The organism is Cystobacter fuscus, assembly GCF_044360685.1.
In the GTDB taxonomy this organism is placed as follows: Bacteria; Myxococcota; Myxococcia; order Myxococcales; family Myxococcaceae; genus Cystobacter; species Cystobacter fuscus_C.
Genome location: NZ_CP043491.1, coordinates 11,588,588 through 11,644,447, shown reverse-complemented (window position 1 = coordinate 11,644,447; position 55,860 = coordinate 11,588,588). Strand labels below are relative to the sequence as shown.

Below are 55,860 nucleotides of genomic sequence, written 5' to 3'. Positions count from 1 at the left end.
GCCGCTCAGGTGGCGCGCTCGCCCAGGCCTTTCACGCAGTGGAGCACGCGCGTGAGGGGGGCTTCCTCGGCCCGGCGCTCGAGCAGCCGGGTGATGTGGGGTTTGCCCTGCCGGCGCGACAGCGACAGCGCGCTGGCACGGCCCAGGTCCTCGCGCAGCGGCTCCGCGCCCGCGCGCAACAGCAGCCGCACGGTGTCCTCGTCGCCCCGGAGCACGGCCAGCATCAGCGGGGTGGTGCCCAGCGTCGTCGCGGCGTCCACCGCGGCGCCCGCGTCGAGCAGTTGTTGCACGAGCAGCGCGTGCCGGCGGTCCGCGGCGTAGTGCAGGGGTTGCCAGCCGGAGTCCTGGAGGTTCTCCAGGGTGAGGAAGTGGGAGCTGGGCGCCGCCACGTCCGCCCCCCGCCGCAGCAACTCGTCCGTCAGGGCCGAGTGGCCTCCGAGCACGGCGCACGTCAGGGGCGTCTTGCCCTCCGCTCCGCGGTACTCGAGCGGCGCTCCCGCCTCCTCCAGCAGCCAGGCCGTCACCTCGTGCTGCCCGGCGCCCACCGCGTGCCGCAGCGCCTCGCCGCGCTCGTCCACGTCCGCCCGGGACACCAGCTCGCGCACCGCCTCCAGGTGGCCCCGCTCCGCCGCGAGCATCAGCGCCGTGGCACCCCGGATGTCCTTCACCGCCGCCTGCGCGCCGTGCGCCAGCAGCCAGCGCACCAGCTCCACCGTGCCATGCCACGCCGCCCACATCAGCGGCGTCATCCCCCGCGCGTCTCCCCGGTGCAGGGCTTGGGGATCCCGCTCGAACAGCGCTCGGACCACGCCCGCGTCTCCCAACCGCACGGCATCAATCAGGTTGGCCATGAGCTACCTCGCCAGAGCAACGATGGGCACTGCCGCCGGGGGGCTGGTGGGACGACTCGCGCGATGTGGATGACCGGCGCGAAGTGAATGATTTTCGACGGAGCGTGGGGAGCGCAAGTTTATCGGCCGCCGGAAACGCTCACGTGGAGTTCAGGTGTTTCGTGTAAAGCGATTCCAGAGTCAGGAAATAGCCGCGTTCTTCCCAGAGCACGGCGGCGAGCCGCTCGGCGAGTGAAGTCTCCGCGCCGGAGGCGTCGAGGTGGGGGCGCAGAGGCGCGCCCTGGAAGTGGGCGAGGGCCTCGGACAGGGCCTCGCGCACGAGCTGGCTGCCGGCCCACAGCCGGCGCAGGGCCTGGTTGAGGGGGCGCGCGTCCAGCTCGGCGCAGGCGGCGTGGATGGCGGCCTGCACGCGGCGCGCGGCGTCCGGGGTGGTGAGGGCGTGCGCGGGCAGGTCTCCCCGCTCGAGCGCGTAGTGCAGGAGATAGCCGTGGTGCAGGCAGAGCGAGGCCATGTCCACGCAGTCCTTGAGCCACAGGGCGGAGATGAGGCGCCGGTAGCTCTTGCGCCAGGCGAGCCGCAGCGACAGGAGCGCCGCCTTGCCCGCGAGTTGTTGCAGCCGGCTGCCCTCGCGCGGATGGAGGCCGGCGAGCACGCGCACGGTGGGCGGGGGCGCGGAGAGGCCGCGCTCGGTGAGCAGCGAGCGCACCATGTCCTCGCGCACGCGGCGCAGCGCGTAGTCATCCACGAAGGGCACGGGGACGAGCGGGGTGAGGCCCGCGGCCACGGCGTGTTGGGCCACGCGCCGCACCGGGGCGGGGATGTCGAGGGGAGGAAGTGGGGGCAGTGGCATGGGGCCTCGCGAGCAAGGCCCCGGGAGTTAGCACGGCGCCCTCCGGGAGGGGAGCGGGCCCTAGGCGCCGGAGGCCTTGTTCCTCGGGGGCACGGGGGCCTCGCGCTCCAGCGCGCGGCAGACGGCGTGGTACTGCCGGTGCAGCTCGAGACTGAGGGGATCCAACAGCAGGGCGCGCTCGTAGTCCTCCCGCGCGAGCGCGAGCATGCCGGCCTGGTGATGGGTGCGCGCCCGGGTCAGGTGGGCCTTCAACGAGGCCTGACTGTGCGGATGCCGGGCGAGGAAGTCATGGCGCAGCTCCTCCAACTGGCTCACGGTGAGCCCCTCGGACAGACAGCGCACCACGCCGGCGAAGTTGCCGCGCTCGGCGTCGTAGAGGGCGCGGCGCCGCGGATGGCCGAGCGTGTCGCCCGCCTTGCGCACGCGCTCGAGCACCGCGTGGACGCGGGCGCGCAGCGCCGGGGAGATGGGCCGCTCGCACAGCCGCTCCAGGGCCTGTCCGGCGCGGCGCGCGCGCAGCCGCAGCTCCTCGCAGCTCTTGTCCGTCGCCAGCGCGAGCACGGCGTAGAGATCCTCGATGCCGCGCACGTAGTACGGGGCGAGTACCTGCTCCACCTCGGACTCCGCGGCCGGATCGATGGGAGGGCGCAGCGTGTCCAGCGGCTGGCCGAGCAGCAGGTGCGCCACCGCGGCCTTGAAGGAGATGGAGGGCTCCATGAGCTGCACGCCGAAGCCCGGCTCCATGCCCCAGGTGTGCGCCTCGTCGGGCCGCACGTGCCGCACCACCTCGCACTCGCAGCTCAGCTCGCCCTCGGGGTGCTCGAGGGACACCGTCAGCCGCGACAGCAGGGGCGGCAGGCGCTGGGTGCACAGGAACATGCCCGCGCGCGTGAGCTCCGTGCAGCGCAGGGTCTCGCTCGTGGAGCCGGGACCCGGCGCCGTCACCCGCACGGGCAGCTCCAGCGCGGGGTTGAGCACGAAGGTGGACAGGGTGGAGGGCGTGGTGCGGGCCGCGGGCCGCGCATGGCCCTGCTCGAGCGCCACCTGGAGCGCGCCGCGCAGCGTGGAGGCGTTCTGGTAGCGGTCCTCGGGATCCTTGGCGAGCGCGCGGAGGATGACGCTGGAGAGCGCCGAGGACACCCCGGGGCGCAGCACGTGCAGGGGAATGGGCTGCTTGGTCTGGTGCGCGAGCAGCAGCGCGGTGAGCGACTTCTCCACGAAGGGCCGCCGCCCGGCGAGCAACTGGTAGGCGATGACGCCCAGCGCATAGAGGTCCGCGCGGCCATCCAACCGCTCGCCGCGCGACTGCTCCGGCGCCATGTAGTCCGCCGAACCGACGATGGCGCCCTCGGCGGTGTCGGTGGTGCGATCCTCGGTGTCCATCAGCTTGGCGATGCCGAAGTCGAGCACCTTGACGAAGGCGGGGCCCTGGCCGCGCTGCACGAGGAAGAGGTTGCCCGGTTTGAGATCCCGGTGGACGATGCCCTGGGCGTGCGTGGCCTCCAGCGCGTCGCACACCTGGGTGAGCAGGGCCACGGCGACCTCGGGGGGCACCGGACCCCGGGCGAGCAGCGCCGACAGGGACTCGCCCTCCAGGTACTCCATGACGAGGTAGGGCCGGGGCGGCGCCGGGTTGATGTCGATGATGCTGACGATGTTCTCGTGGCCGATGAGGTTCACCGCGCGCGCCTCCATGCGGAAGCGGCGCATCACCTGGCTCGAGGCGCTCAACCGGGGGTGGAGCACCTTGATGGCCACGCGGCTGCCAATGTCCACGTGCTCGCCCAGGTACACGGTGCCCATGCCGCCCTGATCCAGCTTGCGGGTGAGCCGGAAGCTGCCCAGACACGTGCCCAGGAGCGGATCCGTCCCGGAGCCCTGCGGCCCCTTGGTGGGCGCGGCGAGGGAATCATCGCTGTCTGGAGCGGCTGGGCTGGACATGGACCGGTCGGCCGTCGGGGCGGACGTGAAGGGGCCGGCGGAACGTACCCCCCCGGTACGTTCCCCCCTGCGTGGGCGTGGGTTTTCTGAGATGACGAGATCACCATCCTACGCTCCTGTTGCACTGGCACGGGGTTCTTGGATCTCCTGGGTTCACTGGTGAGCCGGATATCTGTGGGTTGGTGGACAGTGATCGCCCTGGAGGGCGGAGCGCTGTCCGAGGTCCCACATCCGGATCATTTCAGCACGGGCAGGGGGAATTTCAGCGGCTTGCCGTCCGCGGCGTGGGTGTGTCCCGTCACCTCCGCGGCGCCCAGGCCCTGGCGCTGGCCCTGGAAGGTGGCCTGGGGATCCCTGGACGACGTCTTGCCCGCGTAGAACATGGCGAAGCGCGTGAGCAGCGCCCCCGCCGTGCCCAGCACCGCCGCGGCCACCTTCGTCGCCGGACGTCGCCGGTCTGGCCACACGTCCAGCGCGAGTGAGGCCGCGGTACACACCTGGGCCGCCACCCACATCGCCCCCGTGCGTCCCTGGCGCAGGGGCTTGCCCACGGCCTCCACTCGCATGGCGTCGCGGTGGGCGGCGAGCCCCGCGGCGAGCGCGGCCACCTTTCCCCCCATGCCGAACAGGTGGAGGATTCGCTCCTCCTCGGGCGGGTGGGGCAGCAGTTGCAGCAGGCTGCCCGCGCCCGCCACCGACGAGGCCATGAACAACAGGGGCAGCGTCTTGTGGACGGACTGCCAGAGGGCCACCGAGGTGTTGGTGATGAGCACCGCCGTGTACCCCGCGAGCGGCATGCCCAACAGGCCTCCGAGCAGGGCGGCGCCGTCTCCCGCGCGCCCGAGCCAGCCCTTCTGGCCCGCGAGCACCGCGGCCGCGGCGTTCATCGCCCCCGAGCCCGAGAGGATCCACGTGCCCAGGTTCATGGGCGAGGTGGGGCGGAAGACGCGCAGCATGTGGAGGAAGCGCTCGGGCCGGCCCAGGTCATAGATGAGCAGTCCCGCGCTCACGCTGTCGCCCACCGCGCCGATCCACCGGCACCGCACGCCCAGGGGCCGCAGGCGCTCGCCCCCGAGCACCTCCGCCGTCGCGCCCAGCAGGCTCGCCGCGCCCGCCGTGCCGCCCACGTAGAAGTAGAGCGGAATGGTCCAGATCCACACCGGCTCCTTGAGCACGGGCTGCCCGTAGTAGCTCGGCGTCGCCGAGGTGACGTCGGACCGGGTGGGCCGCGTGTGCATCACCTCGCGCGCGGGGTTGGCCTCGTCCAACCGCTTCACCCGCTGCCAGGCGCCCTCGCCGGACAGCTCGCCCCGGCTCGTGTCGATGTCTCGCCCATCCCCGCGCTGGTCCAGATCCTCAGGCCGGATGCCCTTACTCACGCGTGCTTCCCCCTCCGAGCAACACCGCCCCGAGCGCCAGCGCCGCCATGCCCAGCGCGCCCCAGCCCGCCATCGCCCAGGACTCCTTGCCCTTCATCGTCGGCACCACGGGGTCGGGCGGCAGGTTGTAGACCTCGGGCTTGTCCACGAGCAGGAAGAAGGCGTTGAGCCCCCCCGTGCCCGGCTGGTTCTCCGGCTCCGCGCCGTACAGGTACGCCTCGCCCAGGCCCTTCTCGTGCAACTGTTCCACCCGGCGTCTGGCGCGCTCGCGCAATTCGTCCACGTCGCCGTACTGGATGGACGCGGTGGGGCACGCCTTGGCGCACGCGGGCGTCATGCCCTCGCCCAGCCGGTCGTAGCAGAGCGTGCACTTCCACGCGCGCCCGTCGTCCTCGCGCCGGTCGATGACGCCGAAGGGACACGCCGTCACGCAGTAGCCGCAGCCGTTGCACACGTCCGGCTGCACGTACACGGTGTCGAACTCGGTGCGGATGATGGCGCCCGTGGGACACGCCTCCAGGCAGCCCGCGCGCTGGCAGTGCTTGCACACGTCCGAGCTCATCAGCCACGAGAAGTCCAAGAGCCCCACCGTGTGTCCCGGCATGGGCACGGGCCGCTCGACGAACGCCACGTGCCTCCAGGTGGAGGCGCCCAGGTGCCCCGTGTTGTCATAGGACATGCCCGTCAGCTCCAGGCCGTCCTCGGGCAACTGGTTCCACTGCTTGCAGGCCACCTCGCACGCCTTGCAGCCGATGCAGATGGTCGTGTCGGTGAAGAAGCCCTTCTGTCCCATGGGGCGCTACTCCCTCGCGTCCTGCTCGGGTTGGGGCGTGGGCGGACCCACGCCGTCCTTGTCTCGCGGCACCTCGACCACGCCCGGAGGCAGGGGTGGCGGCTCCCAGCCCATCGCCGCGAGCTTGCCCTGCCCGCGCCGCCCCGGCAGCACGTTGCACGCGAGCACCTTGGACTCCTGGATGGAGACGTTCGGGTCCGCCGAGAAGGCCGTCAGATCATTGGCGCTCTCGCCCTTCACCCGCCCCGTGTAGCCCCAGTGGTAGGGCAGCCCCACCTGGTGCACCAGCTTGTCGCCCACCTTCAGCGGACGCAGGCGCTCGGTCACCAGCACCCGGCACTCCACCTGCCCGCGCGCCGTGTACACCGTGCACCAGCCGCCGTTCTCCAACTCCACCTGGGCCGCCAGCTCCGGTGACACCTCCACGAACATCTCCGGCTGCAGCTCGCTCAGCCACGGCAGCCAGCGCGACATGCCGCCCGCCGTGTGGTGCTCGGTGAGCCGGTACGTGGTGAGCATGTACGGGTAGCGTGGATCCGCCCACGCCCGCGCCATGGGGTTGTCGCGGCGCCGCCAGTCGTAGCGCGCCGGGTTGCACTGCTGCCCATAGAGGAAGTTCTGCACCGAGGACTCCAGGGGCTCGTAGTGCGTGGGCAGCGGCCCATCCACCATGCCGCTCGGCGCGAACAGCCACCCCTTGCCATCCGCCTGCAGGAGGAAGGGATCATCCCCGGAGAGCGTGTCCAGCCCCTGGTCGCCCTTCTTGGCCCGGTACGAGGGATGTCGATCCGCGATGAAGTCGGGCACGTCCTCGCCCGTCCACCGGCGCTGGCCCTCGTCCCACCAGACGTACTTCTTGCGCTCGCTCCACGGGCGGCCCTCGGGATCCGCCGAGGCGCGGTTGTAGAGCAGCCGCCGGTTGGCCGGCCACGCCCAGCCCCACTCGGGCGCCACGATGCTCTGCTCCTGGCCCGGCTTGCGGCGCGCCGGCTGGTTCACCCCGTCCGCGTAAGCACCCGAGTAGATCCAACAGCCACACGCCGTGCTGCCGTCGGCCTTCAACGCCGTGAAGCCCGGCACGGGCACGCCGTCCTTCACCGTGTAGCCATTGATCTCCTTGAGCACGGCCTCGGCGTCCGGCTCGTCGAGCGGGCCGTGGGTGGGGTAGTCCCAGGTGAGCGCCTGGATGGGACGGTCCTTCTCCTCGGTGGAGTCCGCATAGAGCGCCTTGAGCCGGCGCCCCAGCTCGAAGATGAATTGCAGATCGCTTCTCGCCTCGCCCGGCGGCTCCACCGCCTGCGAGTGCCACTGCAACAGGCGCTGGGTGTTGGTGAACGAGCCGGACTTCTCCGTGTGCGCGGCGCTCGGGAAGAAGAAGACCTCGGTCTGGATGTCCTGGGGCCGCACGTCGCCGCGGAGGACTTCCGGGGCGGTGCGCCAGAACTCGGCCGTCTCGATGAGGGTCAGGTCCGTCACCACCAGCCACTCGAGCTTGTGCAGCGCCTTGCGGTGCAGGGCCCCGTTCATCGAGCCCACCACGGGGTTCTGCCCCATGACGAAGTAGCCCTTCAGCTTGCCGTCGGCCATGTCGGCCACGGTCGTCATGTGCGAGTGGTCCCCGGTGAGCTTGGGCAGCCAGTGAAAGCCGAAGTCGTTCTCCTTCGTCGCGGCGTCGCCGTAGTACGCCTTGAGCAGCGAGACGATGTACTTGGGGAACTCGCTCCACCAGCCGCTGGCCGACTCGTTGTTGTGCACGTACTGGTCGAAGCGCTGCGCGTTCGGCGCGTGCGGCATGGGGATGTAGCCGGGCAGCAGGTTGTAGAGCGTGGGGATGTCGCTGGAGCCCTGGATGGAGGCGTGGCCGCGCAGGGCCATGATGCCGCCGCCGGGCCGGCCGATGTTGCCCAGGAGCAACTGGATGATGCCGGCCGAGCGGATGTTCTGCACGCCCACCGAGTGCTGCGTCCAGCCCACCGCGTAGCAGATGGCGCTCGTGCGCTCGCGCCCCGAGTTGTCGCACAGCGTCTTGGCCACCTTGAGGAACAGCTCCTCGGGCACGCCGCAGATGCGCGAGACAACGGCCGGCGTGTAGCGCGCGTAGTGGCGTTTGAGCACCTGGAAGACGCAGCGCGGGTGCTGGAGCGTCTTGTCGCGGGACACCTCGGTGATGTGCTTGCCCTGGACCTTGCCGTGACCACCGGCACCGGGCTCGGCGAAGATCTCCTTGTGGCCCGCAGCGGCCACTACCCCATCCAGCCCCTCGTACTGCCAGGTGTGGGGCTGGTACTTGCCCGTCTCGGGGTCATAGCCGCTGAAGAGCCCGTCGAGATCCTCGGTGTCCCGGAAGTCCTCGCGCAGGATGGCGGGCGCGTTGGTGTAGTGCACCACGTAGTCGTGGAAGTAGCGCTCGTTCTCCAGGATGTAGTGGATGATGCCGCCGAGGAACGCGATGTCCGTGCCCGCGCGCAGGGGCACGAACACGTCGGCCATGGCGCTGGTGCGCGAGAAGCGGGGATCCACGTGGATGACGGTGGCGCCGCGCTCACGCGCCTCCATCACCCACTGGAACCCCACTGGATGGCACTCGGCCATGTTGCTCCCCTGGATGAGGATGCAATCCGAGTTGGCCAGATCCTGCTGGAAGTTGGTGGCCCCGCCTCGTCCTAGCGTGATGCCCAGACCGGGCACCGTGGAGGAGTGTCATATTCGAGCCTGGTTCTCCACCTGGACGATGCCGAGTCCCGCGGTGAAGAGCTTCTTGATGAGGTAGTTCTCCTCGTTGTCGAGCGTGGCGCCGCCCAGGTGCGCGATGCCCAGGGTGCGGTTGACCACGTCGCCGCTCTCCGTCTTCGCCTGCCACGTGGCGTCGCGCGCCTTCTTCACGCGCTCGGCGATCATGTCCATGGCCTTGTGCAGGGGAAGCTTCTCCCACTGCATGGCGCCCGGCTTCCGGTAGAGCACGTCATGGACGCGGTGGTTGCCGGTGACGAGCTGGAAGCTGGCGCTGCCCTTGGGACACAGCCGACCGCGCGAGATGGGAGACGTCTCATCCCCCTCGATGTCGAGGATCTTCCCGTCCTTCACGTAGACCTTCTGGCCGCAGCCCACGGCGCAGTAGGGGCACACGGAGGCAACGACCTTGTCGGCCCGGACGGTGCGCGGCTCCAGCTCGCGGCTGCGCTTGGTCATGGCCGACTCGCCCAGGCCGAACGCGTCCTTGCGTTGGATTTGGCGCAGGAGGGGCCAGCGCGACAGCAGGTCGAAGAGTCCCACGGTTCGTCTCCCGGATGGACAGGGCTACGGCGCAACCATGGGCACGCGGTGGCGCGGTGGCGATGGGTCCATGGAACACATCCGCCTGCCCGCCAGGTGGCTGTCCGGGAGTAGACGTCAATCGAGCAGGTCGAATATCCACCACAGGACGCGGCGCACGCCGGAGACCAGGAGGTAGTACCAGGGCGTCGCGTGCACCTCGCGCGAGACGGTGAGGTCCTCGAGGAAGGCCCGCGCGAGCGCCGTATTGAGGGGCGGGTCCTCCACCACGAGCGAGCCCTCCTGCAGCACGTTGAGGGAGAAGGGATCCAGGTTGGTGGAGCCGATGAGGCACTGGTGCTCGTCCACCACGGCCGTCTTGGCGTGCATCATCGTGGGTTGGTATTCCCAGAGGCGCACGCCGTGTTTGAGCAGGGAGCGGTAGGTGGAGCGCTGCATGGCGCGCGCCACGGGCACGTCGTTGATGGGGCCGGGCACGAGCACGCGCACGTCCACACCGGCGCGTCGCTGGCGGATGAGCAGGCGGGTGAAGGCGTCGTTGATGGCGAAGTAGCCGCTGGAGATCCACAGCCGGCGCCGGGCGGCGCTGAAGACTTCCTCGAGCATCCGCTCGGCGGGCTCGGCGCCGGGGCGGGCGCGGCTCTGGATGAAGGCGGCGCGGGCAGGGCCCTCGGGGGCGAGGGCCGGGAAGGTGTCGGGAGGGAGCGGCTCGCCGCCGGCGTGCTGCCAGTCCTCGGAGAAGGTGGCCTGCATCTGCGCGAGGGCGGCGGGGCCGAGCACGCGCACGTTGGTGTCGCGCCACTCGTGCTCGCTCTGGCCGTGGCCGTCCCACTCGTCCGAGATGCACCAGCCACCGGTGAGCCCCACGCGCCCGTCGATGACGAGCAGCTTGCGATGGTTGCGCAGGAGCAGCCGCCAGAAGTGGCGGAGGCGAGGAGGGTGGAAGCGGCGGACCTCGCACCCGGCACGTTCCAGGCGGGGGCGCACGGACTTCTCGAAGCCCCCCCGGCTGCCCACCGCGTCCACGAGCAGCCGGCAGGCGACGCCCGCGCGCGCCCGCTCCTCGAGGGCCGCCACGAGGCGATCCGACACCTTGCCCGGACGCCAGATGTAGATGCACAGGTGGATGCTCGAGCGGGCCCGGGCAATCTCCTGCTCGATGACCTCGAAGATGCGGCCGTTGCACACCAGCTCCACCTGGTGACCGGGCCGCAACTGGGGACATGGCCCGGAGGAGCCCTCGGGAGGGAGGGCGGTGGGAACGATGGGCTGGAGGGGGCCCTGGACGAGCTGGAGCCCGTGGCGGGGCTCGACGACCAGGGTGCCTCGAGGGGGCGTGTGGCTCATGCGAGGAGCGGGATGGCGCGGTGGCGACGGGTCATGAGGTGAGTGGCGGACAAGTTGTGCACGGCGGCACGCTTGCTCCACCTCCCGGGGAGCATTCAATGTCGGCTTGCTCGCCCGCTGGGGAGGGGTGGGGGCTGAAAGTGCTTCATCCTCCGCGCAGATGCTCCATGTACCAGTCGCGCAGGGGATCCTGCCTGGGGGGAGCGAACCGGGCCTTCGAATGAAGCGCCTCCAGGACGTCGCGGAGGGCCTCCGGGCTCAGGCCCAGGTGGTTCGAGGCGTCGCGAATCAATGACAGCGTCGCCTGGAGTTCGAGCGCCGGGTACAGCCGCTGGAAGACCTTGCGGACCTTGTTGTCATCCGAGAGGAGGGGAAGCGAGAGCGAGCCGGCCAGGGCCACGGCGGCGGCATCGACGTCCGTGAGATGCTCCGCGGCGGAGATGAAGGCCGCGACGAAGGCCTCGCTGGGAGACTCCGGGGCGTGGAGGGTCATGAGCGCCCGTTGCTCCAGCGGAGCCCAATCCGCGGGGAGCCAGGTGGGCTGGCCGTCTTCATCCAGGGGGCCTCGGAGGCGGTGGGCCTCGTGTCTGACCTCGGGGAGAACCAGGAGCGACCAGCCCAATGCACGGAGGAACTCCACACTTCTTCCCGTCGCGAGCAGGTTGAGCGCCGAGCACGCGTCGATGACGACCTGTCTTCCCGGCACCGTTCACCCCGCGTTCGGCACGCCCAGCACGTCCTCGCCGAGTTCCAGCACCAACTCGCCTCCGTCGGCGGCTTCGATCTGGCGGGAGAGATACAGATCTCGTGCCGTGACGCGGTCGCAGCCCAGGTAGCGCGCCAGCTCCCCCTCGGAGAGCAGTTCCTGTGAATAGGCTTCCAGGGCCAGCCGCTCGTAGCGCTGTGGGAGCCACCGCCCGGTTTGCTGGGGCAGGGGTGCCAGTCCCATCTGCTTCTGGGCGGCGACTGGGCGGAAGTTGCGCCGCAGCAGGTTCTGGTAGGTGCCTCCCGGCAGCAGTTGCAGTTCTTCCAGGCGCAGGGTCATGGCCTGGAAGGACACGGCATGGAACCGGGCCATGGCGATGAGATCCGCGGCGGAGAAGTGGGCGCCCTTGTCGCGGAGGTGTTCGGCGAAGCGGCGACGCACGCCCGTGGCGGGCATGAGGAACTCGGCGGCGAGGGCCTCACTGAATTGCTCGGAGGGGTCACGCTGGTTTCCGGGCTCGGAGGACAGGACATCCCCCGCCTCGCGGTCGCGCAGGAAGTGTCCCAATTCGTGGACGAGGGACCAGCGCATGCGCTCCTCGGGGTGGTGACGGTTGAGCGCGACACAGGCGCCCATCACATCGCTCCACAGGAAGATGGCCGCGACCTCGGACGGGAGTGGGAGCTTGAAGATGCGCAGACCTGCTTCCAACTCCAGCAGCGATTCGAGTTGCAGCACGGGCCCATCGCCCAGATCCAACTGTCTGCGCAGGAAGAGCGCCGCATCCTGTCCGAGGAGGCGCGGAGACATCGCCGGGGGTGTGGCGGAAGCGCGGTAGGAGGTAATGGATTCCAGGGGGGCCGGGGTCCGGGTGATGGAGAGCACCTGCTCCAACTCGACGTACTGCCTTCCGAGTTGTTTGAGCTGCTCGACCGCGATGTCGACCGCCTCGCTGCTCTGCTGTTTCGGGATGCGGAACCGGGGTGAGGCCTCCGCGATGACCGTGTGCTCGCGAAGCAGCTCATTCACGGAAACAGAGAGGACCTGAGCGAGCTTGAGCAGCTCGGCGTTGCTCGGACGCCGCTCTCCCTTCTCCATGGCCACCAGCGTCGTCCGGGCGACGCCGATACCCGCCGCCACCGTCTCCTGCTTCAGACCCAGCCGTTTGCGTGCCTGGGCCATCCGCTCACCCAGTCGTTCCGAAGAGATCATGCTTGGTCCGTGGCCCGACTCCGCGAGGTGCGTGACAGCTCCTTCAAACCCTCGAACTCCCCGCCCCGTGCTGCTGAGTTCGCCCATTCCCCACCCCATGACAATGTCGAATACGACAGGGTGATGATGGTCTTGAAGACTGACTTTGTCGACATCCGCCAGGTGGAAGAAGGGAGGACTTTTCGTAACCCCTGGAGATGACAGGCTTTTCCCCCTCTCCAAGCGAGCGGTCGTTCCCGCCTACCCCTTGCGCCACACCTCGCTGGCGAGCAGGGCGCGCGCGGCGAGGAAGCCACACAGCCCATGCACCCCGGCTCCGGGGGGCGTGGAGGACGAGCACAGATAGAGACGGGGATCCGGCGTGGCGTAGGGCACGAGGCTCGCCACGGGCCGGGCGAGCAGTTGCAGGCCCTCCATGGCGCCGCCGGAGATGTCCCCGCCGATGCAGTTGGCGTTGTACGCCTCGTATTGCGCGGGCGAGCGCGTGTGCCGGGCGAGCACGAGGGCACCGAAGCCCGGGGCGAAGCGCTCCATCTGCGCCTCGATGCGCGCGGTCATGTCCTCGGTGCAGCCGTTGGGCACGTGGCAGTAGGCCCACCCGGTGTGGTGGCCCTTGGGCGCGCGGCTGTCATCGAAGGGCGTGTGCTGGGCCACGAGCACGAAGGGGCGCTCGGGCACCTGTCCTCGGGCGACGGCGGCCTCGCTCGCGGAGATTTCCTCCAGGCTGCCGCCCACGTGCACGGTGCCCGCGCGGGAGCATCCGAAGGCGCGCCAGGGGATGGGGCCGGCGAGGGCCCAGTCCACCTTGAACACGCCGGGCCCGTAGCGGAAGCGCCGTAGCTTCTCCACGTAGCGGGGAGGCAGCCGGTGGCCGGCGAGCTTCACGAGCTGCGCGGGCGTCACGTCGAGCAGCACGGCGCGGGAGCGGGGCAGCTCATCCACGTTCGTCACGCGCTGGCCTGTCACCACCTCGCCGCCGAGCACGCGCAGGTAGTTCACGAGCGCGTCCACGAGCTTCTGGGTGCCGCCTCGGGGGAAGGGCCAGCCGACGGTGTGGCCCGAGGTGAGCAGGAGGATGCCGAAGGCGGAGGTGAGGGGGTGCTCGAGGGCGGAGAAGGAGTGCGCGGCGCCGCCGGCGAAGAGGGCGCGGGCGAGGGGACCCTGGAAGGCGCTCCGGGCCTGAGCGTGTGCGGAGCGCAGGGCGCGCAGGCCGAAGCGGGCGAGCCGCAGCGGATGGCGGGGCAGGTGGAACGGATCTCCGAGCTGGGCCATGACGTCCTCGAAGACGCGCACCATGGGGCGCATCCAGCGCTCGTAGCGCCTGGAGTCGGGGCCGAGTCCCCGCGCGGTGGCCTCGAGGGAGCGCTCGAGCACGGCGGCGCTGCCATCCTCCAGGGGGTGGGCGAGGGGTGCGTCTGGGTGGACCCACTCGAGCCCGTGGTCGGCGAGGGGGAGCTGGCGCAGGAAGGGCGAGGCCACGGCGAGCGGGTGGACGGCGGAGCAGACGTCGTGGACGAAGCCGGGCAGGGTGAGCTCGGCCGAGCGTGCGCCGCCGCCGGGGGTGGGAGCGGCTTCCACGACTCGCACCGAGCGGCCCGCGCGGGCCAGGGTCACCGCGGCGGCGAGCCCATTGGGTCCCGCGCCCACCACGATCGCGTCGAGCACCGAACTCATGGCGGTGAGCTTCACCCGACCTCGGGAGTCCAGGCGGGAAATCCCATCCCGATGCGTTCACCACTGGACGCCCGGAGTCGTCTGGAACGAGAGCACCCGAGCGGACAGGCGGCCAGGGGGAGGGCCTGTGTGTGCGTTGGAGGAGGGGCGTTCGCATCCTGTGCGCACGGGGGCCCGCGTGACGCGGAGCCGGACAAGAGGAGGCGGGGGCATGGGTCGCCAGGAATTGAAGGGCCAGGTCGCGATCGTGACGGGGGCGTCGAGCGGGGTGGGGTGGCAGGCGGCGGTCCGGCTGGGCGAGGCGGGGGTGCGGCTGTGCGTGACGGCGCGTTCGGAGGAGGCGCTCGCGCGGCTGTGCCAGGAGATGAAGGCGAAGGGGTGCGAGTGCCTCGCGGTGCCCGGGGACGTGACGGTGCAATCGGACGTGGAGCACGTGGTGCGCGAGTGCGTGGCGCACTATGGGCGGGTGGATCTGTTGGTGAATGACGCGGGAGTGCAGTCCTATGGCCTCTTCGACGAGCTGCCGTGGGAGCACATCACGCGGGTGTTCGACGTGAATTGCTTTGGCTTCATGCGCTTCGCGCGGGCGGTGCTGCCGCACTTCCGGCGTCAGGGCAGCGGCCACATCCTCAACGTGCAATCCATGCTGTCCAAGGGCGGGGCGCCGCTGTTGTCGCCGTATTCGGCGAGCAAGCACGCGACACTGGGCTGGGCGAAGTCGCTGAAGCTGGAGCTGGCGAACACGGACATCCACGTGTCCAACATCCTGGTGCCCTCGGTGTCGTCGAACATGTTCGCGCACGCGCCGACGATGTTCAGCCGGGCGCCCAAGCCGGTGCCGCCCACGTATGACGTGGACGTGGTGGCGCGAGCGGTGGTGCGGGCGGCGAGGTCTCCGGGCAAGACGCTCGTGCCGGTGTTCCTCCAGGGCTGGCTCATCCTGGCGATGGATACGATTGTGCCGTTCGTGGGGGATTTCATTCTCGGCCGTTGGGGCAAGCGCATGCAGATGCGCGAGCAGCCAGTGGAGCGCCGCGAGGGCAATCTCTTCCAGCCGATGCCCCGGGTGATGGGTCCCTATGGCCCGGTGCCGGCCACGCCGCGCTGGAAGCGCTTCTCGGCGACGGCGGCCATCGCGGCGCTCGCGGGCGGCGCGGTGCTGGGCGCGGCGAGGCTCGCGCGCGCGGCCCGTTAGGCGCGGCGGGAGGTCAGGTGGCTTCGGTGTAGGGTGGGCCGTGCCCACTCGATCCGCTGTCCCGCGCCCACCTGTCGCTTGGCTCCGTCCCCGGCTGGGCGGTTGGTTGCTCGTCCTCTCCCTGCAGTCCGCCTGCGCCACGAGCACTCCACGGGAGCGCGGTTCCCCAGTGGTTTCCCAGGCGGGTGAGACTCACACGGCGGAGCCTGTCCTCGAGTCCGCCACTGTGTACGACGCGGACTTCCTGGAACCGGGCGCTGTCGCCACCCGGCCGGTGCGCATTTCCCGGGCCGAGTTCCAGCAGGCCTTCCTTCGCCTCTCTCGGGACGTGCGGCTGAAGCGCAAGACGCCACGAGAGGCCGCACATGCGTTGTTGAGCCTCTTGGAGTCGTCACCCGAGGCCACCCGGCTGGCGGCGACGGGAGACTGGAAGCTGGAGCAGTACCGCGGCCAGGGCTTCACCTTCATTCCCGAGCGACAGGCGGGCCCGGTGGTCCTCACTCCCCAGGCCGAAGAGGCCCTCCGGGAGAAGTACCTCCAATGGTGTGAGCACCAGGGGGGCGGCGACTGCCTCGGCTTGCTGGACGACGACGCCTGGCTGCGCACCGATGACCGGCGCACGCTGGCCCTGGCCCTGGCCTTCGGCACCGTGCTGGATGAGACGCGTGCCGCCCTGGGACGGGAGCTACTCGACACGCGGGCGCTCGTCTCCATGGTCGTCTGGACGGTGGCCCTCTACTGCATGATGTGGGTAGTGCCCGAGCCGACGACCAAGGCACTGGCCGCCACCCTCACCGTCCTGCTCATGAGCTACCTGGGCCTCGAGACGGTGTACGGGCTGATGGATGGCTGGGCTCGTCTGGCCGACACGGCGCACCACGCCACCACCTTCGAGGAACTGCGCGCGGCGGGCGATGAGTTCGGCAGGGTGCTGGGCGAGGACGCGGCCCGGGCGATGATTCTGGCGGTGGGTGCACTGGGCGGGCACACGCTGGGGCAGGTGCTGCCTCGGGTGAAGTCGCTTCCGGGCTTCAAGCTCGCGGGGAGACAGTGGAAGGCACAGGGCGGCGCCGCCGTCATGAGCCGGGTAGAGGTTGAAGAGACGGCACTCGCGACGGAGGGGGCGCTGGCCCACGCCATCGCGGCGGTGGAGACGGTGGCCACCTCTCCGCAAGGCCCCCTGGCCGTGGTGATGTTCAAGAAGGGGCAAGGCAATGGGGCGGGAAAAGCTCCTGGGGGTCGCTTCGCGGAAACCGTCATTCGTCACCGGGGTGGCAACCGGCAGGTAGAACTCAGCGATGGGCAGCGCTGGCACCTGCCACGCGGCAAGTCGGCCGCGGACATTCCCGCTCGGGACAAGGTGGGGGACATGCTCCAGGAGGCAGTCACCAAAGCTGCCAAGGAGTGGGGGCCGCACAGGCTCAGCCTGAACGAGCGAAGAGCTATCGAGGATGCCAAGAAGAGAGGTGAGTACTGGCTGGCGCGGCTGCTGGATCGCGAGGCCCAGGGACGCTACGTGCACGAAGAGGTGAAAAAACAGTTCAAACGACTCTACCGGTTCAATCACCAGGGCGTCGACGTGGTTGACCCCTCACCGGGAGGCTGTAAGTACGAGATTCTTTCTGGCTCGGAGTCGAACCTGGCGCGACATGGCAGGCGTATGGCGGGCGACTTCTTCCGGATGCTCACCTTCTGAAAGGGGCGGCCATGAATGGGCTCGGTAACGTCATCATGGAGAACAAGGAGATTGAAAACGAGCGACTGGAGCTGACGGACAAGAGCTTGCACTACTTCCTCGGCCCCAACCTGACGGTGAAGAACTGCACCCTTGTGCTGAAGGTGTCCGCCCGGCGTCTGTTCCTCGATGGAGCCCGTTTCATCAATTGCACCTTCGAGGTGAAGCAGGAGTTGAAGAACCACCAGCAATGGGTGGCCGCGTCCCTGAAGGGCTGCCGGTTCAAGGGGAAGCTGACTGGATGCGATTTCGGACACTGGCCTGAATACAGCAGCCTGCCGGGGTACCAGTTCGGTTCCATCGAGGACTGCGACTTCACCGAGGCCCAGATGGACTCCTGCCGCATCATGGACTCCGACCCTTCCACCCTGCGCTTTCCCAAGTGGCCCTGCTTCACCATCCTGGATCCCATCGGTCATGCCGCTGAGCTGCGCAGCGTCAAGTGGCCGGGCCGGTATGGTGCTGTCGTCGTGGACGAGCTTCACACCCAACCGGCTCGCACCACGGCGATGACCGAACACGCCCCCTCCATCGCGAAGCAGTTGGGCACTACTCCGGAAGAACTCCGGGCCGTCATCGAGAAGTTCGACTGCATCGTCTACTGACGGGGCTCGAGCACCTCGATGAGCACCTCGCCCAGGGTCAGGTCGAGCAGTGCCTTGCGGAAGGCTTCCAACCGCGAGAGGGGCAGCAGGAGCTGGTAGCCCACGGTGGCGGCGTACTCCTCGGACACCAGCTCCGCCTCGTGGGCGGGGAGCATGCGGCGCAACCCATCCACGCTCGCGTATTCGATTTCGATGGCCAGACGCGCCTTGGGCACGCGCTCGAGCGTGGGGAGGCTCTCGAGTGCTTGTTGCACGCACCCGGTATAGGCGCGCACGAGCCCGCCCTTGCCGAGCAGCGTGCCTCCGAAATAGCGGGTGACGACGACGGCCACCTCGCCCACGCCGCCGTGGAGCAGGGCATTGAGCATGGGCCGGCCGGCGGTGCCGTGGGGCTCGCCATCATCGCTCATGCCCACCTGGGCGGTGGAGCCGGGCGGGCCCGCCACATAGGCCCAGCAGTTGTGGGTGGCGTCGGGGAACTCCTCGCGCACGCGGGCGATGAAGGCCCGGGCCTCCTCCACCGTGGGCGCCGGAGCGGCCGTGGTGAGGAAGCGGCTCTTCTGCAACTCCTGCTCGACCCGGTGGACGCCCGCGGGCACGAGGTAGCGTTTGGCCTCCATCCCCCGTCCACTCTACGGCCTCGGCCGCCGGTTGCACGCTCCGGCGTGAAATTCACCCTCCGTGTCTCCTTGCGTGCGCTCCGTCCGGTCGCTATTCAGCCGGGCATTCGTTCGGTTCACCTCAGCTAGAAGCCCTCTCTATCTAGAAGTCCCTCTCCGCTCCCAGGAGCCCCCCGATGTCCACCCCTGTCGAAGCCTCCTCCCTGTCTTCTCCTCCCGCCTCCGCGGCTCCCACCACCAGCAAGGCCATGCTGTGGACTGGACGTGTCCTGTCCGGCCTGTCCGTGGCCTTGTTCCTGATGAGCGCCGTGATGAAGCTGTCCCAGAACCCGCAGGTGGTTCAAGGCTGGCAGGGGCAGCAGGGCTACCCGCTGTCCACGCTGGTCCCCATCGGCATCGTCGAACTGCTCTGCGTGGTGCTCTACGCGGTGCCTCGCACCGCCGTGCTGGGCGCCCTGCTGCTCACGGCCTACCTCGGGGGGGCCGTCGCGACGCACGTGCGCATCTCGGACCCGTTCACCAGCCCCATCATCATTGGCGTGGTGGTGTGGGCGGGGCTCTACCTGCGCGACGCGCGGATCCGCGCGCTGGTGCCGCTGCGGCGCGACCCCTGAGCCCTCACGTCGCGGCCTCGGAGAGCACGGCCTCGGTGACGAAGCCATAGAGCAGCACCTGGAGGGCGAGCAGGGCATGCTCTGTGGGTGTCCAGGTCCGGGGCGGCGCGGTGACGCGCAGGAGCGGAAAGGCGAGCTGTTCGAAGAGGCCCACGCCCATGCCCAGCAGCAGGCCCCATCGTCTCGAGGCGGGCGGAAGCGCGGGCCGGAGTCCGGCGTAGAGCACGCCCAGCGCCGGGCCGTAGAGCCAGCGCATGAGCAGTCCCAGGCGTTGCGCCGGGCGCGGCGCGAGCCGGATGCCCCAGGTGTTGCGCAACGCCCGCGTGGCGATGTCTCGCATCGAGTACGGTGGAGCATGCCCGAGCAGCCCATCGCGCAAGGGTTCCCAGGCACTCAAGGCCAGGGTGCCCAGGGCGCCCGCGGCCAGGCCTCGCACGAGCCAAGGGGATGGAAGTGGTTTCACAACCGGGACCTCCGCGGGGTCTACATGTCTCGGTGAAGGTAGGGGGCCTTTCCCCGGCGCGCGAGCCCGCTTCCTCGCTGGTGGGGCGGGCATCCCGGCCCTCTCCATGGAGGACGCGCATCCGGGGGCGTGCCCATCGTGTGGTCCTGAAGGATGAACTCAACCCCTCGCGAGGAAGAGCCCATGCCGGAATATGACTTCGACCTGTTCACCATTGGCGGGGGCTCGGGAGGCGTGGCCGCGAGCCGCCGGGCGGGCGGGTATGGCGCCCGGGTCGCGCTGTGCGAGGACCAGGCGGTGGGCGGCACCTGTGTGCACCGTGGCTGTGTGCCCAAGAAGCTGCTCGTCTATGGCGCCCATTTCCGCGCGGAGTTCGAGGACGCGGTGGGCCATGGCTGGTCCGTGGCCGAGCCCGGGTTCGATTGGAAGAAGCTCCAGGCGGGCAAGGACCGGGAACTCGAGCGATTGGATGGGGTGTACCGGCGGCTGCTCCACGAATCCGGCGTGCGGCTCATCGAGGGCCGGGGCCGGGTGGTGGATGCGCACACGGTGGAAGTGAAGGGCCAGCGCTACACGGCGAAGCACATCCTGGTGGCCACGGGCTCGCATCCCTTCCTGCCCCAGCTTCCCGGCATCGAGCACGTCATCACCTCGGATGGGGCGCTGCGGCTGCCGGAGCTGCCGCGCCGGGTGGCCATCGTGGGCGGGGGCTACATCGGGGTGGAGTTCGCGGGCATCTTCAACGCGCTGGGCTCGCGGGTGACGATGTTCCTGCGCGGCGGCACGGTGCTGCGCGGCTTCGATGACGACGTGCGCGCGGTGCTCGCCGAGGAGATGCGCAAGAAGGGGATTGGATTGCGCACCGAGAGCCTCTTGCGCGGCATCGAGAAGCAGGCGGATGGGACGTTGAGTGTGCTCACGGGCCTGGAGACGCTCGAGGTGGACACGGTGTTGTTCGCCACGGGGCGGGTGCCCAACACGAAGGGGCTCGGGTTGGAGGAGGTGGGGGTGGAGCTGGACGCACGGGGCGCGGTGAAGGTGGATGAATGGTCGCGCACCCGGGTGGAGAGCATCTACGCGGTGGGCGACGTGACGGACCGCATCAACCTCACCCCGGTGGCGATCGCCGAGGGGCGGGCGGTGGCCGAGACGCTCTTCCATGACAATCCCACGCGGATGGACCACTCGGGGGTGGCCTCGGCGGTGTTCAGCCAGCCGCCGGTGGGCACGGTGGGGTGCACCGAGCGCGAGGCGCGGAGCAGATACGGCGCGGTGGACGTGTATGTGTCCAGCTTCCGGCCCATGAAGCACGTGCTGAGCGGGCGCGACGAGCGGGTGATGCTCAAGGTCATCGTCGCGCGGGAGAGTGATCAGGTGCTGGGCATCCACATGGTGGGCGCGGACGCACCGGAAATCATCCAGGGCCTGGCGGTGGCGTTGAAGTGTGGCGTCACCAAGAAGCAGCTCGACGCCACGGTGGGCATCCACCCCACGGTGGCCGAGGAGTTCGTCACCCTGCGCGTCAAACGGCCGGAGCCCGAGGCCGAGCGGGTGGGGGACCTCGGCCGGGACGCGGCGGGAGCCTAGCCCTTCATGAAGTTCTTCAACACGAACCAGACGTTGGCGGGGCGCTCGGCGAGCCGGCGCATGAAATACGGGTACCAGTGCTTGCCGTAGGGGACATAGACGCGCACCGGGTAGCCCTCGCCCACGAGCAGCTCCTGCAGGTCGCGGCGGATGCCATAGAGCATCTGGAATTCGAACGCGCCGCGCTTGAGCTTCTTCTCCTTCGCGTAGGTGAGCGTCTCCTGGATCATCCGCTCGTCATGCGTGGCGATGCCATGGTACAGCCCGCTGTCGAGCAGCACGCGCATGGTGCGCAGGAAGCACTCGTCCACCTCGCGCTTGTCCTGGTACGCCACGTCGGGCCCCTCGAGGTAGGCGCCCTTGCACAGACGGATGCGGATGCCCTCGGCGCACAACGCCTTCGCATCCGCCTCGGTGCGGTACAGGCTGCTCTGCAGCACCGCGCCCACGTGCTTGCCACCGAACTCCCGGTGCAGCGCGCGCACCACGTCCAGCGTGGCCTGGGTCACCTCGCTCTGCTCCATGTCCACGCGCACGAACGAGCCGCGCCGCTTCGCCTCGGCCACCACCTCGCGCGCGTTGGCGAGCGCCAGCTCCTTGTCGAAGAGCAGGCCGCACTGGGTGAGCTTGAGCGAGACGTTGCCGCGTGCCTTTTCCTGGTCGATGCGCGCGAGCAGCCGGAGGTACTCGGCCACCTCCGCGCGCGTCTCGTCCGGGGTGCGCACCGCCTCGTTGAGGTGATCAAAGGAGACGGTGATGCCGCGGGCATTCAATTCCTTCACCGCCGCGACGGCGTCCTCGAGCGTCTCGCCGGCGATGAAGCGGCGGGCGACCCGCCCCAGGGCGGGCACGCGGGTGGCGGCTTGCTTCAACCCCTCGCGGCGCGAGAGGAACATCAGGGCGGAGCGGGACAGCGAGGTGGAGGTATCCATGGAGGCGGGAGCGGCTCAGGCGTCGTGTTGGCGGAGGAAGTCGTCGACGAAGGCGTTGAAGGCGTCGGTATGGCTCATGTAGGGCAGATGGCTGGCTTCGCGCAGCACTTCCAGCCGCGCGCCGGGGATGCGCTCGGCCACGTCCCGCGCATAGGACAGGGGCACGAGCTTGTCCCGTCCTCCATGGAGGATGAGGGTGGGGACCTTCAGCCGCCCGAGCTCTTCCAGGTAGCCCGCAGCGAGGATGTCCTTGAGCCGCCGCAACATCTCCAGGGGAGAGATGCGGCGGCCCTCGCGCACGATTTCCGCCCGGCCCTCGGCGGGCAGGTAGCGCCCGCCCATGACGCGCGCCACCGTGGGGGCGAAGAGGTAGGCGAAGGGTTTGGGAATGCGCACCAGGGTGGACAGTGCCACGGCGCCGCGGCGGATGCGTTGCACGCTCGCCACCGGCGACACCAGCACCAGGGCCTTGAGGCGCTCGGGGTGCTCGAGCGCGAAGGCGAGCGCGATGAGACTTCCAAAGGAAGAGCCCACCAGGGCGAAGCGCTCGGGCAGTTGCGCCTCGGGGCGCGAGAGCGCATCGACGTTCCATTGCAGGGGCGTATGGGTGAGCGGCGTCTGCAACGGCGGCGTCCACAACACCAGCCGCCAGTCGGACGCGAGCGGGCGCATGGGCGCGAAGGAGCGCCCCGAGGCGCCCAGTCCTGGCAGACACACCACGGTGCGCGAGGGCTCCTGGCTTCCCTCTGGAAAGGTGAACAGGCGCACGGTCGCTCCGTGCACCCGCCGCTCCTCGCAGGGCAATTCGTAGCCGGGTTGGATGTCCCCGGGCTCCGGCACGAGCCGGGGCGGGGTGGCGGAAACGAGGGCCTCAGGCATGACAGGCTCGGATGAGGAGGTGGCGCACCTGGGTGGCGACGCGGTCCCGGAAACGTTTGAGTTCCGTCTCGGACGCCTCCGGGGCGGGGGGCGGCAGCGGCCGGCCCAGGGCGAAGGTCATCTTCACGGGCAACGGCAAGGGCATGCCCAGGGGAACGCGGTACTTCTCCCCAGGCGCCAACGCCACGCTCCACCGCTCGTCCTCTGGACAGACAAAGGCGCCATCCACCCCGAATCCCGCGAAGGGCACCAGGGGCACCCGCGCCTGGGCCGCCAGCCGCGCGAAGCCCAACGTCTCCTCCCACCTCAAGGTGTAGTGGTGCCGGGGTTTCTTGAAGGTTTCCCAGGCGCCGCCGGGATAGCACACCACGAGGTGGCCCTCGCCGAGCGCCTCCAGCGCCTTCTGCCGTGTGCCTTCCACCCCCCCGAGCCAGGGCAGCAATGTCTTCACCACGGGAATCTTGAAGAATCCCCGCTCGGCGAGCCCCATCGGGTAGCGGCCTGTAGCGCGGTGCAGTAGATGGAAGAAGGCGGGGGTTTCGTAACCCCAGAGCCCGTGATTGCCCACGAGCAGGATTGGACCCGCCGCGGGTAGGTGTTGTGCTCCCATCAGCCGGGCCCGGTGATAGCGCGCGGACAGCGCCGCGCCCCGCTCGGCGAAGCGGAAGAACGCACGGCGCAACGGATTCAGGTCGGACTCCACGGGGAATGAAGATGGGGATGGCCGGTTGGGATGGCACCTGCGAGAGAGGCGCCGGGGCTTGCCTGTCTGCCCGTCAACTCCTGGCGGGGCGGAGACGCGCGGTGGCTGGAAGCCCCCGGTGACTCCACGGTGTGTCACCGGTGTTCCAACGGCTTGCAGCCCGGCGCACCGAGGGCCATCCCGGACGTGGGACGGGGGCTTCGGCGAGGGGAAGGGCTCTCGAAATCTCACGAAGTGTTGTCAGGCGGGCGGGAAGGTCGGCCCGGAGGGAGGGGTGAGGGGGGCCGGAGCGCGGATTCTCGGCCTCGCGGCGATGAGACCGGCTGTGTGCCTGGCGGTGTGCGGCTGCAACCCCTGGTGTTGTACGCGGGGCGGGTGCCGCGTGTCTGGCGGCCCACGCGAGGCTTTTGGGGTTGGGATTCCTGCTCAATCGACTACTGAAAGGAAGTTCAGATGTAGCAGCATGATTCACGGAAGAAACGACATTTAATTAAATTTAATCGACAAACGGTGTATTTATGGCGTTATGTTTGTTGAGCTGTTGTGTACAACAGCCGCAACAGCAAACCCCCAGGATGAGCCGTGCCGCGGCGAAGCGGCGGCCATCGAGCACGAGGATACAAGAGCATGTCGGTCGACAAGGCATTCAGGGATATGGTTCGTAACGAGATCGAGATTCAGCTCAAGCCGCTGCGCGACCTGGTGTCGCGTCTGGAGGCGGGCACGTCGGATCTCGACAGCCTGCGCAGCGTGGCCGAGCAGCTCGCGCCGCTGGCCAGCGCGGTGGGTCCCCTCTTCGGCGTGTCGGGCGCTCAGCGCTCGTCGGGCGCCGCCGCCCCCGCGCGGCGCAGCCCGGGCCGTCCTCCCCGCGCCTCGTCCGCGGCTTCCTCTTCCTCCTCGTCCTCCTCCTCGGCGGGTGGCAAGCGCCGTGGCCGCAAGCCGGCCGCCAGCACCGAGGGCGGTGCGCGGGATTGCGCCATCATTGGGTGTGGCAAGCCCAGCCGCACCAAGGGCTACTGCGCCGCGCACTACCAGAAGCTGCGCATGCTCGAGAAGACCAACCGCCGCCCCGGCGAGTGGAAGGACTACGCCGAGCCCAACAGCGTGGAGGACATCAAGCTGCCCCGTGGCCGCGCCGCCGCCAAGGCCCTGGCCGAGGCCCAGAAGAACGCCGGGTAGTTCTCGCCAGACACGGCGGCTGGGGACGGGTCTTTCTCCTGACGGGGAAGGTCCGGTCCTCCTTGCGGGCCTCGGGGGGGCCCGCCATGCTGGACTTCATGAACAAGCGCGAGCTGGAGCCTGGAATCTTTACCGACCTGGCCGGTCGGACCACGTATGGCGAGTATCTGCAGCTGGAGCGATTGCTCTCCGCGCAGGTTACCCGCTCGCAACCCCCCCACCACGACGAGCTGCTCTTCATCATCCAGCACCAGACGAGCGAGCTGTGGATGAAGTTGCTCGTCCATGAGCTGGAAGCCGTCATCCGCTACGTGCAGAAGGACGAACTGGAGCCCTCCTTCAAGATCTTCTCCCGGGTGGGCCACATCCAGCGCATGCTCTTCGAGCAGTGGAGTGTCCTGGAGACGCTCACGCCCAACGAGTATCTCGAGTTCCGGGGCGCGCTCGGGCAGGCGTCCGGCTTTCAGAGCCATCAATACCGGGCCCTGGAGTTCCTCCTGGGCCACAAGAACGAGGCCACGCTCGCTCCCTTCCGGCACTCGCCCACCGAGCACGCCCAGCTCGAGCGGCTGTTGGAGTCTCCCAGCGTGTATGACGAATTCCTGCGCCACCTGTCGCGCAAGGGGCTCGCCGTGCCAGCGGATCGCATCGGGCGGGATTGGCGTCAGCCCTACGAGAAGAGCGCCGGGGTGATGGAGGTGTTTCGGATCATCTACGAGAACCCCGAGCGTCATTGGGACGCCTATGAGATGTGCGAGAAGCTGGTGGACGTGGAGGAGCGTTTCCAGCTCTGGCGCTACCGGCACATGATGACGGTGATGCGTGTCATCGGCTTCAAGCCCGGCACGGGAGGCTCCTCGGGCGTGGGGTTCCTGCGCAAGGCGTTGGATTTGCGCTTCTTCCCCGAGCTGTGGGATGTGCGCACGGAGCTCGTCCCCCCCGGGGCCCGTTAGCACCGGGCGGAAGAGTGTTCACCGGTGGATGGGGGTGGATTGGGGGCGTGGCGCGCGCGTGCTAGAGCCTGGGAATGCTCGTGCTCCCGCTCGCCCTGCTGCTCTCGGCCACTCCACCCGCCCTGGAGTCCTGGGCACAAAGGGCGTGTCCCCTGTCCAAGGCGGAGCCGGACTCGAACGTGGAGATGAAGCTCATGGGGCAGCGGCGCGCCGAGTGTCTGCGCAAGGCCATGAACAAGGCGCTCGACCGCGTCATCCTCCCGCTCAAGAAGTCCAGGCCCGACGCCTTCAAGGCGTGGATGGCCTTGCAGGCCGACTACAACCGCTGGATGGCGGAGGCCTGTGCCGCCGCCGAGGAGGCCAACTGGGTGGACCTCACCACCGGCGAGCGCTCCATGGGCACCGGGTATGGTTTCACCGAGAGCCAATGCCTCCAGCGCCACCATGCCTGGCGTGGCTTCTACGCCGAGGCCTGGGCCCGCGGCGAGCGCAACCCGCTCGCGTCCCTGGCTCCGGCGCTCGAGGGGCCCGCCGCCGAGGCCCGCCGCGCCTGGAATGCCTACCGCGACCGGGTCCGCCAGAGCGCCGCCCGGGCCCCCACCCAGGCCGTCGATCCGGCGCGCCCCTCGCGCAAGCTGTCCCGGGATGACTGGAAGCCCTATGTGGAAAGGTTGGAGCGCGTGCTGGCCGGCCCCGAGCTGCTCGCCACGCAGCAGTGCACCCTGCTCTCCGCGCCCCCCGCCGACTGTGTCCAGCGCCTCGCCGACAGCCTTTTCGCCCAGTTGGATCCTCCCCAGCCTCCGGGCTCCTCCGAAGGTGGCCCGTAAGCCTTCCCAAGCGGTTAAGCTGCCGCCCCCATGCCGGCCCCCGCCCCGCTCGTCCTGGAGAAGGCTCACGTCCTCTGCTACCGCACCTTCGACATCGCGGAGGAGCTCGACCTGGAGCGGGCCCGGCAGGTCATCTCCGCGGACGCCCGCCGCCTCAAGCTGAGCCGGGAAAACAGCCAGTATCTGCTCCTGCCCAACCCGCCCCTGGCCTTCGAGCTGGGCCGGCGTGTGCTCGCCTTGCGTCAGGGGCCCGCCACGGTGGATGTGACGGCGCGCCTGTTCGACCATGGCGCCGCCTCCATCATCCTGCGCGTCCCGGTGGCGCCGGGCACCGGCTTCGACGCGCTCACCGCGCTCGCCGACGAGCTCTATGACAGCGTGGCCCTGGAGGCGCTCGCCCTGGAGCTCATCGAGTCGGTGCGGCAGATGATTGCCCCGGCCGCCCAGGGGCCCCACCTCTGGGAGCAGAACGAGAGCTATACCGTGCTCTTCGTGGAGCGCATCGAGGGCTCGCCGAACGCCGAGGAATTGCTCGCGCGCGCGGACCTGGCGCGGCTGCTGCTCGGGGAGGTGGACTCCAAACCCCTCTCCCCGCGCGAGCGCGAGTCCGTCCTCGCCTCGCGCTTCAGCTACACCGTGGATGACCTGGTCATCGTCGACTGGAACAGCGCCTTCGTCTACGAGCCCTCCGGCTCCAATGACATCCCGGACCTGCTGGAGGTGGCCAACGCGCAATTGCTGGAGTTCCGCTATTACGACGACCTGTTGGACTCGCACATCGGCCGCATCCACGACCGGATGCAGGAGCGCCGCCGGGGGTGGACCACCCTCGTGCGCAGCCCCTACCGCCAGCTCACCCGCGAGACGCTCGCCACCCTGGTGGACCTCAACGAGTTCGTCGAGCGGGTGGAGAACAGCCTGAAAATCATCGGCGACTTCTACCTGTCCAAGGTCTACGAGGCCGCCGTCAAACGCATGCGCATCTCCTCCTGGCAGGACTCGGTGACGCGCAAACAACAGCTCCTCACCCAGACCTACGGCCTGCTCAAGGGCGAGGTGGACACGGATCGCTCCCTCTCCCTGGAGCTCACCATCGTCCTGCTCATCGTCCTGGAAGTCGTCTTCGCCATCTTCGTCCATTGAACCGCGGGACAATCCCCGGAGGATGTGGACACAGGCCCCCGAGGTGAGCATCCAGGGGAAGACGTTCGGAGTCGAGGCGGGTAGGCAATCGCCGCGAGTCATGAAAAGCTATCCGCTCGCCCGATGGAGTTCCGGGCGGGGGGGGGTGGGCATGCAAGTGCCCCAAGACAACTTCATGACGTTCGTGGATCGCATGTCTCATGCGTTGGATCAGCCCGTGGGTGCTCGCTCGGCCACGGGGACGTTGCGGGAGCTGGTACGCAGCGCCGCGGACGCGGTGCACGTGGCTCAAGTCCAGGCGGAGGCGGCCTCGCTGCGGCTGAGCGTGCTCGCCGAAGCGGGGAGGCTGCTGTCCGGTCCGCTCGGGTGGGAGGAGGCGGTGGCCGCGGTGGCGCAGCTCGCGGTGGGAGGCTTCGCCGACTGGTGCGCGGTGGACTTCCTCGACGAGCACGGCGCCCTCAGGCGGCTCACCGCGCGGCACGCGCACGTGGAGCGCTCTCCGTGCACCGGGTGCCTCGAGGCCTTCACTCCCGAGCGCGTGCGCCCCTCGGCCATCACCGAGGTGGTGCGCACCGGCTGTCCCCTGCTCGTCACCGGGCTCGGCGTCCCGGGGGCGCGGGCGCTCGCGCCGGAGGCCGGGGGCGGCGAGGCTGGTGGTTCGTTCCTCGTCGTCCCCCTGGCGGCGCGCCATCACACCCTGGGCGCCATGTCCTTCGTGCGCGGGCCCGAGCGCGAGCCCTTCGGCGAGGCGGAGCGCATCCTCACCGAGGACCTGGCGTCGCGCGTGGGCCTGGCGATCGACCATGCGCGGCTGTTGCGCGAGTCGCGCGCCGCCGAGGCCGAGTCGCGCCGCCACGCCGCGCGCCTGCGCATCCTCGTGGAGGTGGATCGGCTCCTCGCCCAGGCGGGCCTGGAGCTGCCGGCGGTGCTGGACGTCATCGCCCACAAGGTGTCCGAGGTCATCGGCGATGGGTGTGTGCTCCAGCTCATCCGCGAGGAGGACTCCACCCTGGAGCCCGTTGCCCTCCACCACCCCGAGCCCGAGGCGCGCTGGTTGCTCGCGAGCACGGTGCACGCGCGCCGACAGCGCTCGGGCGAGGGGCTGCACGGGGGCGTCGTGCTGGGGGGCCACTCGGTGTTGCTGCCGGACATCGACGCGGAGGCGGCGCGCGCCTCGGAGGGCCTGACGGAGTACGTGCCCTACCTGGAGCGCTACGGGGCCCAGAGCCTGCTCGTGGTGCCCCTGCGTGCCCAGGGACGGGTGGTCGGCACCCTCGGGGTGGTGCGCGACGTGGCCGGGGGCAGCCGGCCCTACACCGAGGAGGATCGGCTGCTCTTGCAGAGCCTCGGCGAGCGCGCGGCCCTGGCCATCGTCGGCGCGCGGCTGTACGGCGCGGCCACCGAGGCGGTGCGGCTGCGCGATGACTTCCTCTCCGTGGCCGGACACGAGCTGAAGACGCCCCTGTGCGCGCTGCGGCTGCAGATCCAGATGCTCGCGCGCCTCACGCGCGGCGAGGCCGCCGCGCCAGACGTCGCCGAGCGCGTGGCGAAGGCCGAGCGCGCCAGCGAGCGGCTGGGGGTGCTGGTGGACGAGCTGCTCGACGTGGGCCGCATCTCCTCCGGGCGGCTCCTGCTCGAGCGCGAGGAGTTGGACCTGGCACAGCTCACGCGCGAGGTGCTCGGGCGCATGTCCGAGGCGTTCTCGCGCTCGGGCAGCGAGGTGCGCTTCCTCACGGACGGCGTCCCGACGGGCCGGTGGGATCGGATGCGCCTGGAGCAGGTGCTCGTCAACCTGCTGTCCAACGCGGTCAAGTACGGCCGCGGCCAGCCCGTGGAGGTGCGGGTGGAGGACGGCGGCGCGAAGGGCGTGCGGCTCGTGGTGAAGGACCACGGCATCGGCATCGCGCCCGAGGACCGGGTGCGCATCTTCGAGCGCTTCGAGCGGGCGGTGCAGGACCAGCGCTACCAGGGGCTCGGCCTGGGGTTGTGGATCACCCGGGAGATCGTCGACGCCCACGGGGGCTCCATCCAGGTGCACGGCGCGCCGGGCGAGGGCTCCACCTTCACGGTGACGCTACCGCGCGGGTAGCCCCGGGCCGTTTTCCGCTGGCCGCCCGGAGGCTGGGCGGCCGGGGGGGCGCTTCTCCGGGGTATTTCGAGGGGCCGGTGCTGGGGTACGCTGTGGGCCTTGGAATCACCCCTCACCAAGGTGGAGAGCCCGTTGACCCGTCCTTCCCTGGACAACGTGCCGGCCCCCGAGCGCCCCGACCCCCACCCCGCGGTTCGCGCGGACAGCCCGCTTTTCGGCGAGCTGCTGCTCAAGCTCGGCATCGTCACGCCCAAGCAGATCGAGGAGGCCCTGTCGCTGCAGGCCCTCAACGGCCAGCGCCTGGGCGAGGCCCTCATCTCCCTGGGCTACGTCACGCGCGAGCAGATCCAGGAGGCCCTGGGCGAGGCGCTCGGCCTGAACCACGCGCCCCCGGGCTTCCTTCCCATCCACCCCCCGCTGGGCGAGGTGCTGGTGGGGCTCAAGTACCTCACCCTGTCCCAGCTCGACGAGGCGCTCACGCTCCAGCGCCGCTCGGGCCGCAAGCTGGGGGAGATCCTCGTCGAGCACGGCTATTGCTCCTATAAGCAGCTCTACGAGGGACTGGCCCTGCAGGGCCGGGTCGCCGGCCGCCAGGAGTCCTCGGCGCGCGCCCAGCCCGAGGCGGGGCACCACCGCGTCATGGTGGTGGATGACAGCCCGCTCGCGTGCGCCTTCGTGCAGGACGGGCTCGTGTCGCTCGGCTACGAGGTGGTGTGCTTCCAGGATCCGTACGAGGCGCTGGAGCAGGTGAACAAGGTGCAGCCGGCCATCGTCCTGAGTGACCTGGACATGCCGGGGCTGGACGGCATGGAGCTGTGCCGGCGGCTGAAGGAAGGCCCCACGCGGGCCATGCCCGTCATCATCCTCACCGCCAACGACAACGACGCCGAGCGCGTGAGCGGCCTGCGCGCGGGCGCCGACGACTACGTGAACAAGTCGGCCTCCATGGACGAGCTGGCCGCGCGGATTGAAAGCGTCATGCGCCGCACGGGCGAGACGGAGCGCATCCGCAAGCTCTTCGCCCGCTACACCTCCGACGCCGTGGTGGAGGAGATCCTCAAGAGCCCGGACGCGGTGGTGCTCACGGGCGAGAAGCGCGAGGTGACGACGCTCTTCGCCGACATCCGCAACTTCACGGGGCTCGCCGACAACCTTCCCCCCGAGCAGACGGTGGGCGTGCTCAACCAGGTGCTCGGCGGCCTGTCCGACGCGGTGCTCACGTGTGGGGGCACCCTGGACAAGTTCCTCGGGGACGGGCTCATGGCCGTGTTCGGCGCGCCGGTGTTCCGCCCGGACGATGCCCTGCGCGCGCTCCAGTGCGCCAAGATGATGATGGCCTTCATGGTGGACCTGCGCCGGCGCGCCGAGGCCGAGTGGGCCACCACGCGCGAGGGCCGGCCGCTCAAGCTCGAGCTGGGCATCGGCATCAACACGGGCGCGGCGGTGGCGGGCAACATCGGCGGCGCGGTGCGCACCGAGTACACCTGCATCGGCGACGCGGTGAACGTGGCCGCCCGGCTGTGCGCGCTCGCCGGGCCGGGGGAGATCCTGGTGGGGGAGCGCACCGTGGCGGTGCTGCCCGGCCATGAGTCCAGCTTCGAGGAGCTGCCACCCGTGCGGCTCAAGGGCAAGCCCCATCCGGTGCCGCTCTTCCGCGCCCTGTGGTAGGTGCCGGAGGGTGAATGCCCCCTCGAGTCAAACGCCTGGGACGCCCCCCCGCCGCGTCCACCCCATGATTCCCTTCCTGCTGCTGGCGCCGGTGCTCATCGGCCTGTCCGTGTGGCTCGGGCTGCGCGGCAAGACGGACCCGGGGGTCGCCCAGACCCACGCGGACTTCGCCCGCATCACCGCCGCGCTCGAGGCCTACCGCACCGAGCATGGCTCCATCCCCGAGGAGGGCGACCTGTCCTTCCTCGTGCCCAAGTACCTGCCCGAGGTGCCGGTGAACCCCTGGGGCCACCCGTACGCCTACGCGAGCAACGGCCAGCGGCCCTTCCTCCAGTCCTACGGCGCCGATGGGGTGCGCGGGGGCAATGGCCCCAACGAGGATCATACCAGTCACGACGGCCACTCGGCCTTCCTGCCACGTTAGTCATGGCATGGGGTGGTCCGGGGTGACCCAGTGGGTTGGTTGGACTGGCTCCGCCGCCCCGCCCCACCGCACCGGAGAGGCCGGTTTTTCGGCTCGTCAGCCCTTGCAAGTGTTCCACGGGGAACCCGTTTTGCGCTAATCTTTGCCCAGAGCCGTCATGACGAGGAGGGCTACCTGTGGCATCGCAAGGCTACGGCGAAGAGGAACTACTGACGAATCGTGCTTCGGTGCTCGTGAGTGGCGGGACGGAGGATGAGCGGCGGACGTGGGCCTCGGTGGCGGCGCGAAACTTCCTCCACGAGGGGGCGCTCCTGGAGGTGCGCCAGAACGAGCAGCTTGCCGAGGCGCTCAAGAAGACGCGCGGCGTGGTGTTCATCCCCGACGTGGCCCGGCTGAACTTCGTCACCCAGGGGCTGCTCGTGCGCTGCCTCCAGACGCAGGAGGAGCGGCCCAAGTTCATCGTCGGGCTGTCCGGCGGCGTGGAGCCGGCGCGCGGCAAGGGCACCCTGCGCGAGGACCTGCTCTACCGGCTGCACCGCGCCCACGTGGACATGTCCGCCGAGGGCATGCGCGAGCGCATGGTGCAGCGCCGCGCCCAGCTCGCCGCGGATGACCTGGCCCGCAAGGCCGAAGCCGAGCGGCTCGCCGCCGAGAAGGCCGCCCAGATGAAGGCCTCGGGGGTGTCCGTCAAGAGCGCGCGCCTGCAGAGCCGCTCGCTGTCCCGGACCGCCTCCCCCAAGGTCACCCGCGGCTGAGTCCACCCGCGTGGGAAGCTCCCCCGTCAGTGGTCGTGGGTGTGCTTCTGGCCCCGCTTGGCCTTGAAGCCCCCCGCCGGGGCCGTGGCCCGCTTGGGCGCCGTGGCCGTCGTCGTCTTGCGGCCCTGCGTCCTCGCCCGGGTGGACTCGGGGCTCGCCTCGACCGTCACCTCGAGCGGGTGACGCGCCGGCCGCGCCTGTTTGATGCGCTGCTCCACCGCCCGCGCCTCATCCATGATGAGCTCCGCGGTGGCCCGCGTCTCCGCGCGCAGCTCGCTCAGCTCGGCGTCGGACTCGTCCCGGCCCGCGTCGCTCCGCTCGTCCGAGGCGCGCTGGGCGGGGCGCTCGTCCTCGTCCTGCTCCTCGTATTGGGCCAGCTTCTCCTGGAGTTGCTCGATGGCCTTCGTCGCCACGGCGGCACCTTCGGCGAGGTAGTGGACGCCCTGGACGCCCGCCTTGACCGCCACGTGCCTCAGCTTGCCCACCAGCTGATCCCTGTAGTTGTTCAACATGTGCGTCCCCCTTTGGAATGGCTGCCCGGCCAAGCTATGCACGGGGGACGGGATTGGAAGCAGTGCGTCACCCACATGACGCCCGCTCGCCCGGCTGGTATGGCCTTCCGGGAGTTTTCCAGCACTCGCGCCTATTCGACGCCGCGCACCAGGCGCTCGGCGTCGCGGGTGAGCCGCTCCACCGTGTCGTCGTCCTCGCTGTCGTAGTAGCCGCGGATCTCCCCCGTGGCGTCCACCAGCACGAAGTGCGAGCCGTGGAAGATGCCGGGGATGTCGTTCTCGTCCTCGCTGTTGCGGCCCATGGCGATCTTGAAGCCGCCGACGACGGTCTCCTGCAGCCGCGTGTAGTCCCCAGTGAGGAAGCTCCAGCGCGAGGGGTCCGCGCCATAGCGGGCGGCGTAGGCGGTGAGGCGCTCGGGGGTGTCGTACTTGGGGTCCACCGAGAAGGACACGAGCGCGAGCTTCGGGCCGAAGTCCGCCGTGCGCTTCTGCAACCGCGCCATCTTCCCGGTGAAGACGGGGCAGATGGTGGGGCAGCGGGTGAAGATGAAGTTGGCCACGAAGGGCCGGCCGAGCAGCTCGGCGCGGCCGAAGGGCTGGCCGTCCTGACGCGTGAAGGTGAAGTCCGGCAGCGTGCCCAGGCGCTGCAGGGGCTGGGCGCGCGGCCACACGAACGCCACGCCCAGCAGCACGAGACACAGGGCGCCCGCGGCCACGGGCAGCCAGGGCCGGCGGGCCGGAGCGGTGGGGAGGGAGGACGAGGGCTCGGCGGCGGTGGACGGAGACGGAGGGGACATGGACATGGGGGTGCGGCCCGACTGCTAACGGATGCCTTCCCGGGGCACAAGGCCTCGTCCGGAGAGGCCGCTTCCCCGCCCCCCGGACAACTTCAGGTGGACGAGGTGTTTGCTACTCCCACCTCGGAGCGGCCTGCGCTCAACACTCGGCCCCCGGGCCGGGGCACGTGCCCCCGCGCTCTGCTAACCAGGGGCTCCCGTCCAGGAACGCCCGTCATGCCCATCCACGAGCCGTCCAGAATGGCCCTCGGCGGCCTCGCGCGCCCCGTCCCCGAGGAGCGAGCGGTGCTGCTCGATGGTGTCACCGATGGCATCCTCGTGGTGGACGGGCAGTGGCGGCTGTCGTGGTGCAACGCCGTGCTCGAGCGGCTGCTGGGGCGCTCGCGCGAGGCGCTGCTGGGGCGGGTGCTGTGGGAGGGGCTCGCGGAGCTGGCCGACAGCGGCTTCGCCCCGGCGTGGCGCCGCGCCATGGCCACGCGCGTGCCCGTGGTGCTCGAGGACTTCCTCGCCCCGGCGGGCATGTGGCTGGAGTCGCGGGCGCTGCCCTCGGGCGACGGGCTGGCCCTCTTCGTGCGCGACGTGACGGAGCGGCGCCAGGTGGAGGACGAGCGGGTGCGGCTGCTCGCCGCGGAGAGCGAGGCGCGCCTGACCATCGAGGGCGAGCGCGCCCGCTTCCAGGACATGTTGATGCTGGGCCCCACCGCGGTGTGTCTCACCCGGGGCCCCGAGCACCGCTTCATCTTCTCCAACCTCCTGCACCGCCGCCTGCATGGCAACCGCGAGCTGGTGGGGCTGCCGGTGCGCGAGGCCCTGCCGGAGCTGGTGGGCCAGGGCCTGCTCGAGGTGATGGACCGGGTGTACGTGTCGGGCAGCACCTACGTGGGGCGCGCCCGGCCGCTCAAGCTCACGCGCGAGCCGGGCCAGCTTCCCGAGGAGCTGTTCTTCGACATCGCCTGCCACCCCCAGCGCGACGCCGCGGAGCGGGTGGAGGGCCTGGCCATCTTCGCCTATGACGTGACGGACCTGGTGCGCTCGCGCCGCACCGCCGAGGCCCTGGCACGCGACCTGGGGCACAGCGAGGAGCGCTTCCGCTCGCTCGTGACGGCCACCATGGACATCACCTGGGTGACGCCGCCCTCGGGCGAGTTCGTCGAGGACCAGCCGGACTGGCGCGCCTTCACGGGCCAGACGCGCGAGGCGCTGCTGGGCTGGGGCTGGCTGGACGCGGTGCACCCGGAGGATCGCGAGGCCACCGCGCGGATGTGGAACCAGTGCCTGTCCGCGGGCTCACCCTTCCTCCACGAGTACCGGCTGCGGCGCCAGGATGGGGCGTATCGCGACATGCTGGTGCGCGCGGTGCCGGTGCGCGAGCCGGATGGCACGGTGCGCGAGTGGGTGGGCTCGCACCGGGACGTGACGCGCCAGCGCCAGGGCGAGGCCGCGCTGGAGCGCCTGCTCGCGCGCGAGCAGCACCATGCCGCGCAGCTCCAGGGCCTGGCCAGCGCCGCGCTCGTCATCAGCGAGGCGGACTCCATCGGTCACATGCTCAAGGCCATCACCGGGCAGGCGCGCGAGGTGATTGGCGCCCACCAGGCCCTCACCAGCCTCGTGCTGGAGGGCGATTGGGCGCGCGCGAGCACCGCCGTGTCGCTGTCGGACCGGTACGCGGCGTGGCGCGAGGAGGAGGCACGGCTGGATGGCACGGGCATCTACTCGTGGGTGTGCCGGCTCAACCTGCCCATGCGGCTGACGCAGGCGGAGCTGGAGGCGCACCCCGAGTGGCGGGGCTCGGGCCGGCAGACGCACCTGCCGCCCCTGCGCGGCTGGCTGGGCGCTCCGCTGGTGGGGCGGGATGGGAAGAACCTCGGCTTCATCCAACTGTCCGACCGGTACGAGGGCGACTTCAGCGCCGAGGACGAGGCCATCCTCGTGCAGCTCGCGCGCATGGCCTCGGTGGCCATCGAGAACACGCGGCTGATGGCGGAGACGCAGGCGGCCAACCGCGCCAAGGACGAGTTCCTCGCGGTGATGAGCCACGAGCTGCGCACGCCCCTCACCGCGGTGCTCGGCTGGACGCAGATGCTGCGCGGCCGCCAGGGCGATGCGCGCGCGGTGGACAAGGGGCTCGGCGTCATCGAGCGCAACGCGCGCGCGCTCGCGCAGCTGATTGAAGACGTGCTGGACGTCTCGCGCATCATCACCGGCAAGCTCACGCTGCACAGGAAGGGCGTGGAGTGGGTGGGCGTGGTGCAGGCGGCGGTGGAGGTGGTGCGCTCGCACGCGGAGCAGAAGGGGGTGTCGCTCGCGCTCGAGGTGGACGTGGGCGCCACGGGCGCGGCGCTGCTGGTGGGTGACCCCGGGCGCCTGCAGCAGGTGTGCTGGAACCTGCTGGTGAACGCGGTGAAGTTCACCCCGGCCGGCGGGCACGTGCGCGTGCGGGTGGCGCGCGGCGAGCGCGAGGTGAGCCTCCAGGTGACGGACACCGGCAAGGGCATCCGCGCGGACTTCCTGCCGCACCTCTTCGAGCGCTTCTGGCAGGCGGACGGCTCGGCCACGCGCGAGCATGGGGGCCTCGGGCTGGGGCTGGCCATCGTGCACCACCTGGTGGGGCTGCACGGCGGGAGCGTGAGGGCGGAGAGCCCGGGCGAGGGCCGGGGCGCCACCTTCACGGTGACGCTGCCGGTGCCGGCGGTGCTGCCCGAGGTGCGCGCCGAGGCCCTGCCGGGCGTGGAGGCGGCGCCGGCGGTGAATCTCGACGGGGTGCACGTGCTCCTGGTGGAGGACGCGCCGGACGCGCGCGAGCTCATCGCGATGATGCTGCGCGAGCGCGGCGCGCGGGTGGACACCGCGAGCATGGCGGCCGAGGCGATGGCGCGCCTGGAGGAGTCGCTGCCGGACGTGCTGGTGTCGGACATCGGCCTGCCGGGCGAGGACGGGCACTCGCTCTTGCGGCGGGTGCGCACGTGGGCCGAGGCGAGGGATCAGTGGGTGCCGGCCATCGCGCTCACGGCCTACGCGGGCGCGGAGGACGCGCGGCGGGCCTACCGCGCGGGCTTCCAGGTGCACATGGCCAAGCCGCTGGAGCCCGTGGCGCTCATCGAGGCGGTGGCCCGGCTCGCCGGCCGCGACGCCGTGGGGGCCCAGACGGGGTGAGCCCGTCCGCATCGTTCTCCCGGTCAATGTCCTCCCTGAGGGGGCGAGCAGCCAGCCAGGGCCGGGGTGGTGTCGCGCGCCCGCGGGGCTCCCGGGCACGCGGGATGACTACCCTTCCCACACACGAGCACACCCGTGGTGCGCTGAAGGAGAACGACATGTCCTTGTCCTCGCGTTTGGCTGGAGCGGTGTTGGTGTCGGCGCTCGCCGCCTGTTCGGGAATCCAGACCCGGACGAACTTCGACCCTGGCGCCGTGCAGGTGCTCGAGAGCTACCGCACCTATTCCTGGCTGCCCATGACGGAGGGCGCGGACACGCGCATCTACAACTCCATCATCCAGTCCCGGGTCCGGCTGGCGGTGGATCGGGAGTTGGCCGAGCGCGGCTACCGCCTGGTGGATGCGAACCAGAATCCGGACTTCAAGCTGGGCTGGCACGGCGCCATCGACAAGCGGGTGGACGTGGACGTCATCAACAACTTCTACGGCTACCGGTGGGATCCCTGGTTCGACCCGTTCTTCGGCCCGGTGGCGTATGGCGGCGCGGGGGCGCCCACGGCCACCGTGCGTGAGTACCGCGAGGGCACGCTCATCCTCGACGTGGTGGACTCGAAGTCCAACAACCTCGTCTGGCGCGGCACGGCCGAGACCACCCTGGCCGACAACATGAGCGCCAAGAAGAGCCAGAAGCTCATCAACACCGCCGTCGAGAAGATCCTCAAGGACTTCCCGCCCGAGAAGTAGCGGGTGGGGAACGGCTAGACTCCGCGGTCCATGTGGAGTCTGGGACGATTCTGGGGTGTGATGACGAGGTTCTACGAACTGCGTGCACCCAGGGATTCTCAGTACACCGGCGACCTCTCCGCCCGTCATAAGTGGGGGAGCCTGCCCGGGCTGCGCTGTCCTGAATGTGGCGCGACCTGGGCGGGGGGAATGGCGGCGTACCCGAGCGTGGATCTGTCCGCTTGGGACGAACGGGGTTTGTACGCCAGGCCCAGGCCCGAATCCTTCGACGAGTTCGTTCGGTTGTGTTCGCTGGTTCGGCCCTTCCTGCCCGTTGGCGCGCGGTTGCGTCCAGGAACCCGGTTGGGTCCGCTGGTGGGCACTGCCGAGGGAACCTTTGGCTCCTTCTTCCTGCACTCCCCCGGACTGAACCTGATTCGCCGCGAGGCGCTGGATCGCCTGCGGGCAGAGGGCGTGCGGGGACTGCATGGGGTACACGCGGAACTGGTGTTCCAACAGCCGGCGCCACCAGAACTGGTGGAGTTGGAGCTCTTTCCTCGGGGTCGGCTGCATCCCGCGTGCACTCCAGAGCGGCCTCCCGCGTGTCCCAAATGTGGCCGGGATTCCTTTCCCTTCCCGGACGAGCCCATCCTGGAGGGGGGCTCACTCCCCACCGACGTGGATCTGTTCCTGTTGAGCGATTTCGAGACGATCCGCATCGCCACCGGCCGGTTCGTGGACGCGGTGCGTCGCCTGAACCTGGACGACGTCGACATCCGCGAGGTCTCCGTGCTGTGAATCCAGGGGGTTGCGCGGCCAGGGGGAAAAATCCCAGGCTCCAAGCAACTGTTTCTCGGCCGTTGCGAGAATAGGAGAAAGCTTCCCCACCTTTCCCCCTTCTTCCGCACGGAGCCCCCCCATGAGCACCTACTCTGTCCGTAGCGGCGACACCCTCTCGGCCATCGCCCAGCGCTACCACACCACGGTCGGCGCGCTCGCCCAGGCCAACGGCATCAAGAACCCCAACCTCATCCTGGCGGGCCAGAAGCTCACGGTCCCCGGCGGGGGAAGTGCTCCCAGCGCCGGCGCCGGCAGCTACACCGTGCGCTCCGGAGACACCCTCAGCGGCATCGCCCAGCGCCACGGCACCACGGTGAGCGCGCTCGCCCAGGCCAACGGCATCAGGAACCCCGACTTCATCCAGGTGGGTCAGAAGCTCTCCATCCCCGGCAAGGGTGGCGCGAGCGCTCCCTCCGCGCCCGCCTCCGGCGGCAGCTACACCGTGCGCTCCGGGGACACGCTCAGTGGCATCGCCCAGCGCTACGGCACCACGGTGAGCGCGCTCGCCCAGGCCAACGGCATCTCCAACCCCAACCTCATCCAGGTGGGCCAGAAGCTGCGCGTGCCCGCGGGCGACCACTACCAGCCCGCCCCCAGCAAGCCCTCCACGGGCGGCGCCGGCCCCGTCACCGGCCCGGGCAACGAGCCCGGCTCCAAGGGCGGCGTGTCGCTCGCGCAGCTGCGCCGCATCATGCCCAACCTCTCCCAGGCCAAGGCCGAGCAGTACCTGCCCCACGTCAACCGCGCCATGGCCGAGGCCGGCATCAACACCCCCAAGCGCCAGGCCGCCTTCCTCGCGCAGCTCGCCCACGAGAGCGGTGAGTTCCGCTACATGGAGGAGATCGCCTCGGGCGCCGCCTACGAGGGCCGCCGCGATCTCGGCAACACCCAGCCGGGCGATGGCGTGCGCTTCAAGGGCCGCGGCCCCATCCAGCTCACCGGCCGCAGCAACTACCGCGCCGCCGGTCAGGCACTCGGCATCGATCTGGAGAACAACCCCAAGCGCGCCGCGGATCCGGACGTGGGCTTCCGCACCGCCGCCTGGTTCTGGAACAGCCGCAACCTCAACCAGTACGCCGACGCGGGCAACTTCCGCGAGGTCACCCGCCGCATCAACGGCGGCTACAACGGCCTGGCCTCGCGCGAGGCCTACTACCAGCGCGCGCTCGACGTGCTCGGCTGACACCCTTTGCCCCCCCTGGACCGACCCTGCTCCGGGAGACAGGGTTGAGCTCCCTTGGACCGCGGCGCCCCTACGGGCCGCGGTCCTTGCTTTTGCGGGCTCCCCTGGCCCCGGGCTCGCTCCGGGACGAGGCGGCCCCCACGCCCTCCGCTCGCGGGGCAGCCGGGCGGCCGGTGGACCCGGCAGGGCGTGCGCGTCGTGCTCACCGTCGAGGAACAGGACCCTCACACCCAGACGGAGCGGGAGACCCCATGACGATGGAACGAGCACGGCGTTTCGCGGAGGCGTTGACGCGGTTGGAGGAGACGGGCGAGATGGAGGCGCTGCTGGAGCTCTTCGGCGAGGACGCCCAGGTGAGCAACGTGGTCTCCCACCGCACCTTCCACGGCAAGGACGGCGCCCGGGACTTCTGGACCGAGTACAAGGGCATGCTGCAACAGGTGAAGTCCACCTTCCGCAACATGATCGAATCCGGGGACCGGGTGGCGCTCGAGTGGGAGTCCAACGGCACCGCGCACAACGGCGCGGCGGTGAGCTACGAGGGCGTGTCCATCATCGAGTGGGATGGCGAGTGCATCTCGCGCTTCTACGCGTACTTCGATCCGCGCGTGCTGGGCATGGAGCTGAGCCGGGGCAACGCGCAGCGCTCGGAGGTGCCCGCCACCACGCCCGCCTAAGTAGGTCGCCAGAAGTTCTCTAACAAATCGCGCAGCCAGAAGCCTTCGGCGAGGCAGCCCGCCTTGCGGAGGGCTTCCTGGGCAGAGAGGCCCAGTACCCATTGGATGGCGGCGTCGACGTGCTGCTCCACGGTAGGGTACTGGCGATTGGCCGATACGAGCTGCTTGAGTGGACGCCACAAGTGGTCCATGCAGTTGAGCTCCGAGTGCTGCTTGGGCAGCAGGAGCAGATGGATACCGAGGCGGCAGGCCAGCTGCTGGGACTTCTGGGCGGTGTGGCAGCTGGCCCTGTCGAGCACCAAGAGCAGCGGGCGGCCGGGGTAGGCGGCGCGCAGCGTGCGCAGAAAGGCCATGAAGTCCTCCTGCCGGCTGCGCCTGGTGGCCATGACGACACGCCTGCCGGTGCGCGGGTTGATGGCGCCCCAGAGCGTGCGCTTGGCATTTTCACCTGTAATGGGCACCACTGCCTGCTGACCGACAGGAGCCCATACGGCGCGCAGCGGTGGAAACCAGCGCAGCACCGTGCTGTCCATGACGAGCAGCACCGCACGGGGGAACTGGCGTTTGAGGCGCTTCAAACGGCGGACAAGGCCCCCTTTTTCTGCCCTGGATGGGGCGCCGCCGTCACGTACACATACCGGGGTCGCTTCCACGCCAGCCCCGCCTCGTGCAGTCGGCGACGCAGCGTGCGGGGGATACCTCGAAGCCCTGCCTCTGCAAGTGCGAGCGGAGCAGCGGCACCGTCCAGCCATGGCTCGCCCAGCCAGCCCTCTCTGGACTGCTGCGCACTACTCGACGCAGGCGCCTGCTGGTGAGGCGCGGGGCTTTTCTGGGCCGGCCTGAGCGCGGGGCATCCAACAGCGCTGATGGAGTGCGTGCTGCAAGGTAGCGCTCAAGCCAGAAGTAGACCGCTGGTCGACTCAGGGCTGCCAGGTGCGCGACCTCACCCGGGCCCTTGCCCTCGGCGATGAGCTTGATGGCCAGAAGACGACGGAAGTAGCGGGCGTCGCGCGCCTGCCGCAACGCCCGCTCCAGCTTCCGCCTGTCGTATGCTGTCAGCCCCAGTTCGGCAGGGCTCCTTGCCGGTCGCATGCTCCAGAAGCTGTGCATGCGGCCGGAATTTGTCTCGGAACTTCTGGCGACCTACTTAGCCCATGGCGAGCGCGTCGCCCAGGCGCACGAGGCCCCCGAAGTCCTCCAGCTCGCCCCCGGACTCGGGGGCGGCCACCGCCACCGCGCCCGCGGGCAGCTTCTCCGCGAGCCGCTGCAACAGGCCCCGGTGCACCTCGGCCCGGGCACGCTCCTGCTCGGCCAGGCGGATGAGCGCCTCCACTCCGCCGCGCGCGGTGTCGTCCTCCACGTGCCGCAACAGCCCCTCGGGCGGCAAGAGTCCGTCCTCGCGCGCCCAGCTCCGGTTGAGCACGTAGCCCGCGAAGGGCAGCCCCTTCTCGTGGAGCATGTCCCGGAAGAAGGCCGCCTCGTCCAGCGAGGCCTGCTCCGGTGACGTCACCAGCAGGAAGGCCGCGTCCTTGGCCGACAGCCGCTCGCGCAGCCGGTCCGCGCGCAGCCGGATGCCCGCGAACAGCCCGCTGAAGGCCCCCAGGAAGGCGCGCATCTCCTGGGTGAAGCCCTCGCCGAAGATGCTCCCCAGCACGTTGCCCAGCAGCTGCGACGTCTTGCGCCACAGCCTCCCCCCGCGCCCCTTCTCCTCCGGCAGGAAGAGCGACACGATGCGATCATCCAGGAAGCGCGCCAGCCGTCCCGGGGCCTCCAGGAAGTCCAGCGCGTGGCGGCTCGGGGGCGTGTCCAGCACCACCAGGTCGTACTTCCCCTCGTCGAGGAAGTGATCCAACGCCTCGGCCGCGGCGTACTCCTGCATGCCCGCCACCAGGTCCGACAGGAAGCGGTAGAGCCGGTTGTCGAGGATGGTGCGCGCCGCCTCGGGCGTGGGCGACAGCCGGTGCACGAAGCGCTCGAAGACGACGCGTGGATCCAACATCCACACGTCCAGCTGGCCCGTGCCCGGCGTGCCCCCGGCATACAGCCGCTCGGGGGGAATGGTGGTGGGCTCGGCGCCGCCCTCCTTCAGGCCCATGGCCTCGGCGAGCCGCCGCGCGGGGTCGATGGTGAGCACCAGCACCTTGCTGCCCGAGCGCGCCGCCGCCACGCCCAGCGCCGCCGCCGTCGTCGTCTTGCCCACGCCGCCCGCGCCACACAGCACGAGGACGCGCTTGTCACGCAGCAGGGATTGCAGGCTCATGGCTGGGCTCCGGCGCTCTCGCGCGAGACAGGGGTCGAGGGCGGACGGGCGAGGTGTTTGGCGAGCTGCTCCACCAGGGCGCTCTCCGTGGCGGGCAGGTCCGGCAGGGTGAGCAGCGGGGCGGGGAAGTTCGTCTCCAGCCGGCTCTGCGCGGCGCGCGCCCGATCCAGGCGGCCCAGCGCGCGCTGACCCCGGTGCGGCCCGTGCGCCTCGAGCAGCCGCTTCACCGCGTCACGCCCGTCCGGCGAGAAGGGATTGTCCGGCATGCGGTTGAGCACCCCCGCGGCGAGCGGAATGCCGTGGTTCTTGATGGCGCTGGCCAGCTCCAGCGTCTCGCTCACGGGCAGGGGCTCGGGCAGGGTGACGAGCACCGTGCCGGTGAGGGCCGGGTCCCTCAAGAGCGTGAGCCCCTCGCGCACCGAGCGCCCGATGGGGCCGCCGGGCATGACGGACAAGAGCGTGTCGGGCAGCGCCGCGAGCGCGAGCGCGTGGCCCGTGGCCGGCAAGTCGAGGATGCACAGCGGGTGCTGCGCCTGGCCATCCGGCCGCGAGAGCCGGATGAGGTGGAGCATCTGATAGAGCACGCCCATCTCCCGCAGGGCGGGGGCGGCTTCCAGGAAGCGGCGCAGGGCGCGCATGCGCATGGCCGCGTCCGCCATGACCTTCAAGGGGAGGATGTCCTGGAGGAAGAGGCGCTGGCCCTCGATGGCCGACAGGCGCACGAAGGACAGGCGCTCGGACACGGGGGTGACGTTGGCACCGGAGGGGCGCGCGCCCACGAGCTCCGCCAGGGGCGAGGGGCTGTCCGTCTCGGAGCCACCCAGCTCGACTTCCGCGAGCAGCACCCGCTTGCCGGCGTTCACCGCCGCGCGCGCGAGCGCCGCCGCGACGGTCGTCTTGCCCACGCCGCCCTTGCCCGAGACGAGCAACGCCCGTCGTTCCCACAATGCGTCCACCAAGGCCGTCGCCCCTCTAGGAGATAGCGTGAGGGGTGGGAGTCTGAACGACCCACCCCCCTGGCGACAAGGGCGGCGCGCGAAACCGGTTCACCGCCGGGCACGCGGGAACGTCGGTTAGTGTACGGCCCAGCGAGCGGCGATCTCCTCGCAGGCATGGCGCACGTCGCACAGGCGGCGCGTACGGGCGCGGGGGGCCGAGTAGGCCCGGCCGGCGAACACGTCCACCACGAGCATCCGCCGGGCGTCCAGCGGACCGAGCGGCGCGAGGTGCTGCTCGGCGAAGGCGCTCAGCAGCGTGGCGATGTACTGCCCGGAGCGCTCGTCCAGCGGGTGGTGCTTGGAGAAGTAGAGCTTGAGCAGGCCGACCTGGTTGTTGCCGTGCGCGTCCACCGCCTGGAGCACGACCTGGGGCCGCACCTGGATGCTCACGCCGGCCACCTCGAGCGGGGGCGGCGTGTCGCCCACCGTGGTGGCGATGAGGCCGCCGAGCCCCAGGCCCGGGTGCAGCTGGCGGTAGTGCTCGAGGGCCTCGATGCACGACTGGGCGCGGTGCGCGTCGTACTCGGACTCGAAGACGGTGGTGGCGAGCCGGTGCTGGTGGCGGCGCAGGATGGACTCGTCCTGGCCGTGGCAGAGGAAATCGGTGATGGCGTGGGCGGCGTCGGGGTAGCGCAGGTAGCGCGGATCCGGGGGATTCTTCTGGGTGTGGATGAGCTGCTTGCGCAGCGCGGGTGCCGCCGTGAGGTAGCGCCCCAGCTTGCTCTCCGAGACGTGGGGTGACTCCGTGCGTCCGTTCATGATCGGCCTCCCTGATGCGTCGTGCATGAGAGGAAGAATACAGGGGGGGTCTGACAAGGAACGGACACCCGGAGCGTGCGGTTTTCGTCAGCGCGTGGGGTAGAGATCCACGCGCACGTGGGTGTCTCCATCCACGTAGAAGTGGCCGCTGGCCTCGTAGGAGACGTAGCCGGAATAATCGATGGCCTCGATGTGGAAGTCGTAGTCGCCCGGGTAGAAGTCGTAGAGCGTGACGCCGTCGTAGCCATTGGAGTTGCAGCGGTAGTAGCCGCGGTTCTCGAGCGACTCGCCGGGGATGGTGATGTGCACGTCCCTGACCTCGCCATCGCGGGCGCAGCTGTAGCCGTCGAAGGTCCAGGTGAAGGTCACGTCTCCGGGGACGGGCTCCGTGTAGACACACGCGGACGTCAGGCCCAGGGACAGCACGGCGAAGCTCGAAGCGAGGTTCTTCAGGTTCATGAGGGACTCACGGGCTGGGGAGGAACCGGTCTATTCCATCTGCCACGGCGTGATCGCTCAAGGTGTGCGAGAGGTGATTTGGCCACAATCGCCAGAATGGGCACCACCGCCCCGAGTGTGGGCCACGTGACGCCCGCTGTTGGGAGACCCTGATGCTGGCGGTCAGGTGTTCCCGGTGTATGCGGCGCGGAGGTCTTTCATGGTCAGGTACATCCGCTCACCGTAGCCCTTGCCCCGCACACGAGCGTCACGCGCGAGGCGAGCGATGATGATCGCTGGGACGGGGTAGTTGGGCAGGCGCTTGCCGATGTTGGGACGGTGGGCGGGATGCATCAACCAGGCCCGCCGCGCGGGGTTGGCCAACTACGGCTGGGAGCGGCGCCGTTTACGGGCAAGCGCCCGGAGCGCGGGGGTTGGCGCCGCGGGCGCCTCAAGCCTGGCCGCCACCTTGTCGAAGTCCCCATCCGGCAGGACGATTTCCGCTGGGTCCCTGTGCGCGGCCTGTTCCATATGCGTGAGCAAAGGAGTGCTGAACTCCCGCACGGTCCCCTGTGGAGTGGGAGGCAGGAAGGCGAGTCTGGCCCCCTTCTTGGCCTCTGAGGCGGCCTTCGCGAAGAGGCTGAGGGCCTCCTGAACCACCGCGCTCTTGTCGACGCCGAGTTCCTCGCTCAAGCGAGTGAGTTCCCTCATCGTGATGGTCGGCAACGAAGCCTGCAGACGTTCGGTCTGTGGCATGGCGGGACTCCAATTTCCTCGTCTTCACTCGGGAGGATGCGAGTTGCAGCTCCTGTCGGCCTGAGTACCGACTTCGGAGTTACTCAGTTCGTACTCATTCAACAGTAAAGATTCCATCAGTGCTCCGCAAGCAGGGTGCTCTGAAGCAACCCGGTTCCGGGATTCGCCCGAGGGGAGGAATGCAGGTTTCGCGACAGCGCCGCTCTACGCCACGCCGCGAGAAGGAAGCGAGGAGCAGGGGCCCAGATGGTACGGAAGCAGCACCGAAGGTGGCTGGGGCCATCCATCAGCGCGTGAGTGCTCAAGAGACGCACCTGCACCAGAGTGGGCAACCGCTCCGAGTGTGGGCCACGTGACGCCCGTGCGTTGGGGGAGAGGTACCTCTGAGTGAAGATGTCAGGCTCCTCCCCATGCCACGAGCCGCGCGTTTTTGGGCGGGGTTGCTCCTGCTGAGCCTGGTGACGGGATGCGTCTCCTTTCCGGGTGAGCGGATGCGCCTTGCTCACCTCCCGGCCACTCTGGCCATGAGCAACGAGTCCTGCCCCGAGGACGTGTCCACGGGCCCCGTTGTGCATGGTTACAACGTACCGGGTCGGAATTCAGACTCCGAGATGCCGTGGAAGTTCTTCCTCGGTCACGCCGCACATCGGCTGATCGCCTATATCTACGGAGTGAACCACCCTCGCAACCGGGTCTTCTACAACAAGGATACGCTCGTCGGTATCCTGCGAGGGGAGCGACTCGGCGACCCGTCTCGGCTCCTTCCCCACGAGCGCAGCCTTCGCCCAGACATCACCGATGTCACCATCCGCTCCGTGTTCGAGATCAAGCCCTGGAATGAAAAAGGACTCCAGGAAGGGCAGCAGGAGTCCATGGCCTATGTGGCCGCGCTGAACCGCGCCGTGGCCTCGGTGAAGAGCTTCTCTGAAGGGAGGGACTTTCACGGGGAGAGCCTGATTCGTTTCGCTCAGGGCCAATTCATCTGGCGCCTGGAGTGGCGGACTGTTGTGCCGGGAGTGGTCCAATACCGATGGACCCGCGGCCAGCAGCGTTTCGCCTCGCAAGAAGAGGCGTACCGGGCAGGACAATGGGTGGACATCACCGAGCAGGAGATGCAGCAATACGGTGGGTGGGTCGCTCAGGCTGTCGACGGGATGGTTGACCGGCGAGAGCGTCTGGCCGGCTTCAGTGGGGCGGTGGGTGTGGCCATCGACATCATCGGGGGCATCGCGGTCGGAGCCTTCTCTGGATTCATCTCCAGTGGGGCCGGAGCCGAAAGGCCCTCGGCGCGGCCTCCCGGCCAGGGTGGTGGACAAGTTGTTCCCTTTCCTTCACGAAGTACACCCGCCGTGGCTCCGGCTCTCAGGCCTACCGGCTCGGGACCGTGAGGAGGTGGACCCAGGTGCGCTTCCTCCTGGGTCGCTTCCTCGAGGGACACCGGATTTGATAGCACCCACGCCATGAACTTCGAGTCGCCCTCCCTTCTGCAACTGCCTTCCTTCCTTCGAGGTCCCTACCTCGCGGTCAGCGGAATGGCTCGGCAGGAAGGCGAACGGTGCGCCGCGCAGTACCTGCGAGAGGGCTCCTTTCCCACTCCTCGTGAATTGAGTGCGGTGCCTCATGGCGAGGTGGTGGTGGTTCACGAGGTGGCCGACCTCCAGCGGGAGCGTCCCGCCTGGAGGCTGTACCTGCTCTCGAACGTGCTGGAGGGCTTGTGCGAGGCCCTGGACTGGCGGAACGCATTCCAGGTGAGCGACCTCTACGAGGCCTTCTGCCGGGAGACTCCTTGGGGCGCGCTCCACGCGGCGGTTGCGCAAGAGGCCCCCAGGAGCACGGAGCGAACCGCGCTCCGTCTGTGCTCGGTCCTGCGCTTCTGGGAGCCGCTCCAGTCCGCACGCTATCTCTACAAGAGCCTCGGTGCCGTGCTCACGCTGGAGGGGCTGCTGGAAGCCTCCCTCGATTGGGCCCTCCAGGCCTGGTGCCCGATTGAAGACGGCCCGCTCCGCACCCGTCTGGAAATGGCCGCGGAGCGCATGGCTCGAGCGACCCGTGAAGACAGTGAGGAAGTCCTCGTCCGTGAAGTGCCCCGGGCTCTTCCCCACGCGAAGGGGCTGAAGCATCGGGGCCGGCTGGCGGATCCCTCCTTCGTGCGTCAGCGTGTCGCCGCGCTCGACCCGGCGTCCTTCGAGCGGATGTCCGGCGCCTGCACATCGGACCTGTTGGAGAAGTTGTACGACTGGGATCGGGAACTCGACCACACGATGAGCGGGAAGACCGCCCGCGCTTCGGACTAGAACGGGGCCGTCATGAACTTCTCCGAATTTTGCCTCGAGTTCATCGAAGGCGTTCGCGGCGCGGGCCGCAAAGGCGGGGTGGTGGCGGTCCTGTTCGGTGCCGTCATCCTGGCCGGGGGTCTGTCTTTCGCGCGAGAGGTGATGGACGATCGCCACCACTACCGCGGCCGGGATGTTGAAGCCGAACTGGCCGCGATCGGAATCATCCTCGGCGCCGGAAGCATCCTGGGAGGGCTGTCGCTCCTCATCACGGGAGGCTCCTCGCGCGGAGCGACCGCGCACCGCGAAACCCCGAGCGATCCCCTCGACTCCGTCCCGCTGCCCTACTCGCTCTGCCTCCAGTGTCCTCGCGTCGTGAAGCGCTGGAACGTCCAGGCGTGCCCCGGCTGTGGAGGCGATCTGGTGGACATAAAGAGCGAGGAGGACGAGCAATGGGCACGAGAGACGCTGGCGGCCCGGCTCCGTCCGGCTGCCCGTTGCCCCTCCCGGAAGGTCTCGAGGGCGCCAGGGCGCGGGCGCTGATGAAGCGCCCGTGCTTCCCGGATCAACCGCCGTGCGCGGGCTGCTGGCCGTATGTCTTGAACTTCTCCAGCACCCGTTGCATCTCCGCGGGCTCCAGGAGCACGGGCTCGCCCACCTGGAGCGCGCGCCAGTACATGGCCGCGAGCGTCTCCACCTCCACCGCCAGTTTGAACGCCCCCGCCAGCGTGGCCCCCAGCGCCACCATGCCGTGGTTGGCCATCAGGCACGCCAGCCGGCCCTCCAGCGCCACCAGCACGTGCCGCGACAGCTCCTCGGTGCCGAACGTGGCGTAGTCCGCGCATCGGATGTCCTCGCCCCCCGCGCGCGTCACCATGTAGTGGAAGGCCGGAATGGGCCGGCGCAGGCACGCCAGGCTCGTGCTGAACATGGAATGCGCGTGCAGCACGCCCCCCACCTCGGGCCGCGTGGCGAGGATGTCCCGGTGGATGCGCCACTCGCTGGACGGCTCCCGGTTCCCCTCGTACGAGCCATCCATCCGCATCCGCACCAGGTCCCCCGGCACGAGCGTGTCGTAGTCCATCCCCGAGGGCGTGAGCAGGAAGCCGCCCTCCACCCGCGCGCTCAGATTGCCACTGGTGCCCTGGTTGAGCCCCGTGGCGTTCATCCGGCGGCCCGTGGCGATCATCTCCTCGCGCAGCGCGCGCTCGTCCGGCGCGCTCACGTGCCCGTTCTCCCGACGAGCTCGTGCCGCTCGGGAAAGAGCGACAGCAGCCCCTCGCGCGTGGCCGGGCACACGCCTCGCTCGGTGACGAGCGCCGTGACGAGCCGCGCGGGCGTCACGTCGAAGCCGTAGTTGGCCACTGGGCTGCCCTCGGGCGTCACCCGCACCGTCACCACCTCGCCCGAGGCGAGCCGTCCACTCACGTCCGTCAGCTCGCGCCCATCGCGCTGCTCGATGGGGATGTCGCGCACGCCGTCCTCCAGCGTCCAGTCGATGGTCGGCGAGGGCAGCGCCACGTAGAAGGGCACCCCGTTGTCCCTGGCCGCCAGCGCCTTGAGGTAGGTGCCAATCTTGTTCGCCACGTCCCCCCGCGCCGTGGTGCGGTCCGTGCCGACGATGCACAGGTCCACCTCGCCGTGTTGCATGAGATGGCCGCCCACGTTGTCGGCGATGACGGTGTGGGGCACGCCGTGCTGGCCCAGCTCCCACGCCGTCAGGCTCGCGCCCTGGTTGCGCGGCCGCGTCTCGTCCACCCAGACGTGCACCGGCAGGCCCTCGTCCCGCGCGAGGTACAGCGGCGCGAGCGCCGTGCCCCAGTCCACCGTGGCCAGCCACCCCGCGTTGCAGTGCGTGAGCACGTTCACCCGGCCCTGGCGGCCCTTGCGCTCCCACGCCTCCCGGATGAGCGTGAGCCCGTGCTTCCCGATGGCGTGGTTGATGGCCACGTCCTCGTCACACAGCGCGGCAGCGTGCGCCCAGGCGGCGGCCACCCGCTCCGAGGGCGGCAGGGGTTGCAACGCACGGCGCATCCCATCGAGCGCCCACTTCAGGTTGACCGCCGTCGGCCGGGTGGCCTGCAGGAGCGCGCACGCCCGCTCGAGTGCCCCGTCCGAGGTGTCCACCCGCAGCGCGAGGCACACCCCGTAGGCCGCCGTGGCTCCAATGAGCGGCGCCCCGCGCACCTGCATGGAGCGGATGGCATGGGCCGCCTCCTCGAGCGTCGTGAGCCGCAGCGTCACGAACGCATGGGGCAGGCGCGTCTGGTCGATGATGCCCACCGAGCCATCCGGCTCGGTCCAGATGCTGCGCATGGCTTTTCCGTGGACCTTCATGGGGCGCTCCCGTGGGGGGACAAACCCCCTCATCATGCCCCGGAGGCGGGTCCGTCCGGTGGAATTCGGGCGGCCCTCCAGGGGAGCGCTCAGTGGCTCCAGTCCACGAGGTTGGAGAAGGCGAGCTGCTCGGTGGCGATGATCATATAGGCGCTCGTGTCCACGAAGCGCTGCCAGGCGGCGGGCCGGGCCCCGGTGGCCGTGTCCACCCAGTCGACGAACCCGCCGGGGACGCCGTCCACGGACGTGTTGTTGACCCAGCAGCCCGAGCCGCTCGCCGAGTTCAGGGCCGACACGGCGAAGTTGTAGTGGCGCCACGCCGCGCCATACAAGTCATTGTAGTTGCCCGTGGCGCGGGCGATCTTCCACTCCGCGTCGGCGAGCTGGAGCGCGGAGCCCGGGTACACCTTGGTGTCGGTGCCATTCTGCGGGGTCCACTGGTGCACGCCGCCCGCGTAGCGCCCGCTCGCGATGCTCAAGGTGACGCCGTTGTAGGCCGTGCCCTTCTCCCACCAGTCCGCGAGCTTCTTCGCGTATGCCTCGCCCGGGTCTCGCGCGCTGAACTCGTAGGGCGAGAAGCCCGTCTGGTCGATGCCCCCGTTGTAGACGCCTTTGCCGGCCCCATCGAGGTAGGAGTAGTAGTTGCCCCAGCTTCCCGGGTCCTGCGCGTTGGCGAGCCAGCCGGCGATGGTGTTCGCCTGGTTGTTGTAGAAGGTCGCGGTGGCGGTGTCTCCCACTGCCGTGGCCCAGTGCGAGAAGGCGCGGAAGGCCGCCACGGCGTAGGCGCGGTCGATGGTCCACGAGCCCAGGTGCGCTTGGATGTAGTCCGCCATCCGGTGCGCCTGGAGGTAGTTCTCGGACTGGTAGCTCGCCCGATCCCCGTTGGGCGAGTACAGGCAGTACTTGCGCATGGCGATGAGCACCTCGGCCGTGGCGGCCGCTCCGCCGGGGAACGAGTTGGTGCGGTTGCCATTGACGTCGTAGTTGACGAACTGCCCCGTGGGCGGCTGCATGAAGCCCACGCGGGTGACGCCGTTGACCGTCTCGGTGACGTGGTTCTGCGGGTTGCGCGCCCAGCTCCAGAAGTAGCCGCTGAGCGCCGTCTTCACCCGGTTGTCCAGCTCGGGCGTGCTGCGCCCCGCGGCCACCAGGCGCTGATGGCCATACAGCAGGCCGATGGCTCCGATGGCCGAGGTGCCCGGATCCACCGCGTCCGCGTTGCCGTTGCCGATGCGCCAGTCATTCAGGGCGCCATAGCCCGGCGCCGCGGTGGAGATGTTCTTCACCGTGGGGTTGGCCGCCGTGAACGAGCACTGGGAGATGTAATGGCTCTCCATCCACACGTTGTCGTAGCTGTCCGCCCGCGCCTCCGTCGCGCCGAGCAGCAGCCGCACCGCGAAGGCTCCGATCACCCACTTCTGAACCAGACGCATACCGGCCCTTTCCCGAGGAGGATGCCCGGCGCTCGCCGGGTAATTCCCCCTCCTACTTCGGATAAGGACGGTTAATCTATTTATTTACGTTTTACCCGGAGTGACAGGGCCCGCGAGCGTCAGCGGCGGAGCACCCGGCCGGCCACGGCGTCGAGCCGGGCGAGGACGGCGGGGTCGCGCGCCTCGGGGGCGGTGATGAGGGCGTGGTCGAGCGCCCGCTGGCAGCCGTGGGCACACGGCACGGTGTGCTGGCCGAGCCGGGGCACGGTGTTCTTCACCAGCGAGCGCGCCTTGCCCGAGTTGGCCGTCATCACCGCGATGACCTGGTCCACGGTGACGGCGTCATGGCCGGGGTGCCAGCAGTCGAAGTCGGTGACCATGGCCACGCTCGCGTAGCAGAGCTCCGCCTCGCGGGCGAGCTTGGCCTCGGGCATGTTCGTCATGCCGATCACGCTGCAGCCCCAGGAGCGGTACAGCTCGCTCTCGGCATGCGAGGAGAACTGGGGCCCCTCCATCACCAGGTAGGTGCCGCCGCGCCGCGCGGGGATGCCGAGCGCCTCGCAGCCGCTCATCACCGCGTCCCCCAGGCGCGAGCACACCGGCTTCGCCATGGACACGTGCGCCACGCACCCGGTGCCGAAGAAGCTCTTGGTGCGCGCGAAGGTGCGGTCGATGAACTGGTCCACCACCACGAAGGTGCCCGGGGGCAGGTCCTCGCGCAGGCTGCCCACCGCGGACACCGACAGCACGTCCGTCACCCCCGAGCGCTTGAGCGCGTCGATGTTGGCGCGGAAGTTGATTTCCGACGGGGCGATGCGGTGCCCCCGGCCATGGCGCGGCAGGAACACCACGGGCGTGCCCTCGAGGGTGCCGAAGCACAGCGCGTCCGAGGGCGTGCCGAAGGGCGTGTCCACCTCGCGCCAGACGACGTTCTCCAGGCCGTCGATCTGGTAGAGGCCACTGCCTCCGATGATGCCGATGACGGGGGTGGGGGCAGGCGACATGGCGGAACTCCGGGCGCGGGGGAAGGGGAGGCCACTCTTCCCGCCGTGCGCTCCCGAGGCAAGTGCCGAAGGGGTGCCGGGCTCAGCTCGTGGGCAGGGCGTAGTGGGCGCGAATCCGCCGCGCGGCCTCGCCGTGTCCCCGCTCCTGGAACTGTCCCGCGGCCCAGGAGGCCGCGTCCGGCAGCGTGGGGGTGACGACGAAGGGCGTGTGCAGCGAGGCCCCGTGACGGATGAGACTCGCGAGCATGTGCCCTTCCGGGGAGTTGAGCACGTACGCCGAGCCGATCATCCACTCGCGCAGGGCACACTCGTGCTCGCGCAGCCAGTCGATGTAGCGCTGGCGGAAGGGCGCGATGCGGATGGGCACCGCGCGCGCATCGATGATGACCACGTGGGGCTCACACCGCTGGAGCCACTGGGTGCGCCAGTCCAGGTAGGCGTCGAACGCCTGGGTCGTGATGCCCGCCCCGATCCGCGCCGTCAGCAGCGGCCAGAGGGCGTCTTCCACGACGAGGCCCGCCCCCAGCGGCAGGCGGTTGGCCCCCGGGCTCGAGAGGGGAGGCGCTCTGTGGGGAACGAAGGGTGAATCAAAAAGGAGCACGATGGAGGATATAGTAGCACCAACTCGCACCCCAGGCGAATGGTCCGATGGAGCGGGCCCGGGAAGCGGTGAACTCGCGGTGACAACCCGGGGAGCGGGGCCCTCCGGCTTGGGAGGGCGGGCGCCCACCGCGGCTCAGTAGCCGACGTAGCCGCCGCCGCCGTTCATGGACTGGAGGCCGGGCACGTTGGACACCGAGCCATAGCGGTCGATGGAGTAGCGCACCGCCGCGATGATGTTGTCCACCGGGTCGCGGATGTTGTCGTGGCCGGGCAGCTTGTACGCGTCGAACGTCGGCTGGATGGTCTGCATCAGGCCGATGGACGGGGTGCCGCGCTTGGCGTTGTCATCCCAGAGGTTGATGGCGTTGGGGTTGCCGCTGGACTCGTGCTGGATGATTTTCGCGATGTCCTGGGGGTTCATCTTCTCCACGGGCACGCCCGCCGCCTTGAGCTTCTCCGTCGCCTGGCGGATCCAATCGCCCACCTGGCCCTCGGGCATCTCGCCGATCTCCGCGGGGCCCTCGACCGACTCGGGACCCGCCGTGTTCAACTGCTGGCCGGGCGGAGGGAGGCCACCCGGAGTGCCCCCGCCTTCCACGAACTCGTCCTTGGCGCCCGGGATGTTGAGCTTGTCATCCGCGAGGATGACGTTGGCGTCCTTGATCTGCGTGTTGGCCTTCATCAAGGCGTCAACGCTGGTGTTGTAGCGCTGCGCGATGCTGCTCAGGGTGTCGCCGGAGCGGATGCGGTAGTTGCCCATGATGAAGCTCCTCTCTCAGGGTGGAGGGTGGGGGACGCCGGGGAAGCGGCCGGGAGCCCGAGTCTCGCACACCTGGGGGGCCGGGCGCGATGCCTCCTGGGGGCAGCATCTTCTCGTTCATCGAGAACCCGGAGCGCGGTAACACGGAGGGTATGCGCATTCCGGAGTTCAAGTTGGAGCGGTACTTCGCGAAGTGGGAGTTCCGCGCGCCCTACCTGCTGTGCTCCTCGGACATCGAGGGGTGGAGGATGAGCGACCTGCTCGCGCTGGCGGACGCGGACGCCCGCGAGCGCTGGGAGCAGTTGACGCTGGGCTACACCGAGACGCCGGGGCTGCCGGCGCTGCGCGAGGAGATCGCGGGGCTCTACCCCGGGGTGCGGCCCGAGCAGGTGCTGACGTTCGCGGGCGCCCAGGAGGCGATCTTCGTCCTGGTGAACGTGCTCCTGGGGGCGGGGGATCACGCGGTGGTGACGTGGCCGGGCTACCAGTCGCTGTACGAGGTGGCCCGGGCCACGGGGGCGGACGTGACGCTGCTGCGGCTGCGCGAGGAGGACGGCTGGCGGCTGGATCTGGCCGAGCTGGAGCGCGCGCTGCGGCCGGACACGAAGCTGCTCGTGGTCAACTTCCCGCACAACCCCACGGGGGCGCTGCCGGACGCGGACACGTGGCGGAGGCTGCTCGCGCTCGCCGAGGAGCGGGGCGTGTACGTGCTGTCCGACGAGGTCTACCGGCTCATGGAGTACGACGCGCGCGACACCCTGCCCGCGGCGGTGGAGCTGTCCGAGCGGGGGGTGAGCCTGGGGGTGATGTCCAAGACGTTCGCGCTCGCGGGACTGCGCGTGGGGTGGCTGGCGTGCCGGGACGCGGGAATTCTTTCCCGGTGCGCGGCGTACAAGGATTACACCACCATCAGCAACTCGGCGCCGAGCGAGGTGCTGGCGCTGGTGGCGCTCCGGGCGCGCGAGCGGGTGCTCGCGCGCAGCCGGGCGCTCGTCTCGGACAACCTGGCGCACGTGGAGGGCTTCTTCGCCCGGCACTCGGAACATTTCGGCTGGGTACGCCCCCGGGCGGGCAGCGTGGCGTTTCCCCGACTGAAGAGTGACGTCCCCGTGGCGACGTTCTGCGAGCGACTGGTGGAGCAGGAAGGCGTGTTGCTCCTGCCAGGAGACGTGTATGACTTCCCGGGCAATCATTTCCGGCTGGGGCTGGGCCGTACGAACCTGCCCGACGCGCTCGTGAGACTCGAGCGCTTCTGCAACACCTTCTTCCAACGCTGAGGCGTATTTGGACAACGAGCACCGCATCGCGCTGTTCCTCGACTTCGAGAACCTGGTCACCAACACCGGGATCTCCCCCAACAACTTCGACTTGCAGCCGGCCATGGATCGCCTGCTGGAGCGCGGCAAGGTGGTGTTCCGCCGCGCCTACTGCGACTGGTCCCGCTTCAAGGAAGCCAAGGGCAACCTGCACGGCTTCGGCGTCGAGCTCATCGACGTGCCCCCCTCCACGCGCTCGGGCAAGAACGGCGCGGACATGCGCATGGTCATCGACGCGCTGGAGCTGTGCTACGCGCGCGAGCACATCGACACCTTCGCCATCGCCTCGGGCGACAGCGACTTCTGCCCGCTGGCCTACAAGCTGCGCGAGAACGGCCGCACCCTCATCGGGCTGGGCGTGAAGGAGGCGACCAGCCCCCTGTTCGTGAAGGCCTGCGACGAGTTCATCTACCTGCGTCCCCGCCACAAGGAGAAGGACGAGAAGAAGGACGAGCGGCGCGACGACAAGGACAAGAAGGACAAGCGCTCGGAGGACAAGGGCCGCAAGCACGGCAAGGAGTCCGCGCCCGCCTCCTCGTCCAAGGGCAAGGCGGAGGTGCCGGAGATCGCCGTGGAGGTGGTGCAGCGGTTGCTCTCGCGCGCCACGGGCTCGGTCAATCCGTCCCTCATCAAGGAAGCCAT

General features: G+C 69.7%; 53 protein-coding genes (1 of these 53 running past the window's edge). 23 read left to right on the top strand and 30 right to left on the bottom strand.

Annotation, left to right across the window (positions count from 1 at the left end; all coding sequences use genetic code 11):
- Window positions 1-5 precede the first annotated feature (5 nt).
- The 10 genes from F0U63_RS47720 to F0U63_RS47675 all read right to left on the bottom strand — a co-directional run bounded on the left by F0U63_RS47720 (window position 6) and on the right by F0U63_RS47675 (window position 14,026).
- Entirely contained in the window at window positions 6-851 is an 846-nt protein-coding gene (locus F0U63_RS47720; RefSeq protein ID WP_395841982.1) for an ankyrin repeat domain-containing protein, read from the bottom strand.
- 139 nt (window positions 852-990) lie between these two features.
- Complete coding sequence (locus F0U63_RS47715) at window positions 991-1,701, bottom strand: hypothetical protein (RefSeq protein ID WP_395841980.1); 711 nt, start codon at window positions 1,699-1,701, stop codon at window positions 991-993.
- Window positions 1,702-1,761: 60 nt separating this feature from the next.
- Window positions 1,762-3,642: a protein kinase gene (locus tag F0U63_RS47710; RefSeq protein WP_395841978.1), complete on the bottom strand. Its 1,881-nt coding sequence runs from the start codon at window positions 3,640-3,642 to the stop codon at window positions 1,762-1,764.
- Between the two features lie 236 nt (window positions 3,643-3,878).
- Entirely contained in the window at window positions 3,879-5,021 is a 1,143-nt protein-coding gene (gene nrfD, locus F0U63_RS47705) for an NrfD/PsrC family molybdoenzyme membrane anchor subunit (RefSeq protein WP_395841976.1), read from the bottom strand.
- On the bottom strand, window positions 5,014-5,814 hold the full coding sequence (locus tag F0U63_RS47700; protein ID WP_395841974.1) for a 4Fe-4S dicluster domain-containing protein: 801 nt from the start codon (window positions 5,812-5,814) through the stop codon (window positions 5,014-5,016). The genes nrfD and F0U63_RS47700 overlap by 8 nt, the downstream gene beginning before the upstream one ends.
- Window positions 5,815-5,820: 6 nt before the next feature.
- Window positions 5,821-9,087: a formate dehydrogenase gene (gene fdh / locus F0U63_RS47695; protein WP_395841972.1), complete on the bottom strand. Its 3,267-nt coding sequence runs from the start codon at window positions 9,085-9,087 to the stop codon at window positions 5,821-5,823.
- A 117-nt stretch (window positions 9,088-9,204) separates the two neighbouring features.
- Window positions 9,205-10,434, bottom strand: coding sequence for a phosphatidylserine/phosphatidylglycerophosphate/cardiolipin synthase family protein (locus F0U63_RS47690; protein WP_395841970.1), 1,230 nt, complete (start codon window positions 10,432-10,434; stop codon window positions 9,205-9,207).
- A gap of 145 nt (window positions 10,435-10,579) precedes the next feature.
- Window positions 10,580-11,140, bottom strand: a complete 561-nt coding sequence (locus F0U63_RS47685) for a hypothetical protein (RefSeq protein ID WP_395841968.1) — start codon at window positions 11,138-11,140, stop codon at window positions 10,580-10,582.
- A 3-nt stretch (window positions 11,141-11,143) separates the two neighbouring features.
- Window positions 11,144-12,352: an ImmA/IrrE family metallo-endopeptidase gene (locus F0U63_RS47680; protein ID WP_395841966.1), complete on the bottom strand. Its 1,209-nt coding sequence runs from the start codon at window positions 12,350-12,352 to the stop codon at window positions 11,144-11,146.
- Between the two features lie 240 nt (window positions 12,353-12,592).
- Window positions 12,593-14,026 carry a phytoene desaturase family protein gene (locus F0U63_RS47675; RefSeq protein ID WP_395841964.1) on the bottom strand — a complete coding sequence of 478 codons (1,434 nt, stop codon included), beginning with the start codon at window positions 14,024-14,026 and terminating at the stop codon, window positions 12,593-12,595.
- A gap of 211 nt (window positions 14,027-14,237) precedes the next feature.
- Between F0U63_RS47675 and F0U63_RS47670 the strand changes: the two genes are divergently transcribed.
- From F0U63_RS47670 to F0U63_RS47660, 3 genes are all read left to right on the top strand, one after another.
- Window positions 14,238-15,221, top strand: a complete 984-nt coding sequence (locus F0U63_RS47670; protein WP_395841962.1) for an SDR family NAD(P)-dependent oxidoreductase — start codon at window positions 14,238-14,240, stop codon at window positions 15,219-15,221.
- Between the two features lie 226 nt (window positions 15,222-15,447).
- Window positions 15,448-16,917, top strand: coding sequence for a hypothetical protein (locus F0U63_RS47665; RefSeq protein WP_395841960.1), 1,470 nt, complete (start codon window positions 15,448-15,450; stop codon window positions 16,915-16,917).
- Between the two features lie 11 nt (window positions 16,918-16,928).
- Window positions 16,929-17,561 carry a hypothetical protein gene (locus F0U63_RS47660; RefSeq protein ID WP_395841958.1) on the top strand — a complete coding sequence of 211 codons (633 nt, stop codon included), beginning with the start codon at window positions 16,929-16,931 and terminating at the stop codon, window positions 17,559-17,561.
- On the opposite strand, the gene F0U63_RS47655 is transcribed toward F0U63_RS47660, so the two are convergent.
- A complete protein-coding gene (locus F0U63_RS47655; protein ID WP_395841956.1) occupies window positions 17,555-18,181 on the bottom strand; it encodes a YigZ family protein in 627 nt (208 codons plus the stop codon). The two genes, F0U63_RS47660 and F0U63_RS47655, sit on opposite strands and share 7 nt — an antisense overlap.
- A 176-nt stretch (window positions 18,182-18,357) precedes the next feature.
- Here F0U63_RS47655 and F0U63_RS47650 point away from each other — a divergent pair, with 176 nt between their 5' ends.
- The gene (locus F0U63_RS47650) at window positions 18,358-18,795 is read left to right on the top strand and encodes a DoxX family protein (RefSeq protein ID WP_395841954.1); all 438 of its coding nucleotides are present in this window, start codon (window positions 18,358-18,360) and stop codon (window positions 18,793-18,795) included.
- 4 nt (window positions 18,796-18,799) lie between these two features.
- Here the strand turns inward: F0U63_RS47650 and F0U63_RS47645 are convergent, their stop codons facing one another.
- Window positions 18,800-19,258, bottom strand: coding sequence for a hypothetical protein (locus tag F0U63_RS47645; RefSeq protein ID WP_395841952.1), 459 nt, complete (start codon window positions 19,256-19,258; stop codon window positions 18,800-18,802).
- A gap of 183 nt (window positions 19,259-19,441) precedes the next feature.
- Between F0U63_RS47645 and gor the strand changes: the two genes are divergently transcribed.
- Complete coding sequence (gor, locus tag F0U63_RS47640) at window positions 19,442-20,845, top strand: glutathione-disulfide reductase (RefSeq protein ID WP_395841950.1); 1,404 nt, start codon at window positions 19,442-19,444, stop codon at window positions 20,843-20,845.
- Here the strand turns inward: gor and F0U63_RS47635 are convergent.
- Genes F0U63_RS47635 through F0U63_RS47625 form a run of 3 tightly spaced genes read right to left on the bottom strand, consistent with a single transcriptional unit; the run spans window position 20,842 to window position 23,338 of the window.
- On the bottom strand, window positions 20,842-21,777 hold the full coding sequence (locus F0U63_RS47635; RefSeq protein WP_395841948.1) for a proline dehydrogenase family protein: 936 nt from the start codon (window positions 21,775-21,777) through the stop codon (window positions 20,842-20,844). The two genes, gor and F0U63_RS47635, sit on opposite strands and share 4 nt — an antisense overlap.
- A gap of 15 nt (window positions 21,778-21,792) precedes the next feature.
- Window positions 21,793-22,656 carry an alpha/beta fold hydrolase gene (locus F0U63_RS47630; RefSeq protein WP_395841946.1) on the bottom strand — a complete coding sequence of 288 codons (864 nt, stop codon included), beginning with the start codon at window positions 22,654-22,656 and terminating at the stop codon, window positions 21,793-21,795.
- The gene (locus F0U63_RS47625; protein ID WP_395841944.1) at window positions 22,649-23,338 is read right to left on the bottom strand and encodes a lysophospholipid acyltransferase family protein; all 690 of its coding nucleotides are present in this window, start codon (window positions 23,336-23,338) and stop codon (window positions 22,649-22,651) included. The genes F0U63_RS47630 and F0U63_RS47625 overlap by 8 nt, the downstream gene beginning before the upstream one ends.
- A gap of 648 nt (window positions 23,339-23,986) precedes the next feature.
- Between F0U63_RS47625 and F0U63_RS47620 the strand changes: the two genes are divergently transcribed.
- The 8 genes from F0U63_RS47620 (at window position 23,987) to F0U63_RS47585 (ending at window position 32,397) form a co-directional block, all read left to right on the top strand.
- A complete protein-coding gene (locus F0U63_RS47620) occupies window positions 23,987-24,538 on the top strand; it encodes a cell wall protein (RefSeq protein WP_395841942.1) in 552 nt (183 codons plus the stop codon).
- An 86-nt stretch (window positions 24,539-24,624) separates the two neighbouring features.
- The gene (locus F0U63_RS47615; protein ID WP_395841940.1) at window positions 24,625-25,491 is read left to right on the top strand and encodes a tryptophan 2,3-dioxygenase; all 867 of its coding nucleotides are present in this window, start codon (window positions 24,625-24,627) and stop codon (window positions 25,489-25,491) included.
- A 74-nt stretch (window positions 25,492-25,565) separates the two neighbouring features.
- Complete coding sequence (locus tag F0U63_RS47610) at window positions 25,566-26,318, top strand: hypothetical protein (RefSeq protein ID WP_395841938.1); 753 nt, start codon at window positions 25,566-25,568, stop codon at window positions 26,316-26,318.
- 30 nt (window positions 26,319-26,348) lie between these two features.
- Entirely contained in the window at window positions 26,349-27,461 is a 1,113-nt protein-coding gene (locus F0U63_RS47605) for a hypothetical protein (protein WP_395841936.1), read from the top strand.
- Between the two features lie 151 nt (window positions 27,462-27,612).
- Window positions 27,613-29,550: an ATP-binding protein gene (locus F0U63_RS47600; protein ID WP_395841934.1), complete on the top strand. Its 1,938-nt coding sequence runs from the start codon at window positions 27,613-27,615 to the stop codon at window positions 29,548-29,550.
- A gap of 156 nt (window positions 29,551-29,706) precedes the next feature.
- On the top strand, window positions 29,707-31,218 hold the full coding sequence (locus F0U63_RS47595; protein ID WP_395848538.1) for a response regulator: 1,512 nt from the start codon (window positions 29,707-29,709) through the stop codon (window positions 31,216-31,218).
- Between the two features lie 64 nt (window positions 31,219-31,282).
- Window positions 31,283-31,642: a type II secretion system protein GspG gene (locus tag F0U63_RS47590; protein WP_395841932.1), complete on the top strand. Its 360-nt coding sequence runs from the start codon at window positions 31,283-31,285 to the stop codon at window positions 31,640-31,642.
- A 176-nt stretch (window positions 31,643-31,818) separates the two neighbouring features.
- Window positions 31,819-32,397, top strand: coding sequence for a Fis family transcriptional regulator (locus F0U63_RS47585; RefSeq protein ID WP_395841930.1), 579 nt, complete (start codon window positions 31,819-31,821; stop codon window positions 32,395-32,397).
- Window positions 32,398-32,423: 26 nt separating this feature from the next.
- Here the strand turns inward: F0U63_RS47585 and F0U63_RS47580 are convergent, their stop codons facing one another.
- Both F0U63_RS47580 and F0U63_RS47575 read right to left on the bottom strand, forming a co-directional pair.
- Window positions 32,424-32,909 carry a hypothetical protein gene (locus F0U63_RS47580; protein WP_395841928.1) on the bottom strand — a complete coding sequence of 162 codons (486 nt, stop codon included), beginning with the start codon at window positions 32,907-32,909 and terminating at the stop codon, window positions 32,424-32,426.
- A gap of 131 nt (window positions 32,910-33,040) precedes the next feature.
- Window positions 33,041-33,712, bottom strand: coding sequence for an SCO family protein (locus tag F0U63_RS47575; RefSeq protein WP_395841926.1), 672 nt, complete (start codon window positions 33,710-33,712; stop codon window positions 33,041-33,043).
- A gap of 234 nt (window positions 33,713-33,946) precedes the next feature.
- Here F0U63_RS47575 and F0U63_RS47570 point away from each other — a divergent pair, with 234 nt between their 5' ends.
- The 5 genes from F0U63_RS47570 to F0U63_RS47550 all read left to right on the top strand — a co-directional run bounded on the left by F0U63_RS47570 (window position 33,947) and on the right by F0U63_RS47550 (window position 40,281).
- On the top strand, window positions 33,947-36,859 hold the full coding sequence (locus tag F0U63_RS47570) for an ATP-binding protein (RefSeq protein ID WP_395841924.1): 2,913 nt from the start codon (window positions 33,947-33,949) through the stop codon (window positions 36,857-36,859).
- 158 nt (window positions 36,860-37,017) lie between these two features.
- Window positions 37,018-37,602 carry a DUF4136 domain-containing protein gene (locus F0U63_RS47565; RefSeq protein WP_395841922.1) on the top strand — a complete coding sequence of 195 codons (585 nt, stop codon included), beginning with the start codon at window positions 37,018-37,020 and terminating at the stop codon, window positions 37,600-37,602.
- Window positions 37,603-37,632: 30 nt separating this feature from the next.
- The gene (locus tag F0U63_RS47560; RefSeq protein ID WP_395841920.1) at window positions 37,633-38,379 is read left to right on the top strand and encodes a double-CXXCG motif protein; all 747 of its coding nucleotides are present in this window, start codon (window positions 37,633-37,635) and stop codon (window positions 38,377-38,379) included.
- 121 nt (window positions 38,380-38,500) lie between these two features.
- Complete coding sequence (locus tag F0U63_RS47555) at window positions 38,501-39,604, top strand: LysM peptidoglycan-binding domain-containing protein (RefSeq protein ID WP_395841918.1); 1,104 nt, start codon at window positions 38,501-38,503, stop codon at window positions 39,602-39,604.
- Window positions 39,605-39,855: 251 nt separating this feature from the next.
- A complete protein-coding gene (locus F0U63_RS47550) occupies window positions 39,856-40,281 on the top strand; it encodes a nuclear transport factor 2 family protein (protein WP_395841916.1) in 426 nt (141 codons plus the stop codon).
- Here F0U63_RS47550 and F0U63_RS47545 read toward each other — a convergent pair.
- The 7 genes from F0U63_RS47545 to F0U63_RS47515 all read right to left on the bottom strand — a co-directional run bounded on the left by F0U63_RS47545 (window position 40,278) and on the right by F0U63_RS47515 (window position 45,492).
- Entirely contained in the window at window positions 40,278-40,859 is a 582-nt protein-coding gene (locus F0U63_RS47545; RefSeq protein WP_395841548.1) for a transposase, read from the bottom strand. The genes F0U63_RS47550 and F0U63_RS47545 overlap by 4 nt on opposite strands.
- 46 nt (window positions 40,860-40,905) lie before the next feature.
- The gene (locus F0U63_RS47540; RefSeq protein ID WP_395848531.1) at window positions 40,906-41,373 is read right to left on the bottom strand and encodes a helix-turn-helix domain-containing protein; all 468 of its coding nucleotides are present in this window, start codon (window positions 41,371-41,373) and stop codon (window positions 40,906-40,908) included.
- A gap of 55 nt (window positions 41,374-41,428) precedes the next feature.
- Window positions 41,429-42,541 carry an ArsA family ATPase gene (locus F0U63_RS47535; protein WP_395841914.1) on the bottom strand — a complete coding sequence of 371 codons (1,113 nt, stop codon included), beginning with the start codon at window positions 42,539-42,541 and terminating at the stop codon, window positions 41,429-41,431.
- Window positions 42,538-43,497, bottom strand: a complete 960-nt coding sequence (locus F0U63_RS47530; RefSeq protein WP_395848537.1) for an ArsA-related P-loop ATPase — start codon at window positions 43,495-43,497, stop codon at window positions 42,538-42,540. Before F0U63_RS47530 ends, F0U63_RS47535 begins: the two co-directional genes overlap by 4 nt.
- 117 nt (window positions 43,498-43,614) lie before the next feature.
- A complete protein-coding gene (locus F0U63_RS47525) occupies window positions 43,615-44,298 on the bottom strand; it encodes a hypothetical protein (protein ID WP_395841912.1) in 684 nt (227 codons plus the stop codon).
- An 87-nt stretch (window positions 44,299-44,385) separates the two neighbouring features.
- Window positions 44,386-44,757 (bottom strand): hypothetical protein, encoded by a 372-nt coding sequence (locus tag F0U63_RS47520; protein ID WP_395841910.1) that lies wholly within the window; start codon window positions 44,755-44,757, stop codon window positions 44,386-44,388.
- Between the two features lie 363 nt (window positions 44,758-45,120).
- Entirely contained in the window at window positions 45,121-45,492 is a 372-nt protein-coding gene (locus tag F0U63_RS47515; RefSeq protein WP_395841908.1) for a hypothetical protein, read from the bottom strand.
- A 524-nt stretch (window positions 45,493-46,016) separates the two neighbouring features.
- Between F0U63_RS47515 and F0U63_RS47510 the strand changes: the two genes are divergently transcribed.
- The 3 genes from F0U63_RS47510 to F0U63_RS47500 all read left to right on the top strand — a co-directional run bounded on the left by F0U63_RS47510 (window position 46,017) and on the right by F0U63_RS47500 (window position 48,308).
- Window positions 46,017-46,880, top strand: coding sequence for a hypothetical protein (locus F0U63_RS47510; protein WP_395841906.1), 864 nt, complete (start codon window positions 46,017-46,019; stop codon window positions 46,878-46,880).
- Between the two features lie 72 nt (window positions 46,881-46,952).
- Complete coding sequence (locus F0U63_RS47505) at window positions 46,953-47,786, top strand: hypothetical protein (protein ID WP_395841904.1); 834 nt, start codon at window positions 46,953-46,955, stop codon at window positions 47,784-47,786.
- A gap of 12 nt (window positions 47,787-47,798) precedes the next feature.
- A complete protein-coding gene (locus F0U63_RS47500; protein ID WP_395841902.1) occupies window positions 47,799-48,308 on the top strand; it encodes a hypothetical protein in 510 nt (169 codons plus the stop codon).
- A gap of 22 nt (window positions 48,309-48,330) precedes the next feature.
- Here F0U63_RS47500 and F0U63_RS47495 read toward each other — a convergent pair whose 3' ends face one another.
- The 6 genes from F0U63_RS47495 to F0U63_RS47470 all read right to left on the bottom strand — a co-directional run bounded on the left by F0U63_RS47495 (window position 48,331) and on the right by F0U63_RS47470 (window position 53,902).
- Entirely contained in the window at window positions 48,331-48,954 is a 624-nt protein-coding gene (locus tag F0U63_RS47495; RefSeq protein WP_395848536.1) for a class II aldolase/adducin family protein, read from the bottom strand.
- Window positions 48,955-48,986: 32 nt separating this feature from the next.
- Window positions 48,987-50,102 carry an S-methyl-5-thioribose-1-phosphate isomerase gene (mtnA, locus tag F0U63_RS47490; RefSeq protein ID WP_395841900.1) on the bottom strand — a complete coding sequence of 372 codons (1,116 nt, stop codon included), beginning with the start codon at window positions 50,100-50,102 and terminating at the stop codon, window positions 48,987-48,989.
- Window positions 50,103-50,191: 89 nt separating this feature from the next.
- Window positions 50,192-51,535, bottom strand: a complete 1,344-nt coding sequence (locus F0U63_RS47485) for a hypothetical protein (RefSeq protein WP_395841898.1) — start codon at window positions 51,533-51,535, stop codon at window positions 50,192-50,194.
- Between the two features lie 119 nt (window positions 51,536-51,654).
- Complete coding sequence (locus F0U63_RS47480) at window positions 51,655-52,539, bottom strand: S-methyl-5'-thioadenosine phosphorylase (protein ID WP_395841896.1); 885 nt, start codon at window positions 52,537-52,539, stop codon at window positions 51,655-51,657.
- Window positions 52,540-52,621: 82 nt separating this feature from the next.
- Window positions 52,622-53,047, bottom strand: a complete 426-nt coding sequence (locus F0U63_RS47475) for a hypothetical protein (RefSeq protein WP_395841894.1) — start codon at window positions 53,045-53,047, stop codon at window positions 52,622-52,624.
- 228 nt (window positions 53,048-53,275) lie between these two features.
- A complete protein-coding gene (locus F0U63_RS47470; RefSeq protein WP_395841892.1) occupies window positions 53,276-53,902 on the bottom strand; it encodes a LysM peptidoglycan-binding domain-containing protein in 627 nt (208 codons plus the stop codon).
- A 152-nt stretch (window positions 53,903-54,054) separates the two neighbouring features.
- On the opposite strand from F0U63_RS47470, the gene F0U63_RS47465 reads away from it, so the two are divergent.
- Window positions 54,055-55,179 carry an aminotransferase class I/II-fold pyridoxal phosphate-dependent enzyme gene (locus F0U63_RS47465; RefSeq protein ID WP_395848535.1) on the top strand — a complete coding sequence of 375 codons (1,125 nt, stop codon included), beginning with the start codon at window positions 54,055-54,057 and terminating at the stop codon, window positions 55,177-55,179.
- A 7-nt stretch (window positions 55,180-55,186) separates the two neighbouring features.
- Window positions 55,187-55,860 carry the 5' portion of an NYN domain-containing protein gene (locus F0U63_RS47460; protein ID WP_395841890.1) on the top strand. The gene runs 235 nt beyond the window's last position, so only the first 674 of its 909 coding nucleotides appear in the window; the start codon lies at window positions 55,187-55,189; the stop codon falls past the right edge of the window.

Coding starts and splice junctions, on each gene's coding strand:
- F0U63_RS47720 (WP_395841982.1), bottom strand. CDS start 851: ATGGCCAACCTGATTGATGCCGTGCGGTTGGGAGACGCGGGCGTGGTC.
- F0U63_RS47715 (WP_395841980.1), bottom strand. CDS start 1,701: ATGCCACTGCCCCCACTTCCTCCCCTCGACATCCCCGCCCCGGTGCGG.
- F0U63_RS47710 (WP_395841978.1), bottom strand. CDS start 3,642: ATGTCCAGCCCAGCCGCTCCAGACAGCGATGATTCCCTCGCCGCGCCC.
- F0U63_RS47700 (WP_395841974.1), bottom strand. CDS start 5,814: ATGGGACAGAAGGGCTTCTTCACCGACACGACCATCTGCATCGGCTGC.
- F0U63_RS47690 (WP_395841970.1), bottom strand. CDS start 10,434: ATGAGCCACACGCCCCCTCGAGGCACCCTGGTCGTCGAGCCCCGCCAC.
- F0U63_RS47680 (WP_395841966.1), bottom strand. CDS start 12,352: ATGATCTCTTCGGAACGACTGGGTGAGCGGATGGCCCAGGCACGCAAA.
- F0U63_RS47675 (WP_395841964.1), bottom strand. CDS start 14,026: ATGAGTTCGGTGCTCGACGCGATCGTGGTGGGCGCGGGACCCAATGGG.
- F0U63_RS47670 (WP_395841962.1), top strand. CDS start 14,238: ATGGGTCGCCAGGAATTGAAGGGCCAGGTCGCGATCGTGACGGGGGCG.
- F0U63_RS47660 (WP_395841958.1), top strand. CDS start 16,929: ATGAATGGGCTCGGTAACGTCATCATGGAGAACAAGGAGATTGAAAAC.
- F0U63_RS47655 (WP_395841956.1), bottom strand. CDS start 18,181: ATGGAGGCCAAACGCTACCTCGTGCCCGCGGGCGTCCACCGGGTCGAG.
- F0U63_RS47650 (WP_395841954.1), top strand. CDS start 18,358: ATGTCCACCCCTGTCGAAGCCTCCTCCCTGTCTTCTCCTCCCGCCTCC.
- gor (WP_395841950.1), top strand. CDS start 19,442: ATGCCGGAATATGACTTCGACCTGTTCACCATTGGCGGGGGCTCGGGA.
- F0U63_RS47635 (WP_395841948.1), bottom strand. CDS start 21,777: ATGGATACCTCCACCTCGCTGTCCCGCTCCGCCCTGATGTTCCTCTCG.
- F0U63_RS47630 (WP_395841946.1), bottom strand. CDS start 22,656: ATGCCTGAGGCCCTCGTTTCCGCCACCCCGCCCCGGCTCGTGCCGGAG.
- F0U63_RS47620 (WP_395841942.1), top strand. CDS start 23,987: ATGTCGGTCGACAAGGCATTCAGGGATATGGTTCGTAACGAGATCGAG.
- F0U63_RS47615 (WP_395841940.1), top strand. CDS start 24,625: ATGCTGGACTTCATGAACAAGCGCGAGCTGGAGCCTGGAATCTTTACC.
- F0U63_RS47610 (WP_395841938.1), top strand. CDS start 25,566: ATGCTCGTGCTCCCGCTCGCCCTGCTGCTCTCGGCCACTCCACCCGCC.
- F0U63_RS47605 (WP_395841936.1), top strand. CDS start 26,349: ATGCCGGCCCCCGCCCCGCTCGTCCTGGAGAAGGCTCACGTCCTCTGC.
- F0U63_RS47600 (WP_395841934.1), top strand. CDS start 27,613: ATGCAAGTGCCCCAAGACAACTTCATGACGTTCGTGGATCGCATGTCT.
- F0U63_RS47590 (WP_395841932.1), top strand. CDS start 31,283: ATGATTCCCTTCCTGCTGCTGGCGCCGGTGCTCATCGGCCTGTCCGTG.
- F0U63_RS47580 (WP_395841928.1), bottom strand. CDS start 32,909: ATGTTGAACAACTACAGGGATCAGCTGGTGGGCAAGCTGAGGCACGTG.
- F0U63_RS47575 (WP_395841926.1), bottom strand. CDS start 33,712: ATGTCCATGTCCCCTCCGTCTCCGTCCACCGCCGCCGAGCCCTCGTCC.
- F0U63_RS47570 (WP_395841924.1), top strand. CDS start 33,947: ATGGCCCTCGGCGGCCTCGCGCGCCCCGTCCCCGAGGAGCGAGCGGTG.
- F0U63_RS47565 (WP_395841922.1), top strand. CDS start 37,018: ATGTCCTTGTCCTCGCGTTTGGCTGGAGCGGTGTTGGTGTCGGCGCTC.
- F0U63_RS47560 (WP_395841920.1), top strand. CDS start 37,633: ATGTGGAGTCTGGGACGATTCTGGGGTGTGATGACGAGGTTCTACGAA.
- F0U63_RS47555 (WP_395841918.1), top strand. CDS start 38,501: ATGAGCACCTACTCTGTCCGTAGCGGCGACACCCTCTCGGCCATCGCC.
- F0U63_RS47550 (WP_395841916.1), top strand. CDS start 39,856: ATGACGATGGAACGAGCACGGCGTTTCGCGGAGGCGTTGACGCGGTTG.
- F0U63_RS47540 (WP_395848531.1), bottom strand. CDS start 41,373: ATGCGACCGGCAAGGAGCCCTGCCGAACTGGGGCTGACAGCATACGAC.
- F0U63_RS47535 (WP_395841914.1), bottom strand. CDS start 42,541: ATGAGCCTGCAATCCCTGCTGCGTGACAAGCGCGTCCTCGTGCTGTGT.
- F0U63_RS47525 (WP_395841912.1), bottom strand. CDS start 44,298: ATGAACGGACGCACGGAGTCACCCCACGTCTCGGAGAGCAAGCTGGGG.
- F0U63_RS47520 (WP_395841910.1), bottom strand. CDS start 44,757: ATGAACCTGAAGAACCTCGCTTCGAGCTTCGCCGTGCTGTCCCTGGGC.
- F0U63_RS47515 (WP_395841908.1), bottom strand. CDS start 45,492: ATGCCACAGACCGAACGTCTGCAGGCTTCGTTGCCGACCATCACGATG.
- F0U63_RS47510 (WP_395841906.1), top strand. CDS start 46,017: ATGAGCAACGAGTCCTGCCCCGAGGACGTGTCCACGGGCCCCGTTGTG.
- F0U63_RS47505 (WP_395841904.1), top strand. CDS start 46,953: ATGAACTTCGAGTCGCCCTCCCTTCTGCAACTGCCTTCCTTCCTTCGA.
- F0U63_RS47500 (WP_395841902.1), top strand. CDS start 47,799: ATGAACTTCTCCGAATTTTGCCTCGAGTTCATCGAAGGCGTTCGCGGC.
- F0U63_RS47495 (WP_395848536.1), bottom strand. CDS start 48,954: ATGATCGCCACGGGCCGCCGGATGAACGCCACGGGGCTCAACCAGGGC.
- mtnA (WP_395841900.1), bottom strand. CDS start 50,102: ATGAAGGTCCACGGAAAAGCCATGCGCAGCATCTGGACCGAGCCGGAT.
- F0U63_RS47485 (WP_395841898.1), bottom strand. CDS start 51,535: ATGCGTCTGGTTCAGAAGTGGGTGATCGGAGCCTTCGCGGTGCGGCTG.
- F0U63_RS47480 (WP_395841896.1), bottom strand. CDS start 52,539: ATGTCGCCTGCCCCCACCCCCGTCATCGGCATCATCGGAGGCAGTGGC.
- F0U63_RS47470 (WP_395841892.1), bottom strand. CDS start 53,902: ATGGGCAACTACCGCATCCGCTCCGGCGACACCCTGAGCAGCATCGCG.
- F0U63_RS47465 (WP_395848535.1), top strand. CDS start 54,055: ATGCGCATTCCGGAGTTCAAGTTGGAGCGGTACTTCGCGAAGTGGGAG.